Origin of the sequence: Saccharomonospora amisosensis, assembly GCF_011761185.1 — a bacterium.
Classification (GTDB): domain Bacteria; phylum Actinomycetota; class Actinomycetes; order Mycobacteriales; family Pseudonocardiaceae; genus Saccharomonospora_A; species Saccharomonospora_A amisosensis.
On sequence record NZ_JAAOYM010000001.1, the window covers coordinates 1,300,820 to 1,358,490 of the forward strand.

Sequence of the window (57,671 nt, forward strand, 5' to 3'; positions counted from 1 at the left end):
CGGTGTCTACATCACCGGCGGGCTGGGCTTTCCCAGCCAGGACGACGTTTCGGAGCTCACCGACGGCGAGCGCGAAGCCTATGCCGAGCTTGCGAAGCAGGACTGGATGAACGGAGTGGACCACCACGGACTGCTCGGCACGGCACCGCAGACGTTCGCCTACGGCTGGCACGACTCCCCCGTGGCGGCGCTGGCCTGGATGACACAGAAGTTCCACGAGTTCAACGCCAGCGACAGGCCACTGGAGCAGGCGATCGCCCGTGACCTGTTCCTGACCAACGTGAGCCTGTACTGGCTCACCGGCACTTTCGGGTCGTCGGCATGGCTGTACTACGACAGCACCGGGTTCAACTGGCCCGAAGGGCAAAAGGTCGCGCCGACCGGCGTATACAGCGGTGCTCCAGGAGTCCGCAGGCTCGCCGAACGCGACAACACCATCGTGCACTGGCCCGAGCACAATCCGGCCGGACACCACTTCATCGCCATGGACCGTCCCGGCGACTACGCCGCCGACCTCCGCGCGTTCTTCGCCGAACTGCGCTGACCTCGGGCCGTCCCGGCCGTGCAGGACCTGCGCCAACTCCTGGAGACCAACGACCTTCCCACGCTGCGGGACTGGCTCGCCCAATACACCCGCACGAGATCGCCGACGAACTCGGCCTCGCGGACGCGGTGCGTGCCGTCTCGTCGACTTCCCCGTCGCGGCCATCGCGCTGTCGCTGATCCTGGTGTGCGGCTGGGCGGCCACCACCGGAGCGACCATGCCGCTGCTTGCCAACCGTCTCGGCATCGACCCTGGTAGACGCCACCGGCCTGATCATCTACTTCGTGCTGGCCCGCCTTGTGCTGGGAGTATGAGCAGGTCGTCGGGCCCTGCGGCTGCTACGGGGTAGTGGGCTCACGTTCGGGTGCCGCCCTGGGAGTACCGCGGCATGCCGCTGGCCGGGGCCAGGGCCGCTGCGGGCGGCCAGCGCGTCAGCGACGAGCCCGGTGGCGAACCCGTAGCTGGTCTTGTGCAGCAGGTCGACCACGAGTTCCGTGCGAGGCCAGGTGGGTGGCGGCGCACCGACACCGGTGGCGTTCTCCAGAATCTGGTCGTTGGTCAGCCTCACGACGGCGAACTGCGCCGAGGACGAGGCTCCGCGCAGTCCCGCGTGTGCCATCGTCGAGCGCAGCACGCCGAGCAGCGCGCCCTGGCCGAAGTGCATAACCCAGTTCAGCAGCCGTAGCCGCTTGCCCCTGGGTTCGGGCGTACCCGCCAGGCGGGCCAGCACGCGGCCGGGCACATGCGAGTCGGGCCGACCCGTCAGCCGCTGCTCCACGCGCTCCGACAACGTCATAGCGACCGTTCCCGCCGTACCGGCCACGAAACCTTCCCACAGGACGCGTTTCACCGTCATGACCACGGATTACCCGGCAACGCCCTTGAACACTCGCCGGGCCGCCTGATCGCGACGACCGGCGACGGAACGTCAGCGTGCTGACCGATCCGAACTCCCTGCATCGCGGACAGTAGGCCTACCTCGGCAAGGGTCTGGTCAACCGCATTGAGCATCGACGAGCTCCCCGCTTTGACGCGGTGGTGTTGTCGCACCCGTGACCCCATCGATCGGTTGGCACGGCGCGGATTCCGTTGTTCATCTCGGCGTCGCGCCGATACTCGGGGCACTGGTGAGTATGGACGGATCACAAGGGATCGACCTTTACGGCTGCCGCGGCCACGAAGGCCATTTCCTGTCCATTACGACGTGGTGGGGGCAGCCGCACTGTCCACTGAGGTGCGGCATTCTGATCGCGGTCGGCGGTACCGGCGTGAGGACCGGCGGTCAGTCGGCGCGGTTGGTCCCGTGCGCGGCCCGGACTCGGGCGAGTCGGTCGCGCCACCATGCGGCTCGGTCGGGGTCGGTGAGCTGGTAGGCCTCGAGCAGGGTCGGGTCCGGAGTGGGTGGCGTGCGCGGCACGGGCAGGTAGCCGTCTGTTGGTCGCAGCGACTGCGGGTCGGCCACGAGGTCGCCTTCCAGCAGTGAGAGGGTGCCGAGGCCGCAGGCGAAGTCGAGGTCGGGCAGGGCACCCGCCAGGGCGAGCTGCGCGGCGAGGCCGATGCTGGTTTCCAGCGCGGACGACACCACGCAGGGCAGTCCAGCGGCTTCGGCAACCTCCAGCGAACGCCGTACGCCGCCGAGTGGGGTGCACTTGATGACTGCGACGTCGGCTGCGCCCGCGACAGCGACACGCAGCGGGTCCTCAGCGCGGCGGATGGACTCGTCGGCGGCGATGCGCACCTCGACCTGTCGGCGGACGGCGGCCAGTTCCTCGACGGTCCAGCAGGGCTGTTCAACGTATTCGAGCCCGCTTGCTGCTTTGTCGAGCTGGCCTATGTGGGACACGGCGGTGTCGACATCCCAGACTCCGTTGGCATCCACCCGGATCGCACCGTCCGGACCGAGAGCATCCCGGACGGCTTCGACGCGGGCGAGGTCTTCGGTCAGCGACTCAGGATGGTCGGCGACCTTGACCTTGGCGGTACGGCAGCCGGAATTGGCGGCGATCTCGCGGGCACGTTCGGGGTCTACGGCGGGCACGGTGCAGTTGATGGGGATGCGGTCGCGTACCGGTTCGGGCCAGCCGACGGTGCATTGTTCGATCGTGGTCGCCAGCCACGCGGCGGACACGGTGTCGTCGTAGTCGGCGAACGGGCAGAACTCGCCCCACCCGGCGGGACCTTCGATCAGCATCCCTTCCCGCACGGTGATGTTCCGGAACCGGGTGCGCATGGGGATCGCGTAGATGCGGGCGCCGTCGAAGTCGATCTCGTTGGCCATCAGGGGATGCCGTCCTCGTCACGTCGGGTGGTGGTCGCGGGAGAGCAACTCGGCGACGCCGCAATCGGAGGCGCTGCGCGCCACCACGATGTTGGTGGGCCTAACGCATCAGCATACGAACCACTCGGTGCTGGTCGAAGGGCCTGAGATCACGATCCGCCCGGTGGGCACCCGTCGTTTGGTGGCGGGTGGTTCCCTATGAGCCACCGCAAGATCATTACCGGGTTGACGGCCGTGCAGGCCGACGGGCTGGCCTGCGTGGTGTGCGGGGCTGACTACCTCCGTGTCCGGGTTCCGCATGTGCCGGTGGGTTGGTCGGAGACCGGCTCGCAGGTGTTCGCCTGCGTCGCCCGCTGCCCGGACGACGAGCGGTGCGCGGCGGGAGGTGTGCTGCGGTGAGCACCACGGCATCCCCGGCTCGGCGGGACCGGGCGCTGTGGGTGCAGTGCGCCTGCACTGCACTGGTCGCGCTCGGCGCGGCGTACGCCTCCTACCGGCACGGCCGCGAGTTCGCCTTGCGCTTCGGTGCCGACGAAGCGACGGCGGCGATCTGGCCATTGATCGTGGACGGCATCCTGACCACGGCCACAGTCGAGTTGTGGAAGACGACCGGCCGCCATACGGGTGGCCGGTGGGCTGCCTGGTTGTCCTTCGTGTTCGGGATCTGCCTCTCGCTCTGCGCTAACGTGGCGGCGGCTCCTGAGCTGAGCGTGTTCGCCGTGGCGGTCGCGGCGTGCCCGCCGCTTGCCCTGCTGCTGGCGGTCGAGCTGCTCAACCGCGCGCTCAAACGGCACCGCGTCGAGACCACGAGCGAGACCACCGAGACGGGCGAGACCGGCGACGAGAAGGCCCCGGTGGTGCGTCTCGCGGTGGTCCCGGACGAGTCTCGGTCGTCGGCCGAGCCGACCGCCGAGCAGCGGATGTGGGCGTACCACGTGACCGAGCGGGCCAAGGGCCGCACGCCGACCGGCGCGGAGCTGGACCGGATCGCGGGCACGAACAACTACGGCCGTCGCGTTCTGCGGGAGTGGCGACGGCAAGGCCGCATCGCGGATGACGCGACGGTTGATCATCAGCGCTCCAGATCGGTGCGCAGGGCCGTCGAAGTCCAGTAAGTGCTGTGGACGTACTGGACTTTGCGTACAGATGAACCTGACTGGTGGCGTGCTCAGTGTGAGGTGGTGATCGCCTGCAAGGTGGCGATGAGTTCGCGGTCCGGACTGACGTTTCTGCTGTACAGCGGGCTGCAAGGGGTCGCGGCCAGTCGGACCGCGAGTTCGACGAGGTCCACGGTGGGATCGTCGTGGCGGTGGATCTCGGCGAGGCGGGCGAACTCGGTCATGACGCCCACCACGCTGCGGTTCGCGGTAACACCGAGCTGAGCGGTCTGCATGTGCTGCCGTTCCTGGTCCACGAACGCGGCGGGAGCCTGGCGGACGGTCAGCGCCGTGCTGATCTGCTCGGCGATCCTGCTGCTCAGGGTCGCTGTAGGTGCCAAGGGCAGTAGCACGGGCAGCAACGTCGTCTCGTTGACCAGCAGCACGATCCGCGGCCGCCAGAACAGGACAGTGGCATACCACGGACCCAGCAACGTCGTGCCCCGATCGTCGTCCCGCGCGATTGACGGACCCGCCAGACGCAGCAGTTTCTTGGTCGCACGCACGATCAGCACCCGTCCATCCTCCCCCACCTACGACTGCGACAGACCAGGCACCGGCTACAGAGGAGGGCGACGTTGCCAGGCACTGCGGCAACGTCGCCCTTCACCGTTAATCACGCGGCACCGTGAGACTCGGCCGTGCTGACGAGTTCGGGACCGGTCGCACCGGCCAGTGCGACAAGCGCTTCGTCGAGCAGGCGCCGGACGGCGGAGTTGAGGGCGGTGCACTCGCTGTCGATCTTCGTCGCCGACTTCTGGATCGTGGCGGACAGCTTCTTGACCGAGTCGATCTTCACCAGGTGGTTGAGCGCTTCGGCGATCTTCTCCTCGGCCGTGGCGACCTGGTGGACGCCCTTGCGGCTTGCCGTCGCGATGGCGGTCGTGCGCAGGAGCATGATCACGGTGCGCAGGAGGTCAGGGCTGTCGTTGTCTGGGTCGAAGGCCAGCACGAGCCGCTGCGCGCCGATCACACGGAGGGTCTGCCTGCCGTTCTGGTCGATGGTGCGGACGAGGCCGAGCGAGGCGACGGCATCGCGGTTGCGCTCTGCTTCGGCGAAGTAGTCGGTCCAGCCGGTGCGCGACGAGTCGGTCATCTCGATGACGACGCGGGCGGCGCCGTCGTTCAGGCTCAGCACACCGTCGCCCTTCTTGCAGCGGGGCAGGCGGCCCGTGGTCGTGCTGGTGTCCGTGTAGTCGTCGCCGAGCCCGGCGGCGATGCCTGTCAGCACGGTGTGCACCGAGCCGGCGTAGGACTCGCCCTTGATCGGCGTCACCTTGGCGAGGGCGGTCGTGGCCTCGTGGACGCGCAGTACGGTCGACACCTCCTCGATCTTGCTCGTCAACTCGGCGTGTTGCTTGGCCAGTTGCTGGGTGAGCTGTTCCTGCTGGGCGGTGAGTTCGGCGGCGTGCTTGGCCATTGGGGAAGTCGGGTCGGACGGGTCGAACTGCCTAGCGGCCTTGGCCAGCAGTTCGGCCGTTCCAGCGCTCACCTTCGCGTCGAGATCGGTGCTGAACTTGTCGAGCACCGGCTGGAGGCGTTCGACAAGTTCGGGGTTCTCACCAGCGAAGATGCGGCGCAGCTCGGTGTTGAGGTCCTGCTTCGCCGTCATTACCGCCGTGGTGAGCTCCTTGCGGCTCTGGGTGCCCGCGTCGGTGATGGTCGTCTTGGCGTCACGGGCCGCCGCCATGACGGCTTCGGACGCTTCCTTCACTGCTCGCGCCGTGAGTTCGGCTGCCTGGGCGGTGGAGTGGGCGGTCTTGTCTCCGACGTCCCTCAGCAGTCGTTCGAGTGCCTGAGCTTCTTGGGCCTGTCCGGTCACGCTCAGTGCATGCGCGCCGATGCGTACGGCCTCGGTGACGTAGTTGGTCAGGTCGGCACTCGTGAGGGTGTCGAGGTTCTCCACGAGCGGGCCGCGCTCGCCGGAGACCCAGCGCTGGGCCTCTCGTGCGACCTCGCGGTCGTGGATCGTCAGTCGCTCGATGACGACCGCTGTGGCGTCGTTGTCGAAGTGGGCTGGGTGCTTGATGTGCTGGGTCATCGCGTTCTCCTGCGGGAAGCGCTGCCGATGATCGACAGCGGGCCCACACAGGTTGAGCCGAGCCGGGCGGCGTTGTCGCACATGAACGTGGATAAATGGGGTTATCACTTCTCATACCCGCGATGTGGGCCATTCTCGATACTCTCTGTGTCGTGAGTCGGCGGATAGACCGAGGAGGTGTGTCGTGGCAGGTGGGGGGCCTACGTTGACGTTGCAGGATGTCGCGGATCTCGCTCGTGTCCGTCGTCCGGTCGTGAGCATGTGGCGCAACCGGCCGCGCGTCCGCGGTCTGCATGTGCCCTTCCCCGCCCCTGTCGAGGTCTCTGGCGGGATGGAGCGCTTCCGCCGCGAAGACGTCGTCGAGTGGCTGGAGCGCACTGGCCGAGGTAACAACCCCGAGGCGAATCTCGACGCACCAGCGTTGAGCGTGCCCGATGACGTGCCCTTGGACGAACTCGTCACGTGGCTCTGCCTCGCAGTATTGACAGGGGAGGAACTGGCGGACACGACAGCGGAGAACCGCATCACCCTGGCGCGCGGTGTCGATCCCGACGACCGGGTGCTGTTCCGCGAGGTGGAGGCTTCCGTGCCGGCCGTCTGCACGCTGCGGTTCATCGATGACCTGGTTGAGGCGTCGTACGGCCCGCGCGAGGCACTCGACCGGCTGGAGCAAGGAAGGGCCGCGCGGACGCTGGGCACTCGTGATCTCACCTCCGACGCAGTTGACCTCATCCACGCCGTCGCCGAAGCCTGCGCCCTCCACCTCGACCCCGAGGGCGTGCCGCTCGTGCACGTCGGCCCGGCGTCGAGCGTGACGCTCGCGCTTGCTGACACCTTCACCCATCTCGTGGTGCCCGGCGGCACTCCGGAGTTGCGGGACATCAGACGCAGGGCGGCGATTCGCGAGATCGAGACCGTCGACGACGCGGCAGGCCCTGGCGTCCGAGTGTTGTCTGCCATCGGCAGGCCCGCCGACGAGCTGCTTGATTTGGTCGACAACCTCGTGCTCGATCTCGGCGAGGGTGAACTCGCGATCATCATCGGCCCGGCTGGCGTCCTGTGCGACGAGCTACAGGGGCAGCAGGAGCGGCACCGAGCGCAGACTCTCCGCTCGGAGAGCCTCGCTGTCGCGCTGCGCCTTCCTCGGGGAATGTGGCGTGAGGCGCACCGGCAGGCGCTGGGCCTGTGGGTTTGCGCGACCGGCGGGTCCATGCAACGGCCGCTGGTCGCCGACCTGGCCGCGTTCACCCGAGACGAGCTGGACTTGGGCGACCTCGCCTCCGACGTGACCGGCGCGTTGACAGCCACGCGAGGTCGTGCTTTCCGTTACCTTCGCCCGCACGACCTCCCACCGATCCTGAGTGCCCGCACTGTCGTCGTGCCCCGTGGGGTGCGAGCACTGCGGCTCGCGACGACGGAGATCGAGCGGCACCTCGCCGTCATCAACGCGGCCACCCTGGTGACGAGCGAGCCGATCCAGCCCTTCGACGTGCTGGCCGAACGCGCCCCTGGCGCGATGTTGCTGCGCAGGCGGTCGCTGGGCGAACTGAAAGACCTGGGGCACGTACGAGTGCTCCGCGGCAGCCGGATCGACCACAGTCACGACAATCCTGCCGGTTCCGTCGCGGTCCTGTCCGCGACCGACTTACACGGCACTGCGCGCCTCGACCCGTTCGATGCTGCGCGGCTGTACCCGCGCGCGGTCCGAACTGATCCGGGGGATGTGGTGTTCGCGGAACGGCCACACCCGATCGCGAGGGTCGACGACCACGGCGGATCGCTGGTGGCCTCCCCGTCGAAGATCCTTCGGATCAGTTCGCAGGCAGGAATCGGCCCCCACGCGGTGGCGGCGATCATCAACCGGCTGCCGAACGAGCCCACCGAGTGGCAGACCTGGAGCGTGCCGATCCTCGACACCTCCGAGGTGGAGCGGCTGGAAGAGGCGCTTCTTGCCGCAGCGAACCACGAGACCACCCTGCGGCGGCACCTGGATGCAACGCGGGATCTCGTCACGGCCATGATCGACGGAGTCGCCGCCGGCGCGGTGACTCTCTCCACGCGGACAACGCAGTAGGAAGGACAGGCAGCATGCCTCCCCGCACGAAGAAGGAACCGTCGGCACCATCGACGATGAAGGAGCTGAAGGACACCCTCTGGAAGGCCGCCGACCGGCTCCGCGGCTCGCTGTCCGCGAACCAGTACAAGGACGTCATCCTCGGCCTGGTGTTCCTCAAGTACGTCTCCGACGCCTACGACGAACGCCGCGAGGCCATCCACGCCGATCTGACGGCACAGGACTACGACGAAGAGCAGATCGCCGACCTGATCGACGACCCCGAGGAGTACCAGGGGTACGGGGTGTTCGTCGTACCGCCCACCGCCCGCTGGAAGTACCTCGCGCAGTACGCCAAGGGCAAGCCCGCCGAAGGCTCCGAACCCGCCAAGAACATCGGCCAACTCATCGACGAGGCGATGGACTTCGTCATGAAGACCAACCCGTCGTTGCAGGGCACGCTGCCGCGCCTCTATAACAAGGACAACATCGACCAGCGACGCCTCGGCGAGCTGATCGACCTGTTCAACAGCACCAAGTTCAGCCGCCAGGGCGAACACCGCGCCCGCGACCTCATGGGCGAGGTCTACGAGTACTTCCTCGGCAACTTCGCCCGTTCGGAGGGCAAGCGCGGCGGCGAGTTCTTCACCCCGCCCAGCGTTGTCCGAGTGATCGTCGAGGTGTTGGAGCCCTCGCGCGGTCGTGTGTACGACCCGTGCTGTGGCTCGGGTGGCATGTTCGTGCAGACCGAGAAGTTCATCTACGAACACAACGGCGACCCGAAGGACATCGCCATCTACGGCCAGGAAAGTCTGGAGGAAACCTGGCGGATGGCGAAGATGAACCTCGCCATCCACGGCATCGACAACAAGGGCCTCGGGGCGCGGTGGGGCGACACCTTCGCCCGCGACCAGCACGCGGACGTCCAGATGGACTACGTGATGGCCAACCCACCGTTCAACATCAAGCACTGGTCCCGCAACACTGAAGACCCCCGCTGGAAGTTCGGCGTCCCACCCGCCAACAACGCCAACTACGCCTGGATTCAGCACATCCTGTACAAGCTCGCTCCCGGCGGCAGTGCTGGCGTAGTCATGGCGAACGGCTCGATGTCGTCGAACTCCAACGGCGAAGGCGCGATCCGCGCCCAGATCGTCGAAGCCGACCTCGTCTCCTGCATGGTGGCGCTCCCGACACAACTGTTCCGCAGCACCGGTATCCCAGTCTGCGTCTGGTTCTTTGCCAAGGACAAGCGCGCCGGCAAGCACGGCGCGGTCGACCGATCCGGCCAGGTGCTTTTCATCGACGCCCGCGAACTCGGCTACATGGTTGACCGTGCCGAACGCGCCCTGTCCAACGAGGACATCGCCAAGATCGCCGACACCTACCACGCCTGGCGCGGTACCCGCTCCGCCGCGCAAAAACTTCTGACTTACGAGGACACCCCTGGGTTTTGCAAGTCAGTCGGCATCCCCGACATCAAGGCCGCCGATTACGCCCTCACACCAGGCCGCTACGTCGGCGCCGTCGAAGTCGAGGACGACGGCGAACCCATCGACGACAAGATCCAGCGACTCTCCAAGGAACTATTGACCGCATTCGATGAGTCCGCGCGGCTGGAGAAGGTTGTCCGCGGACAGTTGGAGCGACTCGATGCTTGAAATGAAGCGCACGACCATTGGAGCCTTGGGCAGGCTATTCGATGGGCCACATGCAACTCCCACGCGACGGTCCGATGGGCCATACTTTCTTAACATCGCTAGCCTCAAGTCTGGTCGCCTCGACCTATCGGAGTCAGACCACGTTTCTGAAGAAGACTTCGTCCGCTGGACACGCAGGGTCATCCCTCGCGCGGGGGACCTCTTGTTCTCGTATGAGACTCGACTCGGCGAAGCGGCACTGATGCCAGAAGGAGTAACGGCTTGCTTGGGACGCCGTATGGCTCTCCTGCGACCGGATCGCTCTATTGTTGATCCGCGATTCCTTCTCTATTTCTACCTTAGCCCCTCTTTCCAGCGGGCCATCGCCACAAACACGATCCATGGCGCCACAGTGCCACGGATTGGACTCTCAACAATGCCTGCATGGGAGATAGCGATACCCAGCCTTTCCAAGCAAAAGGCAATTGCTGATGTTCTAGGGGCGCTCGACGACAAGATCGCCGCAAACGATCAAGTAGCGGTTACCGCCCTAAGCCTCGCTGATGCGCTGTTCGCCGCAAGCCTGCAGCGAGATGCCGGAACCCCCATAACCATCGGGGAACTCGCAGATCGAGGCGTTCTTACACAAGGAGACGGGTATCGAACGAAGCAGGCTGAGCACGGCCAGCCAGGATTCCGAATTCTGAGAGCAGGAGATATTCGAGACGGACGTGTCGTTCCAGAAGGAACCGACTTCGTATCGGAATCCTATGCTCGACAAATCGGACAGAAAGCCTCTCGCCCGAACGACATTGTCATGACTACAAAAGGTTCGGTGGGGCGAGTGGCAGTTGTGCCACCCGACCTCGAGACTGTCGTCTACAGCCCGCAGATTTGCTACTTTCGCGTACTCAACGAAGATGCTCTCGATCGCGGTTATCTAGCTGCTTGGTTTAGAAGCTCAGATCTTCAAACCCAAGCGTCGCAACTAATGTTCAAGAGTGACATGGCGCCGTATATCAACCTTCGCGACATTCGCTCTCTCACTGTTCCCGTACCAAGCCGGACCGAGCAGCGTAAACAAGGAGAGCTGCAACGCAGTCTCCTAGATATCATCCATGCCGCCCACTCCGAAAGCAGGCGGCTCGGACGTACGCGGGACGAACTGCTGCCCCTGCTGATGTCCGGAAAGATCCGCGTGCGGGAAGTCGAAAAAAACGTGGAGGGGGTCGTGTGATGGTGGGGCAGCCGGGGTTCAGTGAAGCCGAGTGGGAGGGCGTCGCGCTGGAGACGCTCGCCGAGCAGGAGTGGCAGTCGCTTCCAGGGATCGCCATCGCGCCGGGCGCTGAGAACGGTAGGGCGTCGTGGGATGACATCGTGCTTCCTGGGCGGATGCTGGCCAAGCTGCGGGAGCTGAACCCGCAGGTGCCGGCGGAGTACCTGGAGCAGGCACTTGCGGAGATCATCCAGCCGACCTCACAGGACGCGATCGCCGAGAACTACCGGCTGCACCAGATCTGCACTCAGGGCTACCGCGGGATCAGCTACATCGACACCGACGGCGTCGAACAGAACCCAACCATCCGGTTGGTCAGCCACCAGGTCGGCGACAACGAGTTGCTCGCGGTCAACCAGGTCACCGTCCGCACCGCTGAGGTCGAGCGTCGCTTCGATGTGGTGCTCTATCTCAACGGCATGCCGGTCGCCATCTTCGAGCTGAAGCAAGCGGGCGCGGTCAAAGCCGATCTAGACGCGGCGCACGCCCAGTTGGCGACCTATCTGCGCGAGTTCCCGATGGCGTTCCGGTTCGCGGTGGTGACCGTGATCAGCGACGGGATCACCGCCCGCTACGGCACGCCCTTCACGCCGCTGAACCACTACTCGCCGTGGAACGTCGATGACGACGGAAAGCCGGTGAGGCTTGGCGAGCCGCTCGATGACGTGCACCTCGGCACCGAGTTGGAGTTTCTGATTGAGGGGGTGTTCAACCCGGAGCGGTTCCTCCAGTTGCAGCGGAACTTCACCGCGTTCGACGGCGGGGCCGACGGCTACGCGAAGCGTATTGCCAAGCCGCACCAGTACTTCGCGGTCACCAAAGCGGTGGGCTCGACCGTGGCCGCTGTGGAGAGCAACGGCAAGGCCGGGGTCGTGTGGCACACCCAGGGGTCGGGCAAGTCGATGGAGATGGAGCTGTACGCCCACCTGGTGGCCGCGCAGCCCAAGCTCAAGAACCCGACCATCATCGTCGTGACCGACCGCAAGGAGTTGGACGGGCAGCTGTACGAAGCGTTCAACCGATCCCGACTGCTGAGCGAATCCCCGATCAAGGTGACGACCCGCGCGGAACTGCGTGAGGAACTGGCCAGCCGCGCAACGGGCGGCATCTACTTCACCACGCTCCAGAAGTTCGGTCTCAGCAAGGCCGAGAAGGACGCCGGGCTGGATCATCCGCTGCTGTCGGACCGCCGCAACATCATCGTCATCGCCGACGAGGCCCACCGCAGTCACTACGACGACCTCGACGGTTACGCCCGGCATCTCAAGGACGCGCTGCCCAACGCCGCGCTGATCGCGTTCACCGGGACACCGATCTCCTTCGATGACCGCAACACCCGAGAGGTGTTTGGCGACTACATCGACATCTACGACCTCACCCGTGCGGTCGATGACGGTGCCACCGTCCCCGTCTACTTCGAGCCACGCCTGATCAAGGTCGGGTTGACCAAAGACGTCAGCGAGGAAGACCTCGACCGAGCTGCGGACGAGGTCACTCTTGGGCTTGACGAGGTGGAACGCGCCAAGATCGAGAAGTCCGTCGCCGTGATCAACGCTGTGTACGGGGCTCCCGCGCGGTTGGAGGCATTGGCTGCCGACATCGTCCAGCACTGGGAGACCCGCTCGGAGCAGATGCGCAAGTTCATCGGCTCTCCCGGCAAGGCGTTCATCGTCGGCGCGACCCGAGAGATCTGCGCCCACCTTTACGACGAGATCATCAAGCTCAAGCCGGACTGGCACAACGACGCCGTCGACAAGGGCATGATCAAGGTCGTCTACTCCGGCTCGGCTCAGGATGTGATGCCGGTGGCCAAGCATGTCCGGCGTGATGGGCAGAACAAGGTCATTCAGAAGCGGCTGCGCGACGCCGATGACGAGCTTCAGATCGTCCTGGTCAAGGACATGATGCTTACCGGCTTCGATGCGCCGCCGCTGCACACGCTGTACCTCGACCGCCCTCTCAAGGGCGCGCTGCTGATGCAGACCCTGGCGCGGGTGAACCGCACCTTCCGCGGCAAGCCGGACGGCCTGCTCGTCGCCTACGCGCCGCTGGCGGACAACTTGAACAGGGCGCTCGCCGAGTACACCGACACAGACCGGGCCAAGAAGCCGGTCGGCAAGCACGTTGACGAGGCTGTCGACCTCACCACCACGCTCATCGCCTCCCTCGACGAGCTGTGCGCCGGCTACCCGTGGCGGGCGAAGCTGGATGGAGGTCCGAAGAGCTGGGTGAAGGCCGCCTACGGGCTCACCAACTACCTGCGCTCACCCACCACCCCCGGCAACCAGGTACCGGAAGGCGAGGAGACGCTCGGCGACCGCTTCCGGAAGTTGGCCAACCAACTGGCCCGTGCGTGGGCGCTGTGTTCGGGCAACCAGACCCTCGAACGCCTCCGAGTAACGGCAAGGTTCTACGAAGAAGTCCGCGTGTGGATGGGCAAGTTCGACGCCCAACAGCGGCAGGCAGAGGGCAAGCCCGTGCCGGAGGAGATCCAACGGATGCTCTCCGCACTGGTCGCTACCTCAACCGCATCTGGTGAGATCATCGACATCTACGACGCCGCTGGCTTGCCGAAGCCGTCGCTGTCCGACCTGGGGCCGGAGTTCCAGCTCAAGGCACAATCGGCGTCGAACCCGCACCTCGCCATCGAAGCGTTGCGCGCGTTGCTGGTTGAGGAGTCGGATCACGTCACGCGGCACAACCTCGTGCGTCAGCGGGCGTTCTCCGAGCGAATCGCCGAGCTGATGCGCAAGTACACCAACCAGCAGCTCACCTCGGCCGAGGTGATCGCCGAGCTCATCGAACTGGCCAAGGAAGTCGCTGCGGAGAGCAACCGCGGCCAGCGCTTCGACCCTCCCCTGTCCCACGACGAGCTGGCGTTCTACGACGCGGTCAGCACCAACGAGTCCGCGGTTGAACTCCAGGGCGACGACGTGCTTGCCCAGATCGCACGCGAACTGGTGGCGGTGATGCGACGCGACGTCAAGACCGACTGGACGGTGCGAGACGATGTCCGGGCCAAGCTCCGATCGTCGATCAAGCGGCTACTCGTGAAGTACAAGTACCCGCCGGACAAGCAGCCCGAAGCCATCAGGCTCGTGATCGAGCAGATGGAGGCGATGGCACCTCGCTACGTCTCGAACGGCAACGGAACCCGAGCGAACGCGTCGTCAGACTGAGCCGCGCGCTGTGGCAGGTAGTGGCAATAGCGCGGCCCTGAGTAACCGGGCTGCGCTGCCAGCCGTAGGCTCACCAGCGTGGCAGAAAGGTCCAAGATGACGGTGGCAGTGGGGCGACGTGCAGCACGGGCGATCTTGATCGACGATCTCGGTCGGCTGCTGTTGATTAAGCGGACCAAGCCGGGGCAGGCGCCGTACTGGACCGCGCCCGGTGGCGGTGTCGAGGACACCGACGCCTCGGTGGAGGCGGCGCTGTACCGGGAGCTGGCGGAGGAACTGGGCGCGAAGGCCACGGATGCCTCGCAGGTGTTCCTGTTCAGCTCGCCGTCGGACAGTGGCGTCGCTGTGCAGCACTTCTTTGTGGCGCGGCTGGCCGACCTGGACGAGTCCGCCCGGAGCGGCCCGGAGTTCAGCGACCCGTCGCGCGGCGGGTACGACCTGGACCGGGTTGACCTTCGGGGAGAAGATCTCGCGTCGATCGACTTGAAGCCGACCGCGTTGAAGGAGTTCATCCTGGCTAACCGGGAGGCTCTGCTGGTCGAGGCGGGCGCAGCCGCCTGAGCTGCGACTACGTACCCCACCGCAGATACGTCGGGGTGGCGCGGCAGGGCAGCGTGCGCAGCGTGCCGTGATCGGTGCCGAGGGTGTCGCGCAGGGCTGCGGTTTCACCTGGCCACTTGGCGTGGGCGAGTTCGTCGAAGGCGAGCACGCTGCCCTTGGTGAGGTACGGCCGGACGGCGTCGATGGTGTCGCGGGTGGGCTCGTAGAGGTCGAGGTCGAAGTAGGCCAGGGCGATGACGGTGTGCGGGTTGTCCGTCAGGTAGCGCGGGAGGGTTTCGCGCACGTCGCCCTGGACGATCAGGGTTCGTCGGATGTGGCCGAGGTGTTCGCCCTGCTCGTGGGCGTCGAGCACGTCGCGCAGGTGGTGTGGGTAGACGTCGGTGAGCGCGAACCGGCCGGCGACGGCGCTGGGGCTCGTCGTGTCGATGTCGGTCACGTTGGGGAAGCCGATGAAGGTGTCGAAGCCGATGATCCGACGGTGCGGGTTGTACGGCTCGTACACGCCGCGCAACGCGGTCAGGGCGGCGAGGTGACGTCCGCGGTGCACGCCGAACTCCATGATCACGCCGGGCACGTTGAGGATCATTCGGTAGAGCGCGTCCAGGGAGAGCAGGTCGGTCAGGGGCTGCCTCCGCAGGTAGAGGGCCAGGTTGTCGACCAGTTCCACGGGTGGGATGGGGGTGTCGGACAGCAGGTCGGCGAGGCGGTGGCGGACGGCTCGCTCGTGGTCCGATTCGTGCGGCAAGATCCGGCCGTCGGCTTGATCGTTGATCACGTGGTCTCCCTGGGTGGTGCCCACAGCTGGGCGGGGGCAAGGCGGAAGTCGCTGGCGTAGCCGAAGATGTCGGCGGGGTGGCGGTGGCCGTGGTGCAGGGCGGCGACGGCGCCGATGAGCAGCCGGTGTGACACGATCAGCGCGGGGCCGTGTTGGGTGGCGAGGTCGCCGGCGATGGTCGCGGCTTCGAGTGCGCGTTCGGCGAACGCCCGGAGGCTTTCGCCTCCGGGCAGAGCGCTGTCCGGGTTGTCGGCGCGCTGTTGCCGCCAGGTGATGTAGTCGGGCGGGTACTGGTTCGAGGCGAGACCCAGCACGCAGTGCGGGGCGCGCCATTCGGCGAACGCGCTGATCGGATCGGCAATTCGGCTGTCCAACGCGCGGGCGACGATGGCGGCGGTCTGGCGAGCGCGGCGCAGTGGGCTGGATGCGATGAGCGCCGGTTGCCAGCGATGGTCGCGCAGCTCGCGGGCGGTCAGTTCGGCTTCGACGGTGCCTGCGATGGTGAGTGGGCTGCCGGGCCGGGCGTGGGCGCCGGGGCGGCAGAGCCCGTCGTCACAGGTGCCGTGGCGCATCCAGAGCGCGGCGAGGGTCATGTCATGCACCAGCCCCCGTCGACGGTGAGGCACTGGCCGGTGATGAACCGCGCGTCGGGGGAGGCGAGGAAGTCGACGGCGGCGGCGATGTCGTCGGGGTGTCCACGGCGTTTGACGCACTGGCGGTCGAGCTGCCGGGTGATCATCGCGTCGTGGTCGGGGACGACGGCGTGTTCGGCCGGTACTTCGATGGAGCCTGCGCGGACGCAGTTGACGGTGACGCCGTGTGGTCCGAGTTCGCGGGCCAAGGCGCGGACGAGTCCTTCCAGGCCGCTCTTGGCCGCGATGTAGGCGGCGAGGTCGACGCGACCGAGTTGGGTGAGCACCGAGGACACGGTGATGATGCGGCCGTGGCCGCGCGTTGTGAGGGACGAGGTGACGAGCTGGGCACACGCCGCGTGCGTGATCAGATTGACCTCGATCTGCTCACGGAAGGTGTCCAGGTCGAGGCTGGTCCAGGGGACGCGCGGATAGGCGCCGGCATTGGACACGAGGACTTCCAGCCGGTCGGCGGCGTGCTCGACTTCGTGTGCGAGCGTGTCGATCGTCATCGGGTCGGTGAGATCGCCCGTGATCGCCGCTGTGGCAGCGCCGCGTTGTTCAACGGTGGCCAGCACGTTGTGCAGATCCGGGTCGTCGTAGAGGTGGGTTAGGATGAGGTCGTAGCGGTCGGCGAGCCGTGCGGCGATGGCCGCGCCGATGCCGGAACCGGCACCGGTGACGATGGCGACGGAACGGGCCACGGTCAGTTGACCTCCGCATCTGATGGTGTGAGGGCGAGGAATTCCGGCAGGGTGATGTCCGGGTCCAGTGCTTGGGCGAGCAGGGCCAGCGACAGCGCAGTGTCACGGGGTTCGAGGTCGGCGAGGTGGTAGACGGCGAGCAGCCGCATCACCAGGTACGGGCGCATCCACGCCATCAGGTCGTCGATGCCGAGATGGCGGGCGACGGGCCGGATGATCTCGTCGAGGTAGCGACGCAGGACATGTCGGCGGGCTCGGCTGGGCGTGTGTCGGTAGTCGATCACCAGCGATGAGCCGGTGCGTTCGACCTGGACGGACGGCTCGGCGAGGCTCGCCTGGGTGAGCGCTGAGGGGTGATCGTCGAACGCGGCCCGGTTGTAGTGCGGGGTGAGCCATGCGCCGTGGAGGCGTTGGTAGAGCAGGAAACAGGCGAACTCGCCAGGCAGCGCGTTGAGTCCTCCGGTGTCGTAGTCGAACCACACCGGTCCACCTGCGGGCGACCACCCGATGTTGATGTCGGTGGGATCGCCCTGTGTGACGGCGGCCCAGACCGGGCTGTGGCGGGCGAAGTGGACCCGCAGCCTGGTCATCAGCTCGGCGAAGTCAACCGCGTGCTCGCGGCCGTTGACGACCAGTCGCACGTCTGTCAGATCCTGCGGGCGGACTCGCCGGGTTCCATTGGTGATCGGCCACGGTGCGTTGGGTCTGTAGTACTGGTCGAGGCGGCCATCGGGAGCGGCGCGGTCGCCGTAGAGCTTGCTGATCGTCTCGCCGTTGGTCGTGGGGCGAAGGGTGCTGCCGATGACGTGCTGGTATTGGCGGAACACCGCGGTCAGGCAGGTGTCGAGGCGCACCATGTTGCCCGTGAGGTCGGCGTGGGTGATCTCGTCGAGCAGCAGGCCGTGATCGTGGCCGAGGTACGGCCACCGGTCGTAGGCGAGCACGGTCCAGCGGGCGACCCGTCGCGCGCCACGCAGCCCTGGTACAGGGTAGAACTCGCGGATACGCGCGTGTCCTGCGCATTCGGCGCCGGCCTCATCGTGGTTCGGGTTGGCCTTGACGAACAGCGCGTGTCCGGCCCAGTCGACGTGCCAGGTGTGGTTGGCCGTGAAGCGTCGGTGGTTGGCGATCCTCAGCATGAGCAGTCACCACCAACCGGCGAGATCACTTGCGAACTCGGCGATGACCTCCGCCGGAAGGTCGGCAAGGCTCGCCGACTGTGACCACATCGCGTCGTCCAGGTGGTCGCGCACCGGGCAGCGGTCGGCGAGGGCCAGCATCTGGGAGAACGTGGTGGCGATGGCGTGGTGACGTGCCCTCCCGGTGGTCCACTTGGTGTGGGCGTGGCGACCGTAGAGCCCGATGACGTGCGGGCCGGTTCCGTCCGGGCGTTCGGTGAGCGCGGCCAGATGGGTCAGGCCCGTGTCGTTGCCGATCACGACTTCGGCTGACGCGAACACGTCCAGGCAGTCCACTGCATCCAACCCGGCCAGAACCTTGACACCGTCGAAGGCCATCGGCTCGGCATCGCTACTGGTGATCAAGGTGAACGTCCACGCCGCCAGGAAGCGCTGGGCGAGGACAGCCGCGATGCGGGCGAAACCGCTTGCACCGTAGTCCTTCCGGCTCGGCCAACTGGTCGCCGAGACGAACACGACGTGGAACGGTCGTGCCCGCTCCGTCGACATGAACGTCGGAAGCGGCGCGCGGTCGGCGGGGAGCCGGACGCCAAGGGCTTGTTCCGCGGCGAGGTAGTACCGCATCGGCAGAGCGGCGTGGACCTCCACGAGTTCGTCGTCCAGGATGTCCAGCCACGCCTGGGGTCGTTCGGGGATCGCGTGGAAGGTGAATCCCTTGCCGTGCCTGGTGTAGACGGTGTGCGGGCCTTCGGTGAGGCTTGTGCTCAACGGCAGCCGGCATCGTTGCATCAGGCGTGGACGTGGTCCCTCGTAGTGGAGTTCGGCGTCGCGTCCGGTCCCGTCGGCGAGGGCCTGAACGAGTCCGAGCGCGAGCAGGACATCACCGAAGCCGCGGTCACCGAGGACCACTGACCAGCCGCGTTCGTCGATCATGTCCGCGCCGCTGGTGTAGGACGGTAGTTCCCCGGCCGCGCGCCGGAACGGCAGCGCGCGGGCCAGGGGTGCGTGGTGGCGGGGGACGATGAGTGGCCCGCCGCGTTGCAGCGTCACCGGCTCGATCGTCCACGGGCTCACAGTCGCGTGAGGGTGCACAGCGGTACTCCCAGCGATTCCAGCAGCGGACGGGCGTTGCCTGTGGTGTCCTCGATCAAGCACGCGATGCCGGTCACCTCCACGGCTGACTCGCGGAGCACCGTGATCAGGTTGGCCAGCGTGTTCCCGGTGGTGATCTCGTCATCGACGATGAGCACGCGGGTTCCCGCGAGGTCGCCGTAGGTGAACACCTCGGTACGGCGGGCATGGGGTTCGCTGAAGCGCCGCTTGTCGGGCAGGTCGAGGTCGAGCTTCCAGGCCAGGCGGTACGGAAGGTCGCCGGCCAGTGCGACGGCGACGGTGGGCAGGATGCCGCCCGCGTCCAGTCCGAGCAGGAGGTCCGGGGCCGTGAACTCCGGGTGGCGCGACCACGCGTCCCACAGCGCGCCACCGGTCCGAAGCAACGTCGCGGGGTGTACCTGGTCGAGGATGCCGTCCAGCTCGTGAACGATCCGGACATCCCGAGTCTGCGGGGGCACGCCGAGACGGCGGACGCGCCGGGCCTGGTAGGCGAGGTCTTCGGGAACGGTGCGCATGCTCGACCCTGCAAACAGGTCTTCGGTGGTCATTCGCTGGTCCTCACGATGGTGTGGTCGAGTCGGTCGAGGTAGGCCAACAGTCGGTCTGTCGCGTCGACGAGTTGTCCGTGCAGGACCGGATCGCCGGGGTGACGGATGAGGTCGGACAGCTCAGGCGGTGCGCATTCGGCGGCGGGGTGAAACTCGCGGAACGCGGTGAGCACGTCGTCGGCGTCGTGGAGGTCGTGTCCGTCGGCGCGCAGGAGGATCTTGGCGAGCAGCACCAGGTGCTTGTGCACGGCGCGCACGTCCGGCTGATTGGCGGCGAGGAGGCGGCGGGTGGTCATCAGCACGAGTCCCAACTCGCCCCGGCTGGTGCGATCGCCGTGTGCGGCGCCCGGCACCGGCAGAAGATGGTCCGCTCGCCGGTAGAGCACGCCGACCCCTTGGGCGGCGCGGCGCAGCGACTGCACGACGCGCGGTGGAACCCGTAGGGCATCGATGTCGGCGGTGGTGAAGACGCTGAGGCCGACCTTGATCCCGTCGGGCGTGGGCAGGGCGCCCGCCACGTCCCGCAGCCACGCGGCGGGCGCGGTGTCACGAACCACGAGCAGGTCAAGATCGCTCCACCCGTCGCGCCAGCTCGTCGTCCCCGTGCTGCCCGTTGCGAGCACGAGCGCGACCTGCTCGTCGCACACGTGATCGACAGCCTGGCCTAACCACTCGCTCTGGGCCACCGGCCCACTTGCGTGGAGCGTCACCCTGGGCAAGTCAACGGTCGACGCGATTCGGCTGACGGCGAGCTTGAGTGCGCTCAGCGATCCGGAGTTGTCGATGAGGTGATCGGCGATCGCGGCGATCCCGTCCGCGCCGCGATCGCGCTTGGTCGCGTCGCGGCCACGCAACCGCGACTCGCTCTCCGCCGCGCGACTCGCCCGGACGGTCATGTCCGCATCGACGTACACGAGCTGGCAACGGGCACCCCAGACCCGTTTGAGGTGCGCGGTCGCCTCGAAGCGGTGCGCGCTCTCCAGGCTGATCGTGCGTGCCTTGGTCGTCTCGGCGAACCGCAGGATTTCGTCGGTAAGCCGCTCCGCCTGCTCCCGCTCCGACCAGTGCTCGTACGGGTCGGCGACCCCAGCCCGCATGGCGGCGACTTCCACCAGGTAGCCGATCTTCAACCTGGTCACGCCGTGCTCGTCGCGCAACAGTTCGCCGACTGTGCTCTTGCCGCTCTCGGACATGCCGCCCAGCACCCACAGCCGTTCCAACACGTCGTTCGGCAGCGGTTGCACGTTGACGCCCGCGTCAGCCAGGCGGCTCCGGAGCGTTCGTTGGACATCCACGATCGGGGCGTCGCCGACGTCGAGCACGGTGTGGTAGTCCCCGCGCTCGACCTGGATGGACAGGACGTCCGCGAGCGTGCGCTGGTAGGCGGCGTACCGTTCGTTGGCTGGCTTTGGCTCGCGCCGCAGCGCCTCGGCCGCTTCCCGTGTGGGGTCATCGGACCGGCGTAACAGCACGTGGACTTCGTGCCGAGGTGCGGCGACCGGGAGATCGGCCGCGAGGCGGTCCACCAGCCGGAGTGCCTTTGTCGGGGACAGACCGTCCTTGAGCGCGGCGGTGGCGGCGCAGGTCGCTCGGAGCATGGGTAAGCCGCGGTCTTCCAGGGCCAGCGGTCCGCTCGCGTCGCGGCGTGCGACGTGGCTACCCAGCATCAGTCCGACGTGCTCGGCCGTGGTGGAGCCGACGAACCACCAGTGGGCGAAGTCGCCGGCAGCGACCTCGCGCCATCGGGAATCCCAGGCATCCACAGTGCCTACGAGGTGGGCGCCGGGCATCCCACGGTGCAGCCAGGCGAGTTGCGTGGTCTTTCCGACGTTGTCGACGCCGTTGAGCGACACCGACAGGTGTTGGCGTACCTCTGCGGTCACGATGCGCTCCGGTAGGTCTTCAGGGGCCGCCACGCCGGGAGCCGTCGGTGGCCGGTGGCGACGTCGCGGATCAGGTCGTCGTAGGCGTCGGCCAGCTCGGCGAGCTGCCGCAGAGCCAAGCGGGCTCGATCCCGGGCGTCATTGGTGTTGATCAGGCTGTTCGCACGGACCCACGCGATCGCCAGGCGGTCGACGACCGAGCCGAGGGTTTCGGTGTGCAGGGAGGCGTCCGCGCGGCTGTGGACTTGGGCCGACACCCACTCGTCGATACGTTCCACCAGGGCGACGCGTTTGGCGTTGAGGTCGTCGATGAGCCGCTTGCTTTCGGCGATGTCGTCGGCGGAGGCGCCGGAAGCGCGGCTGACATCCTCGGCTTCCCACTGCTGCTCGTGTTGGGCGGCCAGCTCGTTCGCCGTGTCGAGGACGAGCTGGCCGGGATGCTCTCTGCTCGTGGTGTCGCGGAACGCCTCAATGATCGACGCGGATCGCGGCAGGATCTCCCGCACTCGTGACACGTGCTGTGCGACCTGTTCACCGCTGTCAGCCATGATCGGCACCTCCCCTTTCGGTCGATGTGGGCTGGGGTGCGCCTGCGCCGAGGGCGGTCGGGGCATCCTCGGCGCAGGCGCGGCTTACTCAGGCGAGGCTGGGCTGTGCGCCGCTGGGTTGACGGCTGAGCGACGCGACCAGCACTCGTTGAACCTCGGCCGAGGCCGGTAGCGCCCAGCCGACGATGGACGGGGGCACCCGCCAGCGATACGGCAGGCCGTCACGCGCCGATGGCGGGATGGGCAACCACGCCCCGCTCGCGTGCAACTGCGCGTGTGCGTTCGCGGCCAGCTCAGGACGCAGCGGTTCATCGCCGCTGCGCACGAAGAACAACCATGAACCGAAGGGCGTGACGGCGACCGGACCACGCCGGGCCGGCGAGAGCTGCCCCAGCGCGCGTTGACCGTGGACGGCGGGTACCTCAACCCCGTCGACCCCGGCTCCGCACGCCAGCAGCACCGAGTACGGCCGCCGTGTCCACCACTCCATCGCCACTTCCGGGTTGGTCGTCGTGGCCAGTTGCCACAGCGCGGCGACCGGTTCCAGCCCGGCCGCGCCGGACCTGCCCAGCCAGGCCCCGTGCTTGGCAAGCTGGTAGGTTCCCGGCAACACGGGCCAGCCGTGCTGCGCCAGGTCGACGGCGGTGGCACGCGTTTCGGCCCAGGCCAGTCCCGGAATGCCCGGCACCAGAGGTGCGCTCGTCGGTCGCCGAGCGGCGTCAATACGATCATTCACTGGTAGTCGCCTCCGCCTGACGTGGTGTAACTACGTCTACGAGTTCACCAGGCAGCAGGGACGAACACGACCACAGCGAGTGCCCACACTTGGGCCAGATCGGGGACATTGGGGGGACATTCCTGATCCGCGGGTGTGGCACGCCCTACCGTTGGTCCTGTGTCACCCGATGAGCCTCGCGTACCGAACACCGTGCTGATCGCCCTGCGCGAGCGGGGCGGGCTGTCCCAGCAGGACCTGGCTGACGAGCTGACGAGCCTCGCCACCCGGTACGGCAAGCACCCGCAAATCACGCGCAAGACCATCGGTCGATGGGAGCGCGGTGAAGTCGTGTGGCCCCAGCCCTTCTATCGCCGGCTGCTCGCCGAGTTCTTCGGTTGCGCGGGCGACGAACTCGGTTTCCGCAGGCCGCGCTCTGTCCGACCCGAGCAGGACCAGACCGAGCCTCTTCCCGCGCCGCTCACGTTCGCCACCGCGCCCGCGACCGCCGAGCCGCATGTCGAGCGCGACCAGGAGGAGTGGCGCCAGGTCCGGTCGGCCTTGGGCAGGCACCGCCGCGATCTCGCGGTGCTCGCCGAGGCGCTCTACCGCGACCATCGGGTGCCAGGACTGAAGAACACAGGCGTCATCAGCGCGCCCAACTGGATACCTGCCGAGCCCGTCCCGTTGCACGAGATCGCGCTGACGCTGGACTCTGTGGTCGCCGAGCCCACGATCACCGGAGAAGAACCCGAGAGCGCGCTGGTTCGTCCGCTGGCCACCATCGACGCCCGGTACCGCAGCTACCACGACGCCATCCGCGACCTCGCCGCACCACGCCTGTTCGAGAACCGGCTGTGCTTCCGCCTGCTCGGACTCGACTGGACGCAGCCGGGCATGCACTTCGGGCAGATGTGTTTCTTCGACGCGGTCGACACCAACGAGGCGCTTGCCCACGAATTCGCCGCACACCACCTCGCCATCGACGGCGACCGGGAAACCGTCATGCCGCGTGCCTCCATGCGGCGGCTGACATTCCGCAAGCTGATCGCAGACCCGTTCGACCTCGGCCGCCGACCGCTCATGGGAGCGATCGGCACCCTGACCATCAGGGGCGGCGACAGTCCCAGCGTCGTCCTTCACCAGCGTGACTCCGCCCGCGTCTCAGGCGGTGGCGGGATGGCACACCTGCTGCCCGCGGGCATCTTCCAGCCCTCCTCCGTGATCCCGGCCGCCGTCGCGGCCGACTTCTCGATCTGGCGCAACATCCAGCGCGAGTACGCCGAAGAACTGCTGGGCCATGACGAGTACGACGGCTCCGGTAAGCCGATCCGATACGACAAGCTGGAACCGTTCACCACGATGGACGAGGCACTGCGCGACGGTCACATCCGCGTGTTCTGCCTCGGCGTCACGCTCGACGCGCTCACTCTTGCCGGCGACATCCTCACCGTCGCGGTCATCGCCCCGGACACCTACGACACGCTGTTCGCCAACGCCGTTGAGACCAACTCGGAGGGCTCGATGCCCGCGCGGGCCTTTCCGTTCGAGGAGAACACCCTGAAGTGGCTCCGCGAGTCCAAGCGCCTCTCTCCCGGTGCGGCGGCGGCGTTGCACCTTGCCTGGAGCAATCGCAAGGTGCTGCTCGACTGAACCGTTAGCGCCGATTCTCTCCTCGCGTGTTGCCACCTGGTCAGGTCGATGCCGAAGTACCTGATCCTTCGGTGCCGCAAGACATGCCACTAGATCCGTCCTGCTGGACGGGGTCAGTTGCGCTGTCTGTGCGGCGGCGCTGCAGATGGTCGTGCCAGTGATGCGCTGTGCGGCGACACGATCCGGATTTGGGATGCGCGTGCCGTCGGCCGATTCCGGCGCGGCGACTCGTTGTCGACTGTCGGGCGGTGGCTGGAGAGCCAACTCGAACGCACCCGTGCCGACAGCTGTCCGACCACACGTCCGACCATGGTCGGAAGCCGTGGTCGTTGGTGCCAAGGGCGTCCGGAGGAGATTGGTGCTCGCCACTGGGGGAAGATTCGCTGCGCGAGAATCGGCGTTAGTGGGCCAGTCGGTCGGCCACCGTTCGGCCAGTGAGCAGGCCACCTATGGCTGGCCTGTCGACTGGCCGTGCATGGTGCGCTGTTCGCGCAGGTCAGTAGCCCTTGTGAGCGGGCCGAGCGGGTCGCCCGAGATCTGGAGATCCAACCGTAGACATCCGGGGCGCGTCATGAGCGCGATGGCCGCGCACGGCGTTGCGGCCCGTGCGGCGGTGGGCGGACTTGAGAGTAACGGCCTGGTCTCAGTCGGCCGTACTGGTGTCCAAAATCGGCCCAAAAATCGGCCTTCAGTAGTGCAGGGGTTTCCTGGCACACTGGAAGGGACGGTCGATCATGGTCACCACCCGCCGAAAGCGGCGAGATCACCGATCGCAACGCGCCGGTCACGGCGAGATCACTCCACGGTCACAATCCACCGGTTTTTGGTCACGTTTGGGTCACGGGCCAGGATTTTGGGGCCGAAATCCGGAGTTCAGGGGTGCCGGGGATCTCTCGGCTGCTCCGGCCGGAAGGTGGTGGTGATCATGGTGGACGGTGCTGACCGTGCTGGTGGCCGTGGCGTGGTGGGTGCGGATGGGTTGGCGTCTCGTTCCGCGTCTGGGTCAGCGTGGCCTCGGCGTTCTGAATCCGCCGACCAAAACGCCGAGGCCACTGGTACTCAACCCGCTGGTCAGCGGTGGTATCGGCGGGAGCGGACGGATGGCCGACTGAGGAGTGATCCTCACCCATCCGCACATCGGGGGCGCGCGGGGCGCGGCGGCCGGCGGGCCGGGGAGCCTGACGCGGGCCTGTGGTTCCGTCTTGTCGATCGGGATCGACGCCTGCTGGCGTTGCTGGCCGAGCACAAGGTGCTGACCACGAACCAGATCGCCGCGATCGAGTTCCTGTCGGTGCGGCGCGCGCAGGATCGGCTGCGGCACCTGCGGGAGCTGGGCGTGGTGTTCGCGTTCCGCGAGTCCTATCTGCGTGGCGGGACGAGCCAGACGCGCTACGCGCTGGGCTACCTCGGCGCTCGGCTGATCGCGGCGCAGCGTGCGGAGAAACCGCCCGCGCCGAAGGCGTACACCGAGAGCCTGGAACGGCTGGCGCTGTGGCCGAAGCTGGAGCACCAGCTCGGCGTGAACGACTTCTTCTGTGCCCTGGCCGCCCACCGCAACCCCGCCCGGCTGCGCGAGACGGGCCGCGAGGGTGAGGTGAGCGGCCTGACGCAGTGGTGGTCGGAGAAGCGCTGCACCGAGTTCTTCTGGAAGTACCTGGGCGGTGGCCGGGAGACCCGGCTGCGCCCGGACGGGTATGGCTGCTGGGAAGAGTCGGGACGTGTGGTGCGGTTCTTCCTCGAACACGACACCGGCACCGAGTCCCTGGCGAAGGTCACGGCCAAGCTCGACGACTACGGCGCCTTCCCGACCGACGCCTTCGGCGTTCTGCTGTTCTCGGTGCACTCAGCCCGGCGGGAGATCGCCCTGCGGGCGGCGCTGCGCCGCGTCCTCGCTGGCTCCGACCTTGGTTTCGTGATCGCCACCGCGGCCCGCGACCGCAACGCCTTCGGCCACGCCGATGGCCCGGCAGGGCCGGTCTGGGGCCTGTGGACGCCGCAGGGTGGCGACAATGTGCCGCGCCGGTACAGATTGGCGGAGTTGCCCCAACGTGGCCCGTCCGTCGAACACAGCGTCTCGAACACCGATCAGCCGCTCAACGAGGCCGCGTTCGACCGCATGGACCCGGAGATGTTGCGCTGGATCAACACGGCCCAGCCCGAACCGGCCGACCCGGCGGGCTATGCAGTCGACGATGACGACCTCGATGACGTGGCGCTCTACGACGACGCGGACGATGACGACGTGTACCGAGCCCCGGCGCGGCCGGACGCGCTGCGGCCCCGGCGGACACGCTGGGCCGCCTGAATCCCTCTGCCCGCAAGGGTTCCCACACGCTTTCGCTTGCCTTGAGGAGGAGGTGACCGACGATGACGTGACCCCGTGCGAACGACACCGACGACGGGCGCGCCTGTCCGCGTGGCTTCGGCCCGTCGTCCCTGCGCAGCAAAGAAATCTGGACCCGTTGTACGTCGAGCTGTCCACCGTGGTCCCATACCTGGCGAGACCACACCGGGACGCCGAGACAGGTCGAGACGAGACACCGAGACCACAAGCGAGACCAGCGAGACACCCAATCTCGCAACAAGTGTCGCGGTCCCGGCGGCGGTCTCGCCGAGTGTCTCGAATGGACAGTAGGAGGGTTCAGTCAACCGGTGATCGCTGGCCCCGACGGGCGCTACGGCAGTCGGGGAGTCGAAGCGGCACAAATGGTTGGAGCAGTTCAGACCCCCCAGCCGGTTCTTGAATCGCGCGTAGCGGCGCGGCCATCACCCCCACCACGAACCCTCCTGTGTAGAGGGTTCCGGGGTGCTGGTGACCAGAGAGTCGGCGGGTCCTGCTGATCGACGGTTGCCCAGTGACCGCCCGACAGCCGCTCGCGACTTCCCGCCCAGTGCGGGCTCGCGGGTACCGAGGTGCACCATGCCCCAGCACACACCCGACCACGCCCAACACGACCACGAACAGGACAGCGGCGGCGATGACGCCACCGTGCTCCCGTTCCGCCCCACACGATCAGCTACACAGGACACCTGGCGCGTGGAGCGGATCGACACCGAACCGATGACCGCCCAGCAATACGACCTCGCCGTCACCACCCTGGCCACGCTCATCACACAGTGGCGTAACAATCAGGAAAACACGAAGGAGGACCACAAAAAAGCCGCATAGCACACGGAATTCCGCTTCCCCCTCCACGCCCGGTGAGGGATAATGGAACCATCGTGACATCGCCTGTGAGCTGCGGTTTTAACTTCACACTAGCAGTGAGCTAGCAGCCACGTAGTCGCCCTGTAGTAGTCGGAAACGACTACTACAGGGCACACGGAAATACCGAACCAAGGGAGTCGGAATAATGGCGCGATCCACGACCGCGCAACGCACCAAGAAAGCGGCGATGACCACACTCGGCGACGATGTACGGGTGGGGATCTACGTGCGGCGCTCCACCGACGACGAGCACCAGCCCTACTCGATCGAAGCCCAGGACACCCGCCTGGACGCCTACATCGGCTCGCAGCCCGGCTGGCGGCTCGTGGCGCGGTTTCCCGACGACGCCTCCGGCGCCACCACCGAACGCGACGGGCTGCAACGCGCGCTCGCCGCCGCCCGCGCCGGGTTGATCGACGTGCTGCTCGTCTACCGCGTCGACCGGTTCTCCCGCAACCTGCGGGACATGGTCATGCTGCTCGACGAACTCGACTCCGCCGGAGTGGTATTCCGGTCGGCGACCGAGCCCTTCGACACCTCCACCCCGATGGGCCGCATGCTCGTGCAGATGCTCGGCATGTTCGCCCAGTTCGAGCGCGACACCATCATCGACCGCGTCATCGCCGGCATGGAACGCAAGCACGCCAAGGGAAAGTGGAAGGGCGGCAAACGCCCCTTCGGCTACCAGGTCGACAAGGCCACGCACACCCTCGTCATCGACGAGCACGAAGCGGTGATCGTCAGGTTGATCTTCGACCTGTACACCAAAGACCGGCTCGGGTCCCGCGCCATCGCCAAAGTGCTCAACGACCGGGGCCACCGCACCAGCTCCGGCGGCAAGTGGTCCGGCTACCAAGTCATCCGCGCCCTAAACAACCGCGTCTACCTCGGCGAACTGACGTTCCGGGAGACCACCGTGACCAACACCCACGCACCCATCATCGACCTCACCGCCTGGGAGCAAGCCCAAGCCATCCTCGACGCCCGCGGCGAATCCCACGCCCACCGCGCCGCCTCCGGCTCCGACTACGTCCTCACCGGACGCCTGCGCTGCCCCAAGTGCGGCAAGGCCATGATCGGCACCCGCGCCACCGGACGAAACCGCACCTACCGCTATTACACCTGCTGGAACCTCGCCCGTTACGACGCCAGCAAGTGTGACTTCAAGCGCCTGAACGCCGACGCCGTCGATGCGGCCGTCCTGGACGCCCTGGCCGGCTTCTACCGCACCCGGCACGACCTCATCGCCGACGCCATCGCCCACGAACAGGAGCAGCACCAGGCGGCACACGCAGACCGGCACGCCGAACTCGCCGCCGTCGACAACGAACTGACCAAGACCGGCCAAGCCATCGACCGCTACCTGACCGCGTTCGAGCGCGGCACGATGGACGAAGAACTCGTTGCCGACCGCCTCACCGAACTGCGCGCCAAGACCAAGCAGCTCCGCGTCCGCCAAGACGAACTCACCCTCTCGCTCGACGACGAACCGGTGGTGCCGGAGCCCGCTACCCTGGCAGCGGTAGCCGATCACATCGCCGAGATCATCACCAGCGGCACCCACAACCAGATCAAGGCACTCGTCGAAGCCCTGGTCGCCAAGGTGACCGTCACCGGCCCCGACCGGCTCATCCCGGTCTTCCGCATCCCTCAGCCCCGCAACAACGACGGGGCCGCACCCGCCCTACCAGCGGATACGACCCCGAACGGAGTGGTTCGCACAATGACTAAATCGGTGGGCCCGGTGGGACTCGAACCCACACTGGCACGGACCTAAACCGTGTGCCTCTGCCAATTGGGCTACGGGCCCGACACCGGAAGCCTAGCGTGGCCGCACCGGACTGCCGGTGGCCGGTGCGGCGAGCGGCCGCCGGGTGATCTACCGTGACATCCTGCGAGAAGACTGCCCGGTGAGGGAGGACACGTGGCGCGCGACCCTGAGACGATCGAACGCGACATCGAGAAGGCCAGGGAGGCTCTCGCGGCCACCTTGGACCGGATCGGGGAAAAGGCGAATCCCAAGCAGTTCGCCGACTCCGCGAAGACGAGCCTCGCGGCGAGGCTGAGCGAGCCGAGGGTGAAGTACCCACTGATCGCGGCCGGTGCGCTGATCGGCGCGCTACTGCTGCGCAAGCTACTGCGCTGACGCGCCAGAACTCGAAAGTGTGAATAGGCCCCGCGGCGAACTCTTCGCCGCGGGGCCTAATGTGTCGACCGGTGGTCTCTCAGCCGGTGAAAGTCGCTGAACTCGCAGGCGCGCCGTTACGAGCGCCTGCCGCCGACGGGTACCTGGCCTGTGCCGTGCCCGTGTCAGGACGCCCGGCGGGGGACGGCGTCTTGCTCAACTCCTTGCGCGGCACCGCACGGCCTGACGAAGTCCGCGTCGCCGCTCCCTGCGGTTGCGAGCGCTCTGCCTGCTTCGGCGCGGGTGTGGCGCCGTGCCCCGCCACGGGGCGGGCGTCGTCCTTGGCTTTGACCTTGTCGTTGGCTGTGTCCGTGGCCGTCGCCGGTGCCGTTGCCTCGTCAGAGGGCTCCGTCCTGGCGAGGCGAGCGGCGATGTAGGCGGAGGTGAACTCCAGCGCGCTGCCGTTGAGCAGGTGCACCACGGTGGGGCGGGTGCCCTCCGGCACCAGCTTCTCGACGAGCTGGTCGGCCCTGTCGCGGGCGGCGATGATGCCTGGCGCCTTGCCGCTGAGCTTCCTGTCAAGGCCGGTGACGGTGACCGTCCAGTCGTCCTTGTCCTGCGCGTACATCGCGGTGATCGTCTGCACCACCGGTCTCACCCCTCTCTGGACAGCAGACCCACAACAAGAGAGTGAGTTCGGCTGACCTTTATGACGCTGAAGCCAGTCTGTAACGCGTCGTTGCTTCCAGCAATACGAAACGACTCAACGCGCTACTGAGAGTGATAACCATCTCAGTATCTCGCCACTTAGGGTGACGCATCTGCGCCGCAGCGTTGATCATCGTTGCGCTAGGTGTGCGAGTCCTCCCCACAGCAGGTTCATGGCGTACTCGGTGGCGAGGTCGGGAGTGACTTCTTCGTGCCGCTCGCACCAGATCGCCATTCGCTCGCATCCTCCCACTACGAACTCGGCGGCCACCCGCGTCGCGACCGGGTCGGAACTGTCGAGGTAGGCGGCCATCAGGTGGGCGATGAGATCCGTCTGCTGGGTGCGCGTGGCCTCGATCTCGTCGGCCGCGGAGGTGCCGATCAGGGTCATCTCCTGGCGTAGCAGTGACCAGGCCTGCCGGTGTTCGCGGATGAAGACGAAGAACGCGTGCAGGCCTCGGCGCATGGCGTCCTCGGCATCTCCGGCCTGCGCCACGGCTCGTTCCGTGGCACCTCGCAATTCGGCCCTCGACGCCTGGATGCAGGCAAGGAGCAAACCCTCCTTGGAGTGGAAGTACTCGTAGAGCATCGGCTTGGAAACCCCGACTCGCTCGGCGATGTCGTCCATCGAGGCGGCGGTGAAGCCCTGCTCGGCGAACACCGCCTCGGCGACCTCGATCATCTGCCGCTCACGTTCGGCCCTCGGTACGCGTTTGCGTCGGGCTGGGGGCTTTGCCGTTGTGCTCACGAGCGCTATTCTACTTGAAGTAACCTACTATCAGTAAGATGGACTCCAGGTAACACCTACTTGTGGCACGGAGGCAGCATGGGCAACCGCACCGAGACCGGGGTGGTCATCGTCGGAACCGGGTTCTCGGGCCTGGGGATGGCAATCCAGCTCCGCAAGGAGGGCCGAGAAGACTTCGTGCTGCTGGAAAAGGCCAGGGAAGTGGGTGGTACCTGGCGCGACAACACCTACCCCGGCTGCGCCTGCGACATCCAGTCACACATGTACTCGTTCTCCTTCGAGCAGAACCCCGACTGGTCGCGCTCGTTCTCCCCGCAGCCGGAGATCTTCGACTACATGCGACGCGTCGCCCGCAAGTACGACCTCTATCGCTTCATCCGATTCGGTCAGGAGATGACCGCCGCGCGGTGGGACGCCGAAGAGAACCGCTGGTACGTCAGCACCGCTTGTGGTGACGAGTTCGTAGCACGCTACCTGGTCAGCGGCGTCGGCGCGCTGCACCTGCCACACATCCCCGAGTTGCCCGGGATCGAGCGGTTCGCGGGCAGGTCGTTCCACTCCGCTGAGTGGGATCATGACTACGACCTGCGTGGCAAGAGGGTCGCCGTGGTGGGCACCGGTGCCAGCGCCATCCAGTTCGTACCCCAGATCGCCGAGGATGTCGCCCAGCTGACCGTCTTCCAGCGCACCCCACCGTGGATCATGCCCAAACCCGACCACGCCATGCCGGAGTGGGCCAAGCGGCTGTTCACCCGGGTACCGCTGACCCAGCGGGTCTACCGTGACCTGCTGTACTGGATGCTGGAGCTGCGCGCGATCGGCTTCAACGGCAACCCGCGTGTCATGAAGCTGGCGCAGAAGATCGCGAAGCGGCATATCGACAGCAACATCACCGATCCCGCGCTGCGCGAGAAGCTCACCCCCAACTACGTCATGGGCTGCAAACGGGTGCTGATCTCCAATGACTACTACCCGGCGCTGAACCGTGACAACGTCGAGGTGGTCACCGACGGCATCGCCGAGGTCACCGAAAACGGCATCGTCGACACGGCCGGAGCGCGCCGGGAGTTCGACGCGATCATCTACGGCACTGGCTTCCACGTGACCGACGCCTTCGACAACCTCGACATCATCGGGATCGGCGGGCGAAACCTCGGCAAACAGTGGGCCGAGCAGGGCATGCAGAGCTACCTCGGCGTCACGGTCACCCGCTTTCCGAACCTGTTCTTCCTGCTGGGGCCCAACACCGGGCTCGGTCACAACTCCGTGGTTTTCATGATCGAGCAGCAGATCCGCTACGTCGCCGAGGCGATCCGCTACGTCGAGAGCAGCGGCGCCGACGCCATCGACGTGCGGTCGCGGGCCCAGGAGCGGTTCAACAACGAGGTGCAGCGAAAGCTCACCGCGGGGATCTGGACCCAGGGTGGATGCAAGAGCTGGTACCTCGACGCGCAGGGGGTGAACCGGACCATCTGGCCCGGGTTCACCTGGCGCTACTGGCTACGAACCCGAAAGCTCGACCCCAGCGACTTCCAGCTGCTGCGGTCGGTCAACGCGGAGCGGCCGACAGTTCCTGCAAGCGCTTGACCAGCTCCTGGGTCTGCAGCCCGCAGAGCTCGGCCATCCGGTCCAATGCGGTGCGGTCGAGGTGGACGTCGGGTGAATCGGACAGTGCGAGCCTGCCCTGCGCCCACCGGCGAAGTGGGCCCAGTTCGGCCTGGTCGTCGGCGGCGACGGTGGCGAGGTTGATGCGCAGCTTGCCGGGCTCGTCGGAGAAGACCCGCCGGTGCACCCGGCCGAGTAGCTCGTGTGGAGGTTCGTCCAGTGCCAGGCAGATCTCCACCAGCCGCACAACCGAGCACTGCCGGGTGCCCAACTCGTAGGTCGCCAGCGTCTGCAGCGAGATGTCGCTCTGCAGCCGGTCGTTGAGCTCCTTGCGCGTCCACCCGCGCTTCTTGCGGAGCTTGCGCAGCTCCTCGCCCAGCACCCGCTGGTAGGCGTCCGCGTCGATCTGCACTCCAGCTCCCCTGCCCGCGTCGCGTTGGCTGGCCCACTGCTGAGTCGGCAGTGTCGTCACGTCATGTACGTCGTCGACAAGTTCCACAAGGAATGAATGCGCAAACGCCACTTGCCTTACGCACCTTGCGGTGGAATTTTCGACCAACGGCCGTGATCCAACCCGAATGGGCTAACCAGACCGACGCGAACACCTCGAAACCGGGTAACTCGCCGCCCACAGCGGGGGACTCGCGGGCGGGAACGGGGGACTCGCGGGCGGGAACGGGGGACTCGCGAGTCAGTTCACGCAGGTGACGTCGTCAGCCTTGATCGGGGGATCGGTCGGCTCGGTTGATGGCTGGCGCAGCGCACCAGCCGCGCTGCCCATGGCGGCCCCGCCCGTGGTGGAGCCACCGCCCGCGGAGTAGTCCGGCGCCAGCAGCACCTGAACGTGCCCGGTCTGCGCGTCGGCACTCTCCTCCACCTCGATGTCGCCGCCGAGGGCATCGGCAACCGACTCGCCCGCCGACCGCTCTCCGTTCGCGACCTGGATCACACTCGTGTCCCTGGGTGCGGCGTTGGCGACCTCGCCCTGCAGGTACCCCTGCTCGACCAGCGAACCGGACACGGTGCCCGCCAACCCGTCGATACCGGACGCGTTGTAGACGTCCACCGTGATGTCGGCAGGCGACGGTGCGGGTGTGGAGCCGGAATCACCGCTCGGCCGCTTCTTCCCGGACAACCCCTGGATGAACTGTTTGACCTCGTCGGGGTCCAACTTGATCGCCATCCCGTCGGTGCTGGTCTGGTACTCCGGGTTCTCGACCGGAACCGTGCGGAACTCGATCTGCCCCCCGGTGAGTCCCTTCATCTGCTGGGCGAACGACAGGATGTCCCAGCCCTCGTTCACCACCATCGACTTCTTGATCGCCTCGGAGAGGGCACCGAGCTTGCTCGGATCGGCAAGCGTGCCCGCGGAGAGCACCTTGTGTGCCAGGCCAGCCATGAACACCTGCTGGCGCACCACCCGGTCGAGGTCGCCACGGAGCAGGCCGTGGCGCTGCCGCACGAAAGCCAGCGCCTGCACTCCCGAGATGGTCTGCCTGCCCGCGTCGAACTTCGCACCCGAGTAGGGGTCGTCGACCGGTTCGTTGAGACACACCTCGACACCACCGATGGCCTTGGTGATGTCGTAGAACCCGAGCAGGTTGATCGAGGCGTAGTTGTCGACGGTGACACCCGAAATGTTCTCGACGGTCTTGATGAGCGTCTTCGCGCCCTCCTGGTTGGCGCGCACCTCCAGATCCCGCTCCTCGCTGACACCCTCGTCCTGCAACTGCTTGCGTGCGGCGAGCTTGCCACGGGCATACGCGGAGTTGATCTTGTGCCTGCCGTGGCCAGGGATGGAGACGTAAGAGTCACGCGGGAACGAGATCGCGACCGCCTTGCTGCCGTCGTTGGGGACGTGCACCAGGATCAGCGTGTCGGTGTTCAGTTCGCCATCGGACACACCCGCGCGAAGCTTCGCCAGCATCTCCTGGGGCAACGGATTGCCCTGGGCGTCGGTGCGGCTGTCCATCCCAACGAGCAGGATGTCGCGCGAGCCGTCAGCAGGTAGCTCCCCGCCACCGTCCTCGCCGATCACGTCGGCCATCGTCAGGCCGTTGACCAGGCCCTGCATCGCGGCCCACGCGTAGCCGGTGAGCGTCATGACCAGCGCCGAGACCAGAGCCAACGCGATCTTGGCGACTCGCCGCGGGCGGCGTTTCGCGGCGGGTGCCGCGGGTGTGCGGGCAGGCCGAGCGGGCGGCCGCCGAGCTGGAGGCGGCGCGGGCGGGCGCCGGTTCGCAGGTGGCCGCCCGCTGGGGACACGGTCCTGGCCGGGACGTCCGGGTCGACCGGCGGGTGGGTATCCGCCTTCCCGCTCCTGCCACGACCTCGCGGGGCGGCCGCCCCGCGGGGGATATCGCGGCGGGTAGTCCACGCCAACCGCTCCTCTCTCGACGACTGTCCGCCAGTTGGACGCGCTGTGGACGGCACAGGTTGCCGTAGCGTGTCACACGGTGGCGTCGTACCTGGTTGGTACCACCTTCGTGGGCGCTTCACTCACGGCCGCGCGGCCCGGCTCGGTGAAAAGACACCGGTAAGTACCGCCGCCGCCACCGCGAGTGCACCGGTGGCGACGGGCACGGCGACACCGATCGCGTCCGCGTCAGGCGCGGTCGAGGCGAACAGCAGTGGCGGTACGCACGCCAGCGCCGTCAGCAGCCAGGTGCTTGGGGCCGAACTCACTCCCGTCCGCACGCTGTGCAGCAGCGACATGCCCAACAGCAGGTGTACCAGGCTCTGCACGGGGTCCAGCAGCAGGCCGGGAACCACGGTTATCTCGGTGTCGCCGAAACTGGTCAACGCGAACCCGAAGATCCCGGCGGTCGAGTAACCGATGCCCGCGGCCGTCGCCGCGCGTGCCAGGAACCGGTCCAGGCCCGCAGGCACGGGCCGCCACGTGGGCAGCGGGGGCGGGCGGTGCCCGAGGTGCCGTTCGAACCAGAGGAACACCATCGCCGCGGGACCGGTCAGCAGCGCGAGCGCAAGCAACGGCCTCGGCCGCAGCACCCACGCCAGGTCCGTACCGAACCTCCCTGGCAGATACACCGCGGCGACCAGCAACAACATCCCCGACAAGAACAGCAGATACAGGCTCATCGGCGCTCTCGCCGCGAACCCGGCCAGCCGCAGCGTCCACGGTCGTGCCGCAAGTCCGGACAGCGGCCTTCTCACCAGCCCGAGCACGCTGAGCTGCACCGCCCCGAGCAGCAACACGGGCAGAGCGGGTCCCGACAGCGACGGCGCGGCGGCAGGGGTACCCAACATGGTGAGCGGAACCACTCCGCTCACGGCCCCGGCCGCGAGCGCGCCCGAGCCCGCCACCGCCACGACACCCATCACCCACCGACGTGGGCTGTGCCCTTCGTGATGAGCGAAGGCCAGTTGCTGGCCCAGCAGCGCCAACACCAGTGCGGCGAGGTCACGCAGCGGGATCAACCCCAGCCCGGCGGCCAACCACTCCGCCAGCACGAGCACCGCCGCCAGCGCCAGCGGTACCACCAGCGGCGCCCTGCGATACAGCGCGAACATCGCCGGGGTGGCTACCACGGTGAGCACGTACAGCCCCAGCAGCCACAGCGGGTGCAGGGCGATCCGCATCACAACCGCGGTCGTGCCTTCCGGGATGCGCAGCAGTTCCAGCGCGATCGGCACCAGGAACGCCACCACGGCGAACACCAGCGTCAGACGCAGCAGCCAACTCGCCCGGTGCGCGAGGTACTCGCGGTAACCGCCGCCGGATTCCACGACGGCCAGCCAGCACCGCGCGTTCGCGTGGCCACCGGCGAAGAAGAACAGCAAGGAAAGCTGCGCCACCCAGGTCAGCGGCCACAACCAGCCCTGCCCGACACCCACCCAACTGGCCAGTGCCACAGCCGACTCGCCGAGCATCAGCACACCGATGCTGCCGACACCCAGCAACGTCCAGCGCCTGCCAGGCACGGGCGTCCTCGGCGCGCCGGCCACCGCCCGAGGCTTCGGTCGGTGCCGCCTGGCCAGTAGCCATCCCCGCAGCCGAAACGCCAACAGCAGCCCGATCGCGGCCACCCCGGCCAGCAGCGGCACGATCGGCTCACCGACGGGAGGGCCCCACCGCTGGTGCCACGAGTTGACCACCAGTCCCGCCGAGTACACCGAGGCCACCGCCTCACACAACTGCCGCGAATCCTGCGGGTTGTAGCGGCAGGTGGCGTGCATGTCGGCGGACAACCGGTCGTCCAGCGCCTTGCGCACCTGCGGGCCGAGTGGCTGGCCCTTCTTCTCCGCGTACCGCAGCAGGTCGTAACCCAGGTCGTGGGAGCGGCACGCCGTACCGAAGTCCCACCTGGTGTTGTCGTCGCCCCACGGCGTCGAGCAGCCGCCGTCGACGTGCACCGCGCGCACCGAACCGTCACGGGCCGCCGCCGAGCCGGGGATCACCCCGGTGACCTCGGTGAAGTCGGACGGCAGCAGGGTGAGCGCATCAGCGGACGGCCCAGGAGCGAGCAGCGCCTCGATGGCTCGCGCGGCGGCCGCGGTGTCCTGCCGCAGCGGGCCGTGCTGGGGCACGGCTTCGGCACGTGAGGCGACGAACCCGAAGCTCGTCACCGCCAGAACGAGGAGTACCAGCCACGCCGTGGTGCCTACCACGCCGTGGCGACGTCTGGACGCGTGCGGGCTCTCCTCTCCTTGCTCCGGCATGCCCAACAGGGTGTCAGTGTCCGCTCGGTGGCCACATCCGGGTTCCCCCTGGCTCTCACCCTGAGCGGTGCCCAGCCATGCGCACCTGGTCGCGGCCACTCTCCTTCGCCTCGTAAACGGCGGCGTCGGCCAACTGCAGCAGCCCGTCCAGGGTGCGGGCATGTTCGGGGAACACCGCGACTCCCAGCGAGGCGGTGCGGCCGATGATCAGCGCCTGCCTGCCCCGCTTGTCGGTCGTGGCGATGCGCAGGTCAGAGATCGTTCCACGGATTCGCTCCGCTGCCGCCTCCGCGGCCGCGCTGTCCACATCTGGTAGCAGTACGAGGAACTCCTCCCCACCGAACCGGCCGACGATGTCGGACGGCCTCGTGGCACGCCGCAACGCGTCGGCCACCGCTGTGATGGCGTCGTCGCCCGCAGGATGCCCATAGGTGTCGTTGATCCACTTGAAGTGGTCCAGGTCGATCATCAACACCGCGAGGTCGCCGCCCGCACGCCACACCCGGTTCAGCGCGCGCTGTGCGGCCTCCGACCAGCCTCGCATGTTCAGCAGGCCGGTCTTGGGGTCGGTCACCACGTCGTCCTGCAACTGCTCGAGCTCGGCCAGACGGTTGAAGACGACCGTCACCACGGCCATGATCGCCACGGCGGGCGGCAAGGTGACGAGCACGGCCGCCGTCACCACCCCTAACCCGGTCGTGATGGCCTCCAGCGTGTTGTCGGCCTTGCTGCCCAGCACACCTCGCACGCTGGGCCGTCGCACGCTCAGCGCCAGCACACCGCCGACGTAGAGCACCTGCACACCTTCGTAGACGGCCGCCGCGACGAGAATCAGCCCGAACTCGCGCAACGAGCCCAGTGCCGTCACGGTGTGCCAGTCAGCGGGCCCCAACGAGACGTAGGTCAGGCCGGCGAGCGCGGCGGCAAGAGCATGCGAGATCGAGGAGAACACGAAGTTGTGCACCGGCCGCCGCGCGGTGAACCAGCGTTGCACGCGGATGAGAGCGACGAGCAGGACCGCGAGCGTCGCTGGAAGTACCAGGACGGCGGGGAAAACCCAGACCGCGATCAGGTCGATGAGGACCGTTCTCGTACGGTTGCGCCTACGTTCCTCCTGCCGCTGCGTGAGCTGGATATGGACGGTGGCACCCGCGAGCAGGATCGCGAACCCGAGCCAGTCCTCAGCCGTTGGCGCCGCGGCCAGCGCGAACGCGGCGACGAAGCCGGGGATCGCGGCCAGCTCCAGCACTATCAGGTAGGCGACGAAGCGCTTCGGCCGTTGCCACAGCGCCCACTGCCCCGGCCGTAGCGCGCGAGCAGGCACCGCGTTCGCCGGAGCCTGCCTGGCGGTCACGACGCAACCTCCCGGCCGGTCCTGCCTTGTCTGTTCTCGGCTTCTGCTCTAGAACAAGGGGGGTGAGTCTGCCGCGGTCGGCCGGGGCCGCCGAGGCGCGGGTGGCGGCAGCCCTTGCGAGGCAGCGACCGGCGAACCCCTCGGCCGCCTGCCGCCGACTCCGCATTTCGAGCGCTTTCTGCCATATTGAATACGCACTGTCTTCATCGTCATCGCCCGGATCGAGGAGGTGTACCCGGTGACCGGCCGCGACTTCTGATTCGTCGGTACGTTCGCCCGGCAGTCACGTCGGCGAAGCCGACGGCCGCACGCGCGCTCAGCGCCCACCGGACCGCGGTGGGCGGCGACGCCTCACGCTCATCGCAGCGGTGGCACACCTCCCCGTGACACTTCGCGTTCGCTCGGCGACCGGAAGCGATCACCGACGAAGAGGGTGCCCACCGTGATCGGTGCTCGAACACCGAATCGTCGGATCGGGCCAACACCCGCGGGTGGCCTCCATTCCTCACCGGGGAAGCGTCGGTCGCGTCATGCGGTAACGACCACCCCGCCGTTTCCCGGAGCCGATCACCGCTCACTCGTTCGGCGCAGTGCAGCGCCCGCTCGGCGCGCACCGAGGGCACAAGCCCACAACGAGGCCAAGACTGAAGTGAGGCCAGCCGCAAGGGGTGGACCGAGAGTGAGCCGTGCTGGTGGGAGAACGGAAACCAATGGACAAGTTGCTCGACGGCAAGGCCGTGGTGGTGACGGGCGCGGGCAGGGGGCTGGGTGAGGCGTTCGCCATGCACGCCGCGCAGGCGGGTGCCTCGGTGGTAGTCAACGACGTGGACGCCGACCTGGCGGATCGCACCGCCGCGAACATCACCGAACACGGCGGGCGCGCGGTGGCCAGCGGCCACGACGTGGCCGACCACACCCAGGCCAGGGCGGTCATCGAAACCTGTGTGGGCGAGTTCGGCGGCATCGACGGCCTGGTGAACAACGCCGGACTCAACTACGAGGCACTGCCCTGGCAGGAAGACCCCGTGCGGGTACGAAAGCTGGTGGAAACCAACGTGCTCGGCGTCATCTACCCGGGCATGGCCGCCGCCGAGGCGATGGTCGAGCGAGGAGGGGGAGGCTCGATCGTCAACATCTCCTCGGGGGCGTCGCTGGGTCAGCGCAAGCTCGGCACCTACGCGGCGAGCAAGGGTGCGGTCGCCTCACTGACCTACTCCTGGGCGCTCGACATGGAGGAGGTCGGCATCCGCGTCAACGCGGTCTGCCCACTCGCCCACACCAGGATGGTGTGGCAGTCCGAGCGCTCACTGCGCAACTGCCCGCCCGACCGGACCCCGGCACGGGTGGCGCCACTGGTGCTGTTCCTGCTCGGCGACGGCTCCCTCGGCATCACAGGCCAACTGATCCGGTGCAACGGTCCCCAGCTGCATATTGTCGGACAGCCGTACTTCAAGGCGCCGATCCTGGAACGGCAGGTGTGGGACTCCGAAAGCGTGCAGCACGCGTTCGACGAGGTGTTCGGCGCGCAACTGGAGCCATACGGCTTGGAAAAGCGTGTGCCGCCGAGGCTGCGCAAGTGGACCCACGGCGAGCTAACGCCGCCGCCGCTGCGCAGCGCGTGACGGCGGCGGCGTGACGACTTTCGACTCAGTTCGCGTACAACGCGGCGATGTCGGAGCCGTAGCGTTGGCTGATCACGCGCCGCTTGAGCTTCAACGTCGGTGTCAGCTCCCCGCTGTCCGGGCTCCACGCCTCCGAAAGCAGTTGGTAGCGCTTCACCTGCTCGGCTCTGGCCAGCCGGTCGTTCGCCACCTCGACAGCACGGTCGATCTCGGCCTTGATCTCGGGGCGGCGAGCGAGCTCCGCGATGTCGGCGGCCTCGACGCCGTTGGCCGCCGCCCACGCCGGTGCGATCTCGTCGTCGAGCACGATCAACGCCGTCACGTAGGGCCGGTCGTCGCCGATGGCGACCGCCTGCCCGATGAGCGGGTGCTCCTTGAGCAAGCTCTCGATCCTGGTGGGTGCGATGTTCTTGCCACCCGCGGTGATGATGAGTTCCTTCTTCCTGTCGGTGATCGTGACGAACCCGTCCTCGTCGATCGTGCCGATGTCACCGGTGGCGAACCAGCCGTCGGAATCGGTAGCGGGCGCGACCGAGCCGTCCTCCTGTAGATAACCCAGGAACACGATCGGGCCACGGACGTGCAGTTCACCGTCCCCGGCGACCCTTACCTCCACGTCGGCGATCGGGCGGCCCACCGTGCCTGCCTTGAAGGCGCCGGTCGTGTTCGACGTGGCGGCCCCCGTGGTCTCCGACAGCCCCCACACCTCCTGGATCTCCACGCCGAGGCCCGCGATGAAGTACTGCACCTCCATCGGCAGCGCCGCCGCGCCGCTGGAGGCGAGGACGAGGTTGTCGAGACCGAGCATCTGCCGCATGGGAGCCAGTAACGTGCGGTCGGTCTCGGCGATACGTTCGGTCAGCTCCGAGGGAACCTCCTTGCCCGCGCTGCGCAGCCGGTAGCCTTCCTGCAGCAGCTCGTTGGCCCCCAGCAGGGCGGTCCGCTTTTCCTCGGGCACACCCGCAAGCATGTTCTTCAACCCGGCCGCCATCTTCTCCCACACGCGCGGCACACCGAAGAAGCCCTGCGGTCGCACCTGGCCCAGCGCGCCAACGATGTTCTTCGGGTCGGTGAGCGTGTGCACATGCCCGGCGTGCACCAGTGGCATGTAGATGGACAGCTCCCGTTCGGCGATGTGCGCGAGCGGGAGGTAGGAGATGTTGGTCATGTGCATCGGGCTGCCGTGCAGGTTGTGCACCGCGACGGCCTCGTGGATGGCGTTTCGGTGCGACAGCACCACGCCCTTGGGCATGCCGGTGGTGCCGGAGGTGTAGATCATCGAAAGCGGGTCGTCCGGTTTGACCTCGTCGGTGGCCCTTTCGAAGGCGTCGGGCTGCTCGTCGTGCAGTGCCGCCCCGCGTTCGGACACCTGCGCGAATGAGACGAACCGCTCGTCGCCGCTTGGCATCGCTTCGGCGTCCATCACCACCACGCGATCCAGGTTCGGCAGCTCGTCGAGCACCGGCAGCCAGCGTCGCAGTTCCTCCTCACCCGCCACCACCGCGACAGGAGCCGCGCTGTGGTTGACAACGTAGGAGATCTGCTCGCTGCTCAGCGTCGAGTACGCGGTGCACGGGATGGCAGCCAGGTTCGTGGCCGCAAGGTCGGCGATGAGGTGCTCCGGCCTGCTGGGCCCCATGATGATCATCCGCTGACCGCCCCGGAGGCCAAGGTCGTCCAGGCCACGGGCGAACGCCGCGATCTCCTCGCGGAACCGCGCCCAGGTCAGGGTCGGCCAGCCCTCGGTGTCCAGCGACGTCACTGCGGGCAGGGTCGCGTACTCGGTGGCGTTGCGCCGCAGCAGCCTCGGCACGGTGAGGCCATCGACCTCGGCGACGATGGATGATTGGGTGCTCAATACTGCCCTCCTCGGTTTCCTCGAAACGTCAGCTTATGTGTTCGCGCTCACCTTGAGGAGGGGTTGCCGATGTCCGGTTTCGGTGTCGTCACCGGTGGTCACGGGTACGTCGTCGGTGATGAAGGACACCCAGCGCGTCACTCGCCGTCTGCTGGAGGTGGCAGGCAGGACCTACGCGGACGAGGCCGGAATCCGACTCGCCGACAGCCCGGCGATGCTGTATCGCCTGCTTGTGCTGTCGGTGTTGCTGTCGACCCGGATCAAGGCGGACATCGCGGTCGCCGCGGCCAGGGAGCTGTTCGAAGCCGGCTTCGGCACACCGGAAGGCATGCTGGACGCCTCCTGGCAGGACCGTGTCGACGCGCTCGGCAGGGGACACTACGTCCGCTACGACGAGAGCACAGCCACCGCGCTCGGCGAAGGAGCGCGCCTGCTGCTGGACAGCTACGGCGGTGACCTGCGCAGGCTGCGGGACCGGGCGGGCGGCGACGTCGGCAAACTTCGTGGCCTGCTGCGCGAGGTACCGAGGCTTGGCCCGGTCGGCGCCGACATCTTCTGCCGCGAGGCGCAGCAGGTGTGGCCGGAACTTCGCCCCTACCTCGACGGTAAGGCAAGGGAGGGCGCGCAGCGCATCGGTCTGCCCACCGACGGCGACCAGCTGGCGAAACTGGTCAGGGGCGACGACCTGGCCCGCTTCTCGGCCGCCCTGGTGCGTGTGCGGCTGGACAAGCAGCTCGCCCAACAGGTCGCGCGGTGACCAGCGCGCGAGCAGCTGATGATCTTCGCAGGAGCGAAGGCGTGAAGGTATGCGATGCTTGAAACGTGACCCATGAGTCCATTCCGGCGGCCGGCCCGGCCGAGCCCGTAGCCGACCTGACCTCAGTGTTGAGCAAGATCGCTCGAACCCTGGAGCCGGAACTCGACGTGGACCGCACCGTCGAGCACATCGTGGTGGCCGCCGCGGCGACCGTTCCGGGTGCGGACGAGGCGGGTGTGTCGTTACTCGAGAACTCCCAGATGCGATCGGTAGGGCCGTCGAGCGAACTCGTCACCCGGCTCGACCAGTTGCAGCATCAGCTTCGCGAAGGTCCCTGCGTGGACGCCATCTACGAACACCCTGTCTACCGCACGGGCGACATCGGCGCGGACCCGAGGTGGCCCCGTTTCGGGCAGCAGGCAGCGGACGCCGGCGTGGTCTCGATGCTGGGGTTTCGGCTTTTCACCAGCAAAGCCGTCATCGGGGCGCTCAACCTCTACTCCTGGCGAAGAGACGCCTTCGACGAGGAGGCCGAACGCATCGGCGAACTGTTCGCCGCGCACGCCGCCGTGGCGTTGGCAGGTTCGAGAGGCCTGGCGCAACTGCAGGTCGCGCTCAAGACACGCGACGTGATCGGCATGGCCAAGGGCATCCTCATGGAGCGCCACCGGGTCGGGCCGGACCGGGCCTTCGAGATGCTGGTCGAGGCCTCGCAGCACGCCAACATCAAGCTCAGGGACGCGGCGGAATGGCTGGTGCGAAGCTCCTCACCAGAGGGCGGTCGCTAGGCAGGCACACAACTCGTGTCACCTCGGCCGGGTAGGGGAATCCCCGCCACATGAACTCAGGTGACAGGGCCGAAGGCGGCAAGCGCGGCGAGCGGGCACGCCAACCCGGTGACATCCCGCCTCGAGGCTGGTGGCAGGTGGTGCGGCGCGGCGCGAAGTCGGCCAAGGCCGACAACATCTCCATCCTCGCGGCAGGCGTGGCGTTCTTCGGCTTCCTGGCCATCTTCCCCGCGCTGATCGCGGCGCTGACGATCTACGGCCTCGTCGCCGACCCTTCCCAGGTGGCCTCACAGGCCCAGCGGTTGACCTCGGCGCTTCCCTCGTCCGCAGGGCAGGTCATCTCCGACCAGTTGACGGCCGCGACCGGGGCGGGCGGAGCCGCACTCACGGTAGGGCTCGTCATCGCGCTGCTCGCGGCGCTGTGGAGTACCTCCAGTGGAGTGAGCAACCTGATGACCGCGATCAACCTCGCCTACGACGAGGACGAAAGCCGAGGATTCGTGCGACTGCGTGCCGTCGCATTGGTGCTCACGCTTCTGGTGATCGTGTTCGCTCTGCTCACCCTCGCACTGGTGGCCGCCGTCCCGGTCGTCTTCGACGCCGTTGGACTGGGCACCGCGGGCCGCGTGATCGGCGAGATCGTTCGGTGGGTCCTGCTCATCGCGCTGTTCACCGTCGCGCTCGCAGTGCTCTACCGCATAGCCCCCGACCGAAGTCCCGCCCGCTGGCGGTGGGTGAGCCCGGGCGCGGTCGCGGCCACCATACTGTGGATTCTCGGCAGCGTGCTGTTCAGCCTGTACGTCAACTTCTTCGGTAGCTACAACGAAACGTACGGCGCGCTCGCCGGTGTGATCGTGTTGATGCTGTGGCTGTATCTCAGCAGCTACGTCGTGTTGCTCGGCGCTGAGATCAACTCCGAGTCCGAGCGGCAGACAGCCAGCGACACCACCACCAAGGAGCCGCTGCCGCAGGGCAGGCGAGGTGCGTTCAGTGCCGATACGCAGGCGGCTGAGGCGCGGGCTGAGTTGCCCGCGCACCAGCGACAAGACGGGCGGTGAAGCCGGTCTCCGTGCGATGCATGGTGACCTGCTCGCACACCTGATGGGCTATCCAGAGACCGAGTCCACCCTCCGCGGGATTCTGTCGCGCGGGCACCAACCCCACGAACGGATCCTTCGGCCCATCACCCCGATCGGACACGGTGGCCACCATGCGGCCTCGTGTCGACCACAGCCGCAACTCCACCGGCGGCTCACCATGCCGGAGACCGTTGGTGACCAGCTCGCTCACCGCCATCACCAAGCCGTCCACCTCCTCGGAGGTCAGGCCGCTGTCCCTGCCCGCGGCCGCGGTCGCCTTCCTGGCGGCCTCAGGCGTCGGTGACAGCAACTCCACGGCGGGCACCGACTGCTCGAGCGGGTCGGCGTAGCGGGGCTCGTAGTCGGACAGGAACGTGGCCGGGTCGACATAGCCGGCGTTCTTGACATGCCCACCGCCCGGAGTCGCCAGCATCGGATGGGTGCGTTCCACATCGGCGAGCACTCCGGCGGGAGTGACCCTACTGTCGTACATGCACAAGCCCCAGAGCGGAAAGCCAGCCAACACATGGTTGACGGCGGCCTCGTAGCGGGCCCACGGATCCCACACCACGCCGGTGCCAAGATGCGGGATCTCGCCGACTACCCTCACCTGCTCCGCGCCCGCGAAGACGTGGCTTCGGACCAACTCGTGGAACTCCTTGATGGCGCTGGCCGGACGCGAATAGCTGTCGTCACCTGGGCGAAACGCCAGTCCCGACGCTGAACCGAAGGCGTCCTTCAGCAGTCGCGTTCCGTCTTCACCAAGGGCGACAACGGTCGGTTCCCCCGCCCGAAGGCCTTCCTCGACGAAGGGGATGGTGATGGAAAGGAACTCGTCGTCGGAGCCGTAGTAGGCGGCTTCGTGCAGATAACCCTCGTGGTGCTCGGCAATACCCGATCTCATTCAACCCACTCCACGCGCACCGCGGGAATGTCGAGGATCTCGACGAGCCGTGCGGGAGCGCTCTGGTTGGTGCGTAGCGCGACGGTCGCGCCTCGTCGTTGCGCGAACTCGGCGAGCCGGAACAAGCTCCTGTGGTCTACGAAGGTGAGGCCCGTCGCATCGATCACGAGTTCGCCGCCCTGCGGATGCGGATCAACCCGCTCAAGAGCCCGGCAGAGCAGGTCGTGGCAGGAAAGGTCCAGCTCGCCGCTGAGCGCGATGTCGGCGTTACGGCAGGCGTGCAGCCGAAACGGGGTGATGTCGGCGTTGCCTGCCGGATGCAGGCACGCGAACTGAGCGGCCAGGTCGGTGCCGATCGCCCTGCGGTCGTAGGCGCACAACGCCGCGAACGGTTCCCGAGTGGTGTAGAGATCCACAAGGTGCTCGTAGCGGGCGTATTCGGCCGGCTGCTTCAGCTTGCACACCGAACCGGTGGCCTCCGCGGCCACCCGGAATCCCGTGTAGCCCTCAGCCAGCGCTTCGTGCGTGGCCGCAGCGAGCGTGCGCAACTGCGCGGCCGAGGCGGCAGTATCGCCCTCCGCGAGCTGGTGGACCTGCGCGGCGCCGGAACGAAGCGCCGACGCCACCCCTGGCGCGGACTCGAGGACATGCAGCAGCTCGTCGCCATCACCGTGTGTGAGATACCGGACACGTTGTCCCTGCGCGAGGCCGTCGGAGAGGAATTCCAGGGCGCGCCAATGAAACTCGCCAGGATCGTCGTAAACCCAGCAAACGTGGTCGTGGAGGCCCAGACTCCGGGCGCTGTCGACCTCTCCGCAAAGGCGCATCTAACGATGATAGGCACGCTTTCCGTATCCGGGAACCCGCGCGCAAAATCCCTTTGCGAATGTCTCTGAACAGCGCAAACCTCAGCGAGATCAGCACGAGAGCGATCCTGGATGGACCGAGGCTCGCCGATTTCGACGTGACTGCTCACGTACAGTCCAGCAGCCGCTTCGCCTCCGGCGGGGCGGGGCGTTGGCAGCACGCGGCAGCGACAGCGCTCACCGCACCACCAGGGAAACTCAACGTAACCGGGGGTGGTGGTCCCGCGAATGGCGTGATCACGCGGAACCCTGGAACATGAACGGAATTCGAGGTGGTGTGAGGGCGAACTATAGTGTCGGGGTAGCAGCTTGCGACCGAAGCGGGGTCCGTAGCCGTGCCTGAGTCCGCGCGATCGTCGGCCCTGATCTGGACAGGGCGGCCAACCCGGGGAGATTCGACGGCTGCACTGCGTAGCCTGGCAGCCGCTGCGGGCACCCGGTACGAGCTGCATCCCGGCCCTCGACGGGTGCGAACAGTCACCTACCTCGACACCGTGGACCACAGGTTGCGCCGAAAGAACCTCGTACTGACCCACCAGCGGGCTGGTGCCGCCGGGGAACTCGTCCTCGCCGGAAATGGTGACACCTACACCGTGCACCTGAAGGAGCCACCGCGCTGGCCCGCCCGGCTCGAACAACTCCCACACGGGGTCGTGCGAGACGAACTCGGCCCGGTGATCGGAATCCGTGCGGTATTGCCGACCCTCACCGCCCGCACGGTCACCCGCGAAGTGGCGGTCCGCGACGGGCAGGGCGACCTGGTCGCCAGGTTCGACTGGGCCGAGACCACCGCCACAGAACCCGCCGCGACCGAACCGCTGGTGCGGATCACACTGTATCCACAGCCGGGTTCCCGCAAGGCAGGTGAACGCCTTGCCAAGGGGCTTCGCGCGGCACCCGAGATCCAACCGGCCCCTGCCACGCAGGCGGAGGCCTACACCGAGTTGTTGACCGCCACGGGCGCCCTGCGGGAGGCCGGGAACGGCAGGCCGCCGATCACCCGCGACATGCCCGCCGATGCCGCCGTCGCCACCGCACTGCTCGGCTTCGCCGACACCATCGCTGACACCCTCGATGGCGTTGTGGACGATGTCGACGCCGAGTTCCTGCACGATCTGCGAGTCGCGGTGCGGCGCACGCGCTCGCTGCTCAAACTGGCGGGCGACGTGCTGCCCGCGGAACCGGTGCGGCGGTATGCGGCTGAGTTCGCGTGGCTGGGGGACCTCACCACACCCACCCGCGACCTCGACGTGTTCCTGCTGCGCATGGATGATCTCGCCGGCACCCTGCTTGCCTGCGAAGGCGCCGATCTGCGCCCCTTCGTCGAACACCTCCGCGCGGAGCGGGACCGTGCTCACGGCGAACTGGTGGGCGGTTTGCTGTCACAGCGGTTCAGCAGCCTGCTCGACGGTTGGCGCCGCGAACTTGACGCCGTCCTCGAGAAGTCGGATACGGCACGCGAGACTTCCGTCGGTTCGGCCAGACAACTCGCCGAGAAGCGACTGCGCCGCGCCGTCAAACGGGTGGTGCGCATGGCGGCCACCATCACCCCCGATTCACCGGGCGCGCGCGTGCACGATCTACGCAAACGCTGCAAGGAGCTGCGTTACCTGCTGGAGGTGGCCCGGCCGGTCTGCGACGCACGCGCGCATCGAGCAGCTCTGCGAGACCTCAAACGGTTGCAGGACGTGCTCGGCGACTTCCAGGACGGCGAGGTGCAGAGCGCCGCGTTACACACGTTCGCGGAACAACTGCAAGCCAGTGATCCTCGCCCACCCGCCGCGACACTGCTTGCCATGGGAGAACTCGCGGCTGGTCTGGTCGCGCAACAGCGGCAGGCACGGGCCGATCTCACCGGCGTCCTACGCGAGTTCCTCGGTCCGGCCACCCAAAAGCACCTCAGGGCACTGTGACCTCAGGACACTGTGATCTCAGGGCACTGTGATCTCAGGGCACTGTGACAGCGGCCGGGGGAACTCGGTGAGTCGCGATGGCCGCCCGGAAGAGGTTCCGTTAGCCCACGCACCGGCGACCGGAGGTGTGCTACTTGACTGACGAGGGTGATCTGATCGCCGGACGCTATCGCCTCCAGACGCGCGTTGGCCAAGGTGGCATGGGGATCGTCTGGCGTGCGACCGACGAGCAACTGGGTCGAGTCGTGGCCGTCAAGCAGATGTTGCTGCACCCGGGCTCCGATGAAGCAGTGACCGAGCAGGCCGTCCAACGCGCGACCCGCGAAGCACGCGTCGCGGCGCGGTTGAAGCATCCACATGCCATCACCGTGTATGACGTCGTGCGACACGGCGGAAAGCCCTGCTTGGTCATGGAGTTCCTGTCATCCCGGAGCCTGGCTGCGGTACTGGCTGAGCAAGGCTGGCTGCCGGCCTCGAACGTCGCCCTGATCGCAAGACAGATCTCGGGCGCGCTCGCTGCCGCGCACGAGCATGGGATCGTCCACCGGGACGTCAAACCGGGCAACATTCTGATCAGCCGCGATAACACGGCCAAGATCGTCGACTTCGGCATCTCGCGGGCGACCGGCGAAGCGACCGTTACCGACGCCGGAGCGATTGTGGGTACGCCTGCGTTTCTCGCGCCGGAAGTCGCACGCGGAGGTGATGCGAATTTCGCTTCCGACGTGTTCTCTCTCGGGGCGACGCTGTTCGCCGCGTTGGAAGGACATTCGCCGTTCGGGGAAGTCGACGCTGCCATCGTGCTTCTGGCTCGGGTAGCACGAGGCCAGATCGCTCCACCGAAAACAACGGGGCCGGTCACCGACGTCGTCCTGGCCATGTTACGAAACGATCCTGCAGCGCGCCCTTCGATGCGTCAGGTACACGAAGCGTGCACCGCTATTGTCGAGGGCCGCACACCCGAACTGCCAGCACTGGGGCGGCCCACGCTCGTACTTCCTGCACGGCGCCCGCGAAAGCGTGTCGTGGTAGCAGGAAGCGCCGGGGTTTGCCTCCTCGCCACCGGCGTCGTGATTGGGATGTCGTTAGCCGCCGACCCCACCACCATCCCGGAAGTGGTGAGTCCGCCCACCTCCGCGACTGCTGCCACGACCGTGGCCAGCCACGGGTGCACCGCCTCATACCGCGTGACCGATGCCTGGCCCGGTGGTTACCAGGCGGAGGTCACCGTGGCTGGTGAGCGGGGCCGTCGACTCGTTGGCTGGTCGGTGACCTGGCGATTGCCCGAGGGACACACCATCGACGACCTGTGGAACGGTGTGCTGACCCGAACCGGACGGCACGTGAAGGTATCGGGCGCCGACTGGAATGCTGTTGTCCCCGCAGCGGAGTCGGTTGCGTTTGGTTTCGTCGGTGGCGTGGCAGATGGACAGCCGGTCGAGCCGAAACTGACCTGCCGGACCCCGTAGGAGCCGATACGTTCAGGTACATGCCGGGCGACGAGCGAACGACCACCCCGCGGCTGGAACAGGGCCTGTCCGCGGCAGACGTGGCACAGCGCGTCGCCGAGGGACGTACCAATGACGTCCCGCCCCGGGCGAGTCGAACTGTCTGGGACATCGTCCGGTCGAACGTGTTCAGTCGCATCAACGCGATCTTCGCCGTGTTGCTGGCGATCGTGTTGTCCACGGGTTACCTGATCGATGGCATGTTCGGGCTGCTGATCATCGCCAACAGTGTCGTCGGAATGGTCCAGGAGCTGAGAGCGAAGCGTACCCTCGACGCACTGTCCATCGTGGGCCAGGCCAAACCCAGGGTTCGCCGTGGCGGCGCCACCACCGAGCTCGCACCGAACGAGGTTGTCGCCGACGACGTCATAGAGATCGGGCCTGGTGATCAGATCGTCGTCGACGGGAAAGTCCTCGCCGGTGACGGGCTTGAGGTGGATGAGTCGTTGCTGACCGGCGAGTCGGATCCCGTCGGCAAGCACCTCGGCGACCACGTGCTCTCGGGTAGTTACGTGGTTGCGGGCGTCGGCGCCTATCGTGCCACGAAAGTCGGTCGGGAGGCGTACGCGGCTCGGTTGGCCGAAGAGGCCGGCAAGTTCACACTGGTCAACTCCGAACTCCGGCGTGGCATTGACCGGATCCTGCGATTCATCACCTTCCTGCTGGTGCCCGCGGGCGCGCTGTCCATCTACAACCAGCTTTCCGGCGACCAGGCACTGCCCGACGCGTTGCGCGGCATGGTCGCCGCGCTCGTTCCAATGGTGCCGGAGGGCCTGGTGTTGATGACCTCCATCGCCTTCGCGGTGGGCGTGATTCGGCTCGGCCGCCGCCAGTGTCTTGTCAACGAGTTGCCCGCCATCGAAGGTCTAGCGCGAGTCGACGTGGTGTGTGCGGACAAAACGGGCACACTCACCGAGAACTCCATGCGGCTCGCCGAGGTCCACCCGCTGGGCAAGATCGAGGTGCCACCGGAGCAGGTCCTCGCCGCGCTGGCGGCGTTGGACACACGGCCGAACCCGAGTATCGCCGCGATCGCGCGTGACTATCCGGAACGACCTGGGTGGGAACCGACGGCGGTAGCGCCCTTTTCGTCGGCCCGCAAATGGAGCGGTGGCAGCTTCGCGAACCATGGCGACTGGGTACTCGGCGCGCCCGATGTCCTTCTCGAGGAGGGCAGCGCCGAACGCGACGAAGCCGAACGTATCGCCGGACGTGGCTTGCGTGTGCTTCTTCTCGGCCGTGCTGACGGCCCGGTCGACCGCCCACAAGCGCCGGGGCGGGTGACCGCGGTTGCGCTCATCGTGCTGGAGCAGAGAGTACGACCTGAGGCGAAAGCCACCCTCGACTACTTCGCGAAACAGGGCGTTTCGGTGAAGATCATTTCCGGTGACAACGCTGCCTCCGTAGGTGCCGTGGCGGGTTCGCTTCGACTCCCGCGGTCCACGGAACCAGTTGACAGCCGGACGTTACCGGACGCACCGGATCACTTCGCCGACGCCGTCGAACGCACGAGCGTGTTCGGCCGTGTTACTCCGGAGCAGAAGCGTTCCATCGTCCACGCGTTGCAGCGACGAGGACACACCGTTGCGATGACCGGAGACGGCGTCAACGACGTGCTTGCCCTCAAGGATGCTGACATCGGTGTTGCCATGGGATCGGGCAGCCCCGCATCGAGAGCGGTCGCTCAGATCGTTCTGCTGGACAACAGTTTCGCCACCTTGCCCTACGTGGTGGGCGAAGGAAGGAGGGTGATCGGAAACATCGAACGGGTATCCGCCTTGTTCCTTACCAAGACGGTGTACTCGGTGTTGCTCGCGATCCTGGTCGGGGTCCCCGGATTGATTGGGATGGACGTTCTTCCCTATCCCTTCCTGCCGCGACACGTGACCATCACAGGATGGTTCACCATCGGTTTGCCTGCCTTTGTGCTTTCTCTCGCCCCGAACAACGAGCGCGCAAGGCCCGGGTTCGTCACGCGGGTCATGCGTACGGCCGTACCCGCCGGTGTAGCGGCTTCGGCGGCCTGCTTTGCGTCCTACCTCCTGGCTCGTGAAGGTCAGCAGCCCAACTACATCGACCAGATTCATGCCAGCACAGCGGCGCTGATCACACTGATGACCGTCGCGCTGTGGGTACTCGCGATGATCGCGCGACCGTACGTGTGGTGGAAGTGGGCCCTGGTAGCGGGGATGGCGGCGTTGTCCGCGCTGATGTTCGTGCTGCCACTGACGCGAGAGCTGTTCCTTCTCGACCCCGGCGGCTACACCGAGACTCTGGTTGCCCTTGGGTGTGCGGCCGTCGGCATCCTGCTGGTGCAACTGGGCTGGCGGATCAGCGGCAGGGTCGCGGGCACCGCGTTGTCCGATAGATAAAGCAAGTTCGCGCATGTGTCGAGCGTACGAGCAGATCGCCAGTCGGGCACACGATTTATGATATGAAAGGTCCATTCGCTACGGGCGAAATTGATGTCAGGTAAGACTCTCATTGTTTCACCTGATCGGGATACGCCGCGAATGCCGGTTCGAAGCTACGATCGTCGCTATGGGGGAGAGACGAAATCCTAATCGCTCGTCCGCGGATCAAAGCGGAAAGAGCAGCCTCGACAAGATCCGCTCGCTTGAAAGGCGTATCGCCCGCCTGCAAGCAATGCAATTTAAGGAGATTGCCCGATATGAGAGTACCCAGCGATGCCGTACCGAGGCGGCCGCAGAGTTGGCGTTGACCCTTGCCATCAACGAAAAGTCGGCCGGCAGGAAAATGTCGATGGCCAGTACGCTGGTTCACCGACTACCGAAGACGTTGCAGGCTATGCAGCGCGGAGATATCGACTCCCACAAGGCCTCGAAAATCGTGGGCCCAACAGCCTGCCTGTCGCACGAACACGTCCAACAGGTCGACGAGATCATGGCCGGCCGGTTGGGCGGTAAGACGCCAACGCAGCTCCGGCGTGCGACGACGTACGCGGTCGGCAAGGTCGATCCAGAGGGTTCAGCGCAAAGAGCCGCTCGACGCCGCGCGCAGCGACGGCTAGAGCTCGTTCACCGCGAGGACTCCATGGCAACCATCACGGCATATCTGCCCGCGGAAGTGGCCGGTGCGGCATATGCCCGGATCGATCGTCTCGCGCGTATGTCACGTGGCGCTGACGAATCGCGAACCCTTGACCAACTCCGTGCCGACGTCTTCGCGGAAACAGTTCTTGGTAAGGCCGACGGCCGTAGTGCCGCAGGACCGAAGGCGGAAGTATTCGTCTACGTCGATCTACGCACCCTGCTGGAAATGAACAACAACCCTGCACACCTCGCCGGGCACGGCACGATCCCCGCGTGGATTGCGCGCCAGATCGCCCATGATCCCGCGAGCACGTGGCGTAGGATCATCACCGATCCCCGCACCGGTGCACCGGTTGACGTCGGCCGCAAGCGGTATCGGCCACCGCGAGTCACGGACGATTTCGTTCGGGTCCGCGACCGCGAATGCAGGTTCCCCGGATGCCATCGACCGAGTCAGTTCGGGGATGTAGATCACGCGACCGCATGGTTCCGTCGCGGACAAACCAACACGAAGAACCTCATTGGCTACTGTCGACGGCACCACCGGCTTAAGACCGCACCCGGCTGGAAGTACCAGCTCAACCATCGAACCCAACGGCTCACTGTGCGGACACCATCAGGACAGAGCTACAGCAGCTCACCGGAACCACTCCATGATCCCGGCCGATGAACCCGTAGCAGGTCACGGGAGAGCCGGGTGGTGCTTCCGTGAGACGAAAGGCAGCTAGCCTCGCACCGACCCTCCGGGCATCGTCGGCTGCATCACTGCGGCACTGTGAGCCCGCGGGAGGGGAATATCGGATGACCATCACGACTCGTGCAGCGATCACACGCTATGCGCACTCACCTTGGGAAGTCACGGAACTTCAGCTTGACGAACCAAGAGCACACGAGGTCAGGGTGAAGTTCTACGCCGCAGGCCTGTGCCACTCCGACGACCACATAACCCGGGGTGACGCTCCGGTAAGGCTGCCGGTCGTCGGAGGCCACGAAGGCGCAGGCATCGTTGAATCGGTTGGGCCCCACGTGACCAGGGTGAAGCCTGGAGACCGCATTGTTTGCTCATACATTCCTGCGTGCGGCAAGTGTCGTCCATGCTCGACCGGTCATCAGAACATGTGTGACGAAGGCAAGAATGCTTCCACCGGCATGTTCTCCGACGGAACGTTCCGCTTTCATGACGGCGACACCGACCTTGGTGGGTTCTGCACGCTGGGAACCTTCTCGCAATACGCCGTCGTTTCGGAGTGGGCTTGTGTGGCGTTGGCTGACGACATCCCCTTCGACATCGCGGCGCTCGTCGGGTGCGGAGTACCGACCGGGTGGGGATCGGCGGTGCACGCGGCCGAAGTGCGAGCAGGAGACACGGTCGTCATATACGGCGCTGGAGGAGTCGGCAGTAACGCCGTTCAAGGCGCCCGATACGCGGGAGCCCGCTTCGTCGTGGTGGTTGACCCGGTCGATTTCAAACGAGACATGGCCAAGGTCTTCGGCGCAACACACACCTTTGCCGACGCCACGTCCGCGCACGACTACGTCGTCGAGGCCACCTGGGGTCAGTTGGCTGATCACGCGATCTGTACGCCAGGCGTGCTCACGGAAGACATCGTCAACGCAGCCGTTCAGGTGACTGGCAAGGCGGGCAAAGTAACCGTGACCGCCGTCGGGAAGCTCGAGGAAAGGGCTGTGAATATACCTGCGGGCATGCTCATCGGGTACCAGCGGCAAGTACGGGGCGCGTTGTTCGGTGACAGCAACCCCCTCTATGACATCCCCCGGCTATTCGATCTCTACCGTGCCGGTGACCTCAAGCTGGATGAGTTGGTGACTCGTCGGTACAGCCTGGACGAAATCAACCAGGGTTACCAGGACATGCTGGACGGCAAGAATATTCGTGGAGTGATCATCCACGAACACTGAGTCTCCGGACATGTCGATCTTCCCAGTCGCCCGTCATGCCCTGGCTGACGTGCGGAGATAACACCTCATTACTCAACATCGCGACAAATGACGTAGGCCCACTACGCCGGCGGATCGAGACGACGCAGCGGTAGGAAGTTTCTCTTCCACCTCACGAAAGGTCCCTGCTCCGATCCGAGACGAGTAGGGAACCTGTAGCCGCATCGGAGTTACCTCGGTCCAACGGCGCTACCGAAGCAGGAGATGCACGTGAGAATAAGAATTCGGCAGATCATCGCACTCGTGGGGGTGATTTTCGTCGTCGCCGCGTGCGGGGGTGGCCCGGCCGACACGAGTGCAGGGTCGGAAGGCCCACCGCAGCGGGGTGGCTCGCTTACCGTGCTGCTTTCGTCCGGTTTTGCCGGCTCCTGGCCCAGCGGTCTCGATCCGGCGACGAACACCACGGGTGGCGCGAACCTGAGCCACATGAATGCCATCTTCGGTGGCTTGTTCAAGCTCGTGGCGGACGATGACGGGAGCAACGCCCGTGTCGAGCCGGAGATGGCGCAAGGCTACGAGTTCGCCGACGGCGGAAAGACTCTCAAGGTCACCATTCGTGACGGCATCAAATTCAGTGACGGTACCCCGTACAACGCGGAGGCTGTGGCTTTCAACTGGAAGCGTGACCTCGAATCGACGTGCACGTGTGCGCCACGCTGGCCGCTGGCCGAGAACGGTGGAATCACCACTGAAGGCGACAACACGGTGGTGCTGAAGTTCACGCAGCCCTACGCCGCAGTGATCAACTCCATTGTGGTCTCGAACGCGAACTGGATTGCCTCTCCCACTGCGCTGAAGAAGATGGGCGAGGAGCAGTTCAAGATCAAGCCGGTTGGCGCGGGACCGTTCAAGGTTGTCAGCAACCGGCTGAGCTCTGAGCTGCGACTGACCCGGAATGAGAACTACTTCAAGGACGGGCAGCCGTACCTCGACGAGCTGATCATCAAGTCGGTAGGCGGTGACCAGCCCGCGTACCAGGCGATTCTCGCGGGACAGGCACATGTTTACGAGGGCATGGTGACAACGCCACTCATCGAGCAGGCGAACGGCAATGCCCAAGTGACGGTGACTCAGCAGCCTGCGACCTCGCCGTACCTGGTGCAGTTGAACACTTCGCGGGCGCCGTTCGACAACCAGAAGGCACGCGAAGCGATCTATTACGCGACCAACGCGGAGGCCATCAGTAAGGGCCTGTTCAAGGGCGCCTACCCCGCGGCCCAGACGTTCACCGGTCCCGGTGGCCTGTTCCACCAGGACACCATCCCCGGCTACCGCACGTACGACCCGGAGAAGGCCAAGCAGCTCGTCAAGGAACTTGGCGGGTTGACGGTGAACCTCGGCACGATCAAGCAGTACGTGGCCGAGCAGGTCATGACGGCGCTGCAGAGTCAGTGGGAAGAGGTCGGCATCAAGACCACGATCGAGTCGCACGAGCTGAACGCTCTGATCGGAAACTTCAACTCCGGCAAGTGGGAGGCGATGTTGCAGACGGCAGGGGCGTGGGATCCGGCCGCGGGCGTGGGCGTGAGCTTCCGGTTCGACTCGGAGGCACCGTTCAGCGGTGTCCACGACAAGGACCTGGACAAGCTGCTCGACGATGCTGCGGCCACGATCGAACCGGAGCAGCGCGGTGAACTCTATGCCGAGGCGGGCAAGTTGATCAGTGATAAGGCGTACGCGCCCTACATTCTGGCCTTCGCGCCCGCGAACATCGCGGCGAAGGGTGTGCACGGTCCCGGCGTCGACACCAAGATCCCACCGGTTCTCGTCAACACCGGAATCCTGTGGGACGGGGTGTGGATGAGCAAGTGACCATCACGGAACCGGTCACAGACGACGCCCGGGAAGCCGCCCCGGGCGTCGTCGCCCGCCTCGCGCACTCACCGAGCCTGCGGCTGATCGTTCGACGGCTGCTCGCGGCCGTTCCGATCGTGCTCGGTGTCAGCATTCTGACGTTCATCGTGCTCAGCCTCATCCCCGGCGACGCCGCGCAGTTGCTGCTCGGGCCGGAAGCCACGCCTGAGCAGATCGCCACGCTGAACAGGCAGATGGGGCTCGACCAGCCTCCCGTGCAGCGCTACCTGGACTGGCTGGGTGGTGCGGTCACCGGGGACCTGGGCAACTCCTTGGTAAGTGGGCAACCGGTGACCAGTGAGCTGGGTGCTCGGTTCGCCGTCACCGGTGAGCTTGTGGGGCTGGCGTTCGTGATCTCGCTCGGGCTCGCGGTGCCGGTCGCACTGCTCGCGGCGTACAAGCCGAACCGGTTGTTCGACCGCATCAGTATGTTCGTCAGCATCACCGGGCTCGCCGTGGCGAACTACGTGATCGCACTGCTGCTGGTGTTGTTGTTCGCGGTGCAGTTCGCGTTCTTCCCGGCCATCGGGTTCGTGCCCATCAGCCAGGGCTTGGGTGAGAACTTGCGGGCGATGCTGTTGCCCGCCGTGTCGATCGCGTTCCCACTGTTCTGCTTCTACACCCGTTTCCTGCGTGGTGATCT

At 66.7% G+C, this 57,671-nt stretch carries 48 protein-coding genes, 1 tRNA gene and 1 pseudogene (2 of these 50 running past the window's edge); 27 read left to right on the forward strand and 23 right to left on the reverse strand.

Annotated features, from left to right (window positions below; genetic code table 11):
- Nucleotides 1-544, forward strand: partial view of an epoxide hydrolase family protein gene (locus FHU38_RS06380; RefSeq protein ID WP_167167608.1) — the final stretch only. It extends 578 nt beyond the left edge of the window; the window shows 544 of its 1,122 coding nt (coding positions 579-1,122); the start codon falls outside the window, past its left edge; the stop codon is at nt 542-544.
- 139 nt (nt 545-683) lie between these two features.
- Nucleotides 684-858, forward strand: a pseudogene (locus tag FHU38_RS27190) (magnesium transporter); the annotation flags it as partial.
- On the opposite strand, the gene FHU38_RS06390 reads toward FHU38_RS27190, so the two are convergent.
- The gene (locus FHU38_RS06390) at nt 822-1,400 is read right to left on the reverse strand and encodes a hypothetical protein (RefSeq protein WP_167167611.1); all 579 of its coding nucleotides are present in this window, start codon (nt 1,398-1,400) and stop codon (nt 822-824) included. The pseudogene FHU38_RS27190 and the gene FHU38_RS06390 overlap by 37 nt on opposite strands.
- 426 nt (nt 1,401-1,826) lie before the next feature.
- Nucleotides 1,827-2,822, reverse strand: a complete 996-nt coding sequence (locus tag FHU38_RS06395) for an o-succinylbenzoate synthase (protein WP_167167614.1) — start codon at nt 2,820-2,822, stop codon at nt 1,827-1,829.
- Nucleotides 2,823-3,020: 198 nt separating this feature from the next.
- Between FHU38_RS06395 and FHU38_RS06400 the strand changes: the two genes are divergently transcribed.
- Complete coding sequence (locus tag FHU38_RS06400; RefSeq protein WP_167167617.1) at nt 3,021-3,221, forward strand: hypothetical protein; 201 nt, start codon at nt 3,021-3,023, stop codon at nt 3,219-3,221.
- Nucleotides 3,218-3,937, forward strand: a complete 720-nt coding sequence (locus FHU38_RS06405) for a DUF2637 domain-containing protein (RefSeq protein WP_167167620.1) — start codon at nt 3,218-3,220, stop codon at nt 3,935-3,937. The genes FHU38_RS06400 and FHU38_RS06405 overlap by 4 nt, the downstream gene beginning before the upstream one ends.
- Before the next feature lie 53 nt (nt 3,938-3,990).
- Here the strand turns inward: FHU38_RS06405 and FHU38_RS06410 are convergent, their stop codons facing one another.
- Both FHU38_RS06410 and FHU38_RS06415 read right to left on the reverse strand, forming a co-directional pair.
- Entirely contained in the window at nt 3,991-4,494 is a 504-nt protein-coding gene (locus tag FHU38_RS06410; protein ID WP_167167623.1) for a DUF6933 domain-containing protein, read from the reverse strand.
- A 101-nt stretch (nt 4,495-4,595) separates the two neighbouring features.
- Nucleotides 4,596-6,020, reverse strand: a complete 1,425-nt coding sequence (locus FHU38_RS06415; RefSeq protein WP_167167626.1) for a Fis family transcriptional regulator — start codon at nt 6,018-6,020, stop codon at nt 4,596-4,598.
- A 184-nt stretch (nt 6,021-6,204) separates the two neighbouring features.
- On the opposite strand from FHU38_RS06415, the gene FHU38_RS06420 reads away from it, so the two are divergent.
- From FHU38_RS06420 to FHU38_RS06440, 5 genes are all read left to right on the forward strand, one after another.
- A complete protein-coding gene (locus tag FHU38_RS06420; protein ID WP_313886675.1) occupies nt 6,205-8,094 on the forward strand; it encodes a helix-turn-helix transcriptional regulator in 1,890 nt (629 codons plus the stop codon).
- A gap of 14 nt (nt 8,095-8,108) precedes the next feature.
- Entirely contained in the window at nt 8,109-9,734 is a 1,626-nt protein-coding gene (locus FHU38_RS06425) for a class I SAM-dependent DNA methyltransferase (protein ID WP_167167629.1), read from the forward strand.
- Between the two features lies 1 nt (nt 9,735).
- Nucleotides 9,736-10,950 carry a restriction endonuclease subunit S gene (locus tag FHU38_RS06430; protein WP_243852422.1) on the forward strand — a complete coding sequence of 405 codons (1,215 nt, stop codon included), beginning with the start codon at nt 9,736-9,738 and terminating at the stop codon, nt 10,948-10,950.
- The gene (locus tag FHU38_RS06435) at nt 10,950-14,168 is read left to right on the forward strand and encodes a type I restriction endonuclease subunit R (protein ID WP_167175639.1); all 3,219 of its coding nucleotides are present in this window, start codon (nt 10,950-10,952) and stop codon (nt 14,166-14,168) included. Before FHU38_RS06430 ends, FHU38_RS06435 begins: the two co-directional genes overlap by 1 nt.
- 96 nt (nt 14,169-14,264) lie before the next feature.
- On the forward strand, nt 14,265-14,729 hold the full coding sequence (locus tag FHU38_RS06440) for an NUDIX domain-containing protein (protein WP_167175642.1): 465 nt from the start codon (nt 14,265-14,267) through the stop codon (nt 14,727-14,729).
- A 7-nt stretch (nt 14,730-14,736) separates the two neighbouring features.
- Here the strand turns inward: FHU38_RS06440 and FHU38_RS06445 are convergent, their stop codons facing one another.
- The 9 genes from FHU38_RS06445 to FHU38_RS06485 all read right to left on the reverse strand — a co-directional run bounded on the left by FHU38_RS06445 (nt 14,737) and on the right by FHU38_RS06485 (nt 22,807).
- Nucleotides 14,737-15,504 carry a TylF/MycF/NovP-related O-methyltransferase gene (locus FHU38_RS06445; protein ID WP_167167635.1) on the reverse strand — a complete coding sequence of 256 codons (768 nt, stop codon included), beginning with the start codon at nt 15,502-15,504 and terminating at the stop codon, nt 14,737-14,739.
- Nucleotides 15,501-16,097 carry a histidine phosphatase family protein gene (locus FHU38_RS06450; RefSeq protein ID WP_167167639.1) on the reverse strand — a complete coding sequence of 199 codons (597 nt, stop codon included), beginning with the start codon at nt 16,095-16,097 and terminating at the stop codon, nt 15,501-15,503. The genes FHU38_RS06445 and FHU38_RS06450 overlap by 4 nt, the downstream gene beginning before the upstream one ends.
- Nucleotides 16,094-16,840, reverse strand: coding sequence for an SDR family NAD(P)-dependent oxidoreductase (locus FHU38_RS06455; RefSeq protein ID WP_167167642.1), 747 nt, complete (start codon nt 16,838-16,840; stop codon nt 16,094-16,096). Before FHU38_RS06455 ends, FHU38_RS06450 begins: the two co-directional genes overlap by 4 nt.
- Nucleotides 16,841-16,842: 2 nt before the next feature.
- Nucleotides 16,843-17,979, reverse strand: a complete 1,137-nt coding sequence (locus FHU38_RS06460; RefSeq protein WP_167167645.1) for a hypothetical protein — start codon at nt 17,977-17,979, stop codon at nt 16,843-16,845.
- Nucleotides 17,980-17,985: 6 nt separating this feature from the next.
- Entirely contained in the window at nt 17,986-19,029 is a 1,044-nt protein-coding gene (locus FHU38_RS06465) for a glycosyltransferase family 9 protein (RefSeq protein ID WP_313886676.1), read from the reverse strand.
- Between the two features lie 20 nt (nt 19,030-19,049).
- A complete protein-coding gene (locus FHU38_RS06470; RefSeq protein ID WP_243852202.1) occupies nt 19,050-19,640 on the reverse strand; it encodes a phosphoribosyltransferase in 591 nt (196 codons plus the stop codon).
- A complete protein-coding gene (locus FHU38_RS06475; protein ID WP_313886677.1) occupies nt 19,637-21,523 on the reverse strand; it encodes a hypothetical protein in 1,887 nt (628 codons plus the stop codon). The genes FHU38_RS06470 and FHU38_RS06475 overlap by 4 nt, the downstream gene beginning before the upstream one ends.
- On the reverse strand, nt 21,520-22,029 hold the full coding sequence (locus FHU38_RS06480; RefSeq protein ID WP_313886678.1) for a DUF4254 domain-containing protein: 510 nt from the start codon (nt 22,027-22,029) through the stop codon (nt 21,520-21,522). Before FHU38_RS06480 ends, FHU38_RS06475 begins: the two co-directional genes overlap by 4 nt.
- Nucleotides 22,030-22,159: 130 nt before the next feature.
- A complete protein-coding gene (locus FHU38_RS06485) occupies nt 22,160-22,807 on the reverse strand; it encodes a bifunctional DNA primase/polymerase (RefSeq protein WP_313886679.1) in 648 nt (215 codons plus the stop codon).
- A 159-nt stretch (nt 22,808-22,966) separates the two neighbouring features.
- Between FHU38_RS06485 and FHU38_RS06490 the strand changes: the two genes are divergently transcribed.
- From FHU38_RS06490 to FHU38_RS06510, 5 genes are all read left to right on the forward strand, one after another.
- Nucleotides 22,967-24,439, forward strand: a complete 1,473-nt coding sequence (locus tag FHU38_RS06490; RefSeq protein WP_313886680.1) for a helix-turn-helix transcriptional regulator — start codon at nt 22,967-22,969, stop codon at nt 24,437-24,439.
- A 935-nt stretch (nt 24,440-25,374) separates the two neighbouring features.
- Entirely contained in the window at nt 25,375-25,551 is a 177-nt protein-coding gene (locus tag FHU38_RS06495; protein WP_167165465.1) for a hypothetical protein, read from the forward strand.
- A gap of 119 nt (nt 25,552-25,670) precedes the next feature.
- Nucleotides 25,671-26,744 carry a replication-relaxation family protein gene (locus FHU38_RS06500; RefSeq protein WP_279590173.1) on the forward strand — a complete coding sequence of 358 codons (1,074 nt, stop codon included), beginning with the start codon at nt 25,671-25,673 and terminating at the stop codon, nt 26,742-26,744.
- A 615-nt stretch (nt 26,745-27,359) separates the two neighbouring features.
- Nucleotides 27,360-27,608, forward strand: a complete 249-nt coding sequence (locus tag FHU38_RS06505; protein WP_167167651.1) for a hypothetical protein — start codon at nt 27,360-27,362, stop codon at nt 27,606-27,608.
- A 226-nt stretch (nt 27,609-27,834) separates the two neighbouring features.
- Entirely contained in the window at nt 27,835-29,424 is a 1,590-nt protein-coding gene (locus tag FHU38_RS06510; protein ID WP_243852427.1) for a recombinase family protein, read from the forward strand.
- Here the strand turns inward: FHU38_RS06510 and FHU38_RS06515 are convergent.
- Nucleotides 29,384-29,457, reverse strand: a tRNA-Leu gene (locus tag FHU38_RS06515). The genes FHU38_RS06510 and FHU38_RS06515 overlap by 41 nt on opposite strands.
- A 114-nt stretch (nt 29,458-29,571) precedes the next feature.
- Between FHU38_RS06515 and FHU38_RS06520 the strand changes: the two genes are divergently transcribed.
- The gene (locus FHU38_RS06520) at nt 29,572-29,793 is read left to right on the forward strand and encodes a DUF3618 domain-containing protein (protein ID WP_167167654.1); all 222 of its coding nucleotides are present in this window, start codon (nt 29,572-29,574) and stop codon (nt 29,791-29,793) included.
- Between the two features lie 79 nt (nt 29,794-29,872).
- Here FHU38_RS06520 and FHU38_RS27195 read toward each other — a convergent pair whose 3' ends face one another.
- Both FHU38_RS27195 and FHU38_RS06530 read right to left on the reverse strand, forming a co-directional pair.
- On the reverse strand, nt 29,873-30,421 hold the full coding sequence (locus FHU38_RS27195) for a hypothetical protein (RefSeq protein ID WP_390623235.1): 549 nt from the start codon (nt 30,419-30,421) through the stop codon (nt 29,873-29,875).
- 189 nt (nt 30,422-30,610) lie between these two features.
- Nucleotides 30,611-31,228 (reverse strand): TetR/AcrR family transcriptional regulator, encoded by a 618-nt coding sequence (locus FHU38_RS06530; protein WP_167167657.1) that lies wholly within the window; start codon nt 31,226-31,228, stop codon nt 30,611-30,613.
- Between the two features lie 78 nt (nt 31,229-31,306).
- Here FHU38_RS06530 and FHU38_RS06535 point away from each other — a divergent pair, with 78 nt between their 5' ends.
- Nucleotides 31,307-32,815, forward strand: coding sequence for a flavin-containing monooxygenase (locus FHU38_RS06535; RefSeq protein WP_167167660.1), 1,509 nt, complete (start codon nt 31,307-31,309; stop codon nt 32,813-32,815).
- On the opposite strand, the gene FHU38_RS06540 is transcribed toward FHU38_RS06535, so the two are convergent.
- From FHU38_RS06540 to FHU38_RS06555, 4 genes are all read right to left on the reverse strand, one after another.
- Entirely contained in the window at nt 32,778-33,245 is a 468-nt protein-coding gene (locus tag FHU38_RS06540; protein ID WP_167175666.1) for a helix-turn-helix transcriptional regulator, read from the reverse strand. The genes FHU38_RS06535 and FHU38_RS06540 overlap by 38 nt on opposite strands.
- A 279-nt stretch (nt 33,246-33,524) precedes the next feature.
- Nucleotides 33,525-35,210 carry an LCP family protein gene (locus FHU38_RS06545; protein WP_449314272.1) on the reverse strand — a complete coding sequence of 562 codons (1,686 nt, stop codon included), beginning with the start codon at nt 35,208-35,210 and terminating at the stop codon, nt 33,525-33,527.
- 122 nt (nt 35,211-35,332) lie between these two features.
- Nucleotides 35,333-37,513, reverse strand: a complete 2,181-nt coding sequence (locus FHU38_RS06550) for a phospholipase A2 (protein WP_167167662.1) — start codon at nt 37,511-37,513, stop codon at nt 35,333-35,335.
- A 55-nt stretch (nt 37,514-37,568) separates the two neighbouring features.
- Nucleotides 37,569-38,867: a GGDEF domain-containing protein gene (locus tag FHU38_RS06555; protein WP_313886681.1), complete on the reverse strand. Its 1,299-nt coding sequence runs from the start codon at nt 38,865-38,867 to the stop codon at nt 37,569-37,571.
- 710 nt (nt 38,868-39,577) lie between these two features.
- On the opposite strand from FHU38_RS06555, the gene FHU38_RS06560 reads away from it, so the two are divergent.
- The gene (locus tag FHU38_RS06560; protein WP_167167665.1) at nt 39,578-40,489 is read left to right on the forward strand and encodes an SDR family NAD(P)-dependent oxidoreductase; all 912 of its coding nucleotides are present in this window, start codon (nt 39,578-39,580) and stop codon (nt 40,487-40,489) included.
- 25 nt (nt 40,490-40,514) lie between these two features.
- Here FHU38_RS06560 and FHU38_RS06565 read toward each other — a convergent pair whose 3' ends face one another.
- The gene (locus FHU38_RS06565; RefSeq protein ID WP_167167667.1) at nt 40,515-42,347 is read right to left on the reverse strand and encodes an AMP-dependent synthetase/ligase; all 1,833 of its coding nucleotides are present in this window, start codon (nt 42,345-42,347) and stop codon (nt 40,515-40,517) included.
- 118 nt (nt 42,348-42,465) lie between these two features.
- On the opposite strand from FHU38_RS06565, the gene FHU38_RS06570 reads away from it, so the two are divergent.
- The 3 genes from FHU38_RS06570 to FHU38_RS06580 all read left to right on the forward strand — a co-directional run bounded on the left by FHU38_RS06570 (nt 42,466) and on the right by FHU38_RS06580 (nt 44,950).
- The gene (locus tag FHU38_RS06570) at nt 42,466-43,104 is read left to right on the forward strand and encodes an endonuclease (RefSeq protein ID WP_167167670.1); all 639 of its coding nucleotides are present in this window, start codon (nt 42,466-42,468) and stop codon (nt 43,102-43,104) included.
- Between the two features lie 65 nt (nt 43,105-43,169).
- Nucleotides 43,170-43,892 carry a GAF and ANTAR domain-containing protein gene (locus FHU38_RS06575; RefSeq protein WP_313886682.1) on the forward strand — a complete coding sequence of 241 codons (723 nt, stop codon included), beginning with the start codon at nt 43,170-43,172 and terminating at the stop codon, nt 43,890-43,892.
- Between the two features lie 50 nt (nt 43,893-43,942).
- Nucleotides 43,943-44,950, forward strand: coding sequence for a YihY/virulence factor BrkB family protein (locus FHU38_RS06580; protein WP_167167672.1), 1,008 nt, complete (start codon nt 43,943-43,945; stop codon nt 44,948-44,950).
- Here the strand turns inward: FHU38_RS06580 and FHU38_RS06585 are convergent.
- Both FHU38_RS06585 and FHU38_RS06590 read right to left on the reverse strand, forming a co-directional pair.
- Complete coding sequence (locus tag FHU38_RS06585) at nt 44,880-45,875, reverse strand: anti-sigma factor RsbA family regulatory protein (RefSeq protein WP_167167674.1); 996 nt, start codon at nt 45,873-45,875, stop codon at nt 44,880-44,882. The genes FHU38_RS06580 and FHU38_RS06585 overlap by 71 nt on opposite strands.
- Nucleotides 45,872-46,702: an MEDS domain-containing protein gene (locus tag FHU38_RS06590; RefSeq protein WP_167167676.1), complete on the reverse strand. Its 831-nt coding sequence runs from the start codon at nt 46,700-46,702 to the stop codon at nt 45,872-45,874. Before FHU38_RS06590 ends, FHU38_RS06585 begins: the two co-directional genes overlap by 4 nt.
- Before the next feature lie 506 nt (nt 46,703-47,208).
- Here FHU38_RS06590 and FHU38_RS27915 point away from each other — a divergent pair.
- The 7 genes from FHU38_RS27915 to FHU38_RS06625 form a co-directional block, all read left to right on the forward strand.
- Nucleotides 47,209-48,654, forward strand: a complete 1,446-nt coding sequence (locus FHU38_RS27915; RefSeq protein WP_167167677.1) for a CYTH and CHAD domain-containing protein — start codon at nt 47,209-47,211, stop codon at nt 48,652-48,654.
- Between the two features lie 134 nt (nt 48,655-48,788).
- Complete coding sequence (locus FHU38_RS06600; RefSeq protein ID WP_167167678.1) at nt 48,789-50,123, forward strand: serine/threonine-protein kinase; 1,335 nt, start codon at nt 48,789-48,791, stop codon at nt 50,121-50,123.
- Nucleotides 50,124-50,143: 20 nt separating this feature from the next.
- On the forward strand, nt 50,144-52,534 hold the full coding sequence (locus tag FHU38_RS06605; protein ID WP_167167679.1) for an HAD-IC family P-type ATPase: 2,391 nt from the start codon (nt 50,144-50,146) through the stop codon (nt 52,532-52,534).
- Nucleotides 52,535-52,703: 169 nt separating this feature from the next.
- Nucleotides 52,704-53,885 carry an HNH endonuclease signature motif containing protein gene (locus FHU38_RS06610; protein WP_167167680.1) on the forward strand — a complete coding sequence of 394 codons (1,182 nt, stop codon included), beginning with the start codon at nt 52,704-52,706 and terminating at the stop codon, nt 53,883-53,885.
- 131 nt (nt 53,886-54,016) lie between these two features.
- Nucleotides 54,017-55,135 (forward strand): NDMA-dependent alcohol dehydrogenase, encoded by a 1,119-nt coding sequence (locus FHU38_RS06615; RefSeq protein WP_167167681.1) that lies wholly within the window; start codon nt 54,017-54,019, stop codon nt 55,133-55,135.
- Nucleotides 55,136-55,378: 243 nt separating this feature from the next.
- Nucleotides 55,379-56,986: an ABC transporter substrate-binding protein gene (locus FHU38_RS06620; RefSeq protein WP_167167682.1), complete on the forward strand. Its 1,608-nt coding sequence runs from the start codon at nt 55,379-55,381 to the stop codon at nt 56,984-56,986.
- On the forward strand, nt 56,983-57,671 hold the 5' portion of the coding sequence (locus FHU38_RS06625) for an ABC transporter permease (protein WP_313886684.1). The gene runs 343 nt beyond the window's last position; 689 of the gene's 1,032 nt are visible here — the first part of the coding sequence; it begins with the start codon at nt 56,983-56,985; its stop codon lies beyond the right edge, outside the window. The genes FHU38_RS06620 and FHU38_RS06625 overlap by 4 nt, the downstream gene beginning before the upstream one ends.

What these genes read in the sequence shown, in the direction of transcription:
- FHU38_RS06390 (WP_167167611.1), bottom strand. Translation starts at nt 1,400, where the DNA reads ATGACGGTGAAACGCGTCCTGTGGGAAGGTTTCGTGGCCGGTACGGCG.
- FHU38_RS06395 (WP_167167614.1), bottom strand. Translation starts at nt 2,822, where the DNA reads ATGGCCAACGAGATCGACTTCGACGGCGCCCGCATCTACGCGATCCCC.
- FHU38_RS06400 (WP_167167617.1), top strand. Translation starts at nt 3,021, where the DNA reads ATGAGCCACCGCAAGATCATTACCGGGTTGACGGCCGTGCAGGCCGAC.
- FHU38_RS06415 (WP_167167626.1), bottom strand. Translation starts at nt 6,020, where the DNA reads ATGACCCAGCACATCAAGCACCCAGCCCACTTCGACAACGACGCCACA.
- FHU38_RS06425 (WP_167167629.1), top strand. Translation starts at nt 8,109, where the DNA reads ATGCCTCCCCGCACGAAGAAGGAACCGTCGGCACCATCGACGATGAAG.
- FHU38_RS06430 (WP_243852422.1), top strand. Translation starts at nt 9,736, where the DNA reads ATGAAGCGCACGACCATTGGAGCCTTGGGCAGGCTATTCGATGGGCCA.
- FHU38_RS06435 (WP_167175639.1), top strand. Translation starts at nt 10,950, where the DNA reads ATGGTGGGGCAGCCGGGGTTCAGTGAAGCCGAGTGGGAGGGCGTCGCG.
- FHU38_RS06440 (WP_167175642.1), top strand. Translation starts at nt 14,265, where the DNA reads ATGACGGTGGCAGTGGGGCGACGTGCAGCACGGGCGATCTTGATCGAC.
- FHU38_RS06450 (WP_167167639.1), bottom strand. Translation starts at nt 16,097, where the DNA reads ATGACCCTCGCCGCGCTCTGGATGCGCCACGGCACCTGTGACGACGGG.
- FHU38_RS06460 (WP_167167645.1), bottom strand. Translation starts at nt 17,979, where the DNA reads ATGCTGAGGATCGCCAACCACCGACGCTTCACGGCCAACCACACCTGG.
- FHU38_RS06470 (WP_243852202.1), bottom strand. Translation starts at nt 19,640, where the DNA reads ATGACCACCGAAGACCTGTTTGCAGGGTCGAGCATGCGCACCGTTCCC.
- FHU38_RS06505 (WP_167167651.1), top strand. Translation starts at nt 27,360, where the DNA reads ATGCCCCAGCACACACCCGACCACGCCCAACACGACCACGAACAGGAC.
- FHU38_RS06510 (WP_243852427.1), top strand. Translation starts at nt 27,835, where the DNA reads ATGACCACACTCGGCGACGATGTACGGGTGGGGATCTACGTGCGGCGC.
- FHU38_RS06535 (WP_167167660.1), top strand. Translation starts at nt 31,307, where the DNA reads ATGGGCAACCGCACCGAGACCGGGGTGGTCATCGTCGGAACCGGGTTC.
- FHU38_RS06550 (WP_167167662.1), bottom strand. Translation starts at nt 37,513, where the DNA reads ATGCCGGAGCAAGGAGAGGAGAGCCCGCACGCGTCCAGACGTCGCCAC.
- FHU38_RS06560 (WP_167167665.1), top strand. Translation starts at nt 39,578, where the DNA reads ATGGACAAGTTGCTCGACGGCAAGGCCGTGGTGGTGACGGGCGCGGGC.
- FHU38_RS06570 (WP_167167670.1), top strand. Translation starts at nt 42,466, where the DNA reads ATGAAGGACACCCAGCGCGTCACTCGCCGTCTGCTGGAGGTGGCAGGC.
- FHU38_RS06580 (WP_167167672.1), top strand. Translation starts at nt 43,943, where the DNA reads ATGAACTCAGGTGACAGGGCCGAAGGCGGCAAGCGCGGCGAGCGGGCA.
- FHU38_RS06585 (WP_167167674.1), bottom strand. Translation starts at nt 45,875, where the DNA reads ATGAGATCGGGTATTGCCGAGCACCACGAGGGTTATCTGCACGAAGCC.
- FHU38_RS06590 (WP_167167676.1), bottom strand. Translation starts at nt 46,702, where the DNA reads ATGCGCCTTTGCGGAGAGGTCGACAGCGCCCGGAGTCTGGGCCTCCAC.
- FHU38_RS06605 (WP_167167679.1), top strand. Translation starts at nt 50,144, where the DNA reads ATGCCGGGCGACGAGCGAACGACCACCCCGCGGCTGGAACAGGGCCTG.
- FHU38_RS06610 (WP_167167680.1), top strand. Translation starts at nt 52,704, where the DNA reads ATGGGGGAGAGACGAAATCCTAATCGCTCGTCCGCGGATCAAAGCGGA.
- FHU38_RS06615 (WP_167167681.1), top strand. Translation starts at nt 54,017, where the DNA reads ATGACCATCACGACTCGTGCAGCGATCACACGCTATGCGCACTCACCT.
- FHU38_RS06620 (WP_167167682.1), top strand. Translation starts at nt 55,379, where the DNA reads ATGCACGTGAGAATAAGAATTCGGCAGATCATCGCACTCGTGGGGGTG.